This window comes from Isoptericola cucumis (assembly GCF_014635665.1).
Classification (GTDB): Bacteria; Actinomycetota; Actinomycetes; order Actinomycetales; family Cellulomonadaceae; genus Isoptericola; species Isoptericola cucumis.
On sequence record NZ_BMDG01000019.1, the window covers coordinates 1 to 56,362 of the forward strand.

The window sequence follows — 56,362 nt, forward strand, 5'->3', positions numbered from 1 at the left end:
TGGCAGGACGTCGCCGCCCGCCTCGAGCGCGCCCGCACCCAGACCGCGGGCCTGATCGTCCCCGCCTGAGGCCTGCTGGCCGTCCTCCGGCCGTGGAGCGCCTCTGCGGGCGCTCCACGGAGTGGCGAGGGCCGGTCTCGTGCACGGTCACCGTGCACAAAGACGAGGGCCCCGCACGCGAACGTCGCGTGCGGGGCCCTCGTCGTCGGCCCGGTCAGCCGGCGGGTGCGAACTCCGAGTACGGGACCGTGTCCTTCTCGGCCGGGACCGTGATCTCGACCGGCTCGCCCCACTTGCTGAACGTGGTGTCCATGGTCAGCTCCTGGCCGGACACGTCCATGACGATGTCGGTCTCGAGCGGGAGCCCGTCGGGGGTCACCTTGTAGGTGACGGTCATCTCGCCGACCTGCTCCGCCATGGACTTGTCGAGGCCGGCGGCCCCGTCCACCTTCGAGGGGTCCACCGTCATCGTGTAGACGTCCGTCTCGACGCCGTCGACCTCTTCCACCCCGGCATGCTCGAAGGACGTCACGGCGTCCGCCATGGCCTCCGCCTGGGCGGCCGCGTCCATGCCCTCCATCGAATCCAGCGTGCCCGCGAGGTTCGGGTCGTCCGCGAGCTCCTCGAGGGTCGCCGTGAGGAACTTCCCGTCGGTCATCGCCCCCATGCCGATGTACAGGGTGCCGTCGACCATCCGCAGGTCCATGTCCAGGCCCATGGCGTTCATCGTCATCTGCATCTCGACGTCCTCCGGAGAGGCCGAGTCCCCCATGACGATGTCGCCGCTGGTACCCGACTCCGTCAGGCCGGACGCCTTGGCGAGCTCGCCGCCGTAGGCCATCTCGAAGTGCGCGGAGGAGGCCCCGACCTGGGCGTCCTTCATCTGCGCCGCCAGGTCCGTCAGGCTGGCCGGCTGCGCCGCCATCTCGCTGCTCGTGGACCCGCCGTCGGCGCCGGTCGCGGGCGCCTCGCCTTCGCTCCCGCAGGCCGCAAGGCTGCCCACCAGGGCCCCGGCAGCCACCAGGACCGTGAACTTCTTCGTGACGCGCACTCGTGCTCCTCGTCGATACGTTGTCGGACCGCCCATCACATCACGTGCGAGCGAGTCACCCGGGCGGCCCAGCAGGCACCCGAGACCTTCATGACCAGTATGTGTCGCCGCCTGCCCGCGTCGCGAGCGGGGACGCCAAGACGCCTGTGCCTCCGCACCCGGGCGGGAGCGGAGGCACAGGCGATGCGTGGGACCGCGTCAGTGGGCGTGCTGCCCGCGGCTGAACTCGAAGACCCAGCCGACCAGGGCGATGACCCCGAGGGCGAAGCCGATGTACAGCACCCACCAGCCCACGGCCAGACCGAGGAAGCCGACGGCGGCGGCGGCACCGATGGCCAGCGGCCACCAGCTCCACGGGGCGTAGACGCCCTGGTCGCCGGCGCCCTGCTCGATCTCGCCGTCCTCGTCGTCCTCCGGACGGGCGTCGATGCGTCGCGCGGTGAGCGCCAGGTAGGCGCCGACCATCGCCATCAGCGCACCGACCAGCGGCAGCCCGAGGTAGCCCACGGGCTCCTCGAAGTCCGACATGAAGCCGTAGATCACGCCGACCACGACGAAGAAGGGCGCGAGGTACAGGAAGAGCTTGGTCTCGATCTTCACTTGCGGTCCTCTCCCTCGTCCGGGCGCTCGTCGTCGATCACGGTCGTGGTCGTGCTGTCCTGGCCCGGCTCCGGGTGGTGGCTGTCACGCCGCTCCTCCACCAGCGTCTGGTGACCGTGCCGGTTCGGGTCGCCGTACACCTCGTCGAGGCCGCCGTGGCCCGGCGCCTGCTCCATCGCCGCGACCTCGGGGTGGTGCAGGTCGAAGGCCGGCGACTCGGAGCGGATGCGCGGCAGCGAGGTGAAGTTGTGCCGCGGGGGCGGGCAGGAGGTCGCCCACTCGAGCGACCGGCCGTAGCCCCACGGGTCGTCCACGGTCACCTTCGGCGCGTTGCGCCAGGTGCTGTAGACGTTCCACAGGAAGGGCAGCGTCGACGCGGCGAGGATGAACGCGCCGATCGTCGACACCTGGTTCTCCCAGGTGAAGCCCTCCTCGGGCATGTAGTCCGCGTAACGGCGCGGCATGCCCTCGACGCCCAGCCAGTGCTGGATGAGGAACGTCATGTGGAAGCCGATGAAGAGCAGCCAGAAGTGGACCTTGCCGAGGCGCTCGTCGAGCATGCGCCCGGTGAACTTGGGCCACCAGAAGTAGAAGCCGGCGAACATCGCGAAGACCACGGTGCCGAAGACCACGTAGTGGAAGTGCGCCACCACGAAGTACGAGTCGGAGAGGTGGAAGTCGAGGGCCGGGCTCGACAGGATGATGCCGGTCAGACCACCGAAGAGGAACGTCACGAGGAACCCGATCGACCACAGCATCGGCGTCTCGAACGTGAGCTTGCCGCGCCAGAGCGTGCCGATCCAGTTGAAGAACTTCACGCCGGTCGGGACCGCGATGAGCATCGTCATGAAGGCGAAGAACGGCAGCAGCACCGCGCCCGTCACGTACATGTGGTGCGCCCACACGGTGACCGAGAGCGCCGCGATGGCGATCGTCGCGTAGATGAGGCCCTTGTAGCCGAAGATCGGCTTGCGGGCGAAGACCGGGAAGATCTCCGACACGATGCCGAAGAACGGCAGCGCGATGATGTACACCTCGGGGTGCCCGAAGAACCAGAACAGGTGCTGCCACAGGATGGCGCCGCCGTTCTCCGGGTTGAAGACCTGTGCGCCCAGGCGCCGGTCGGCACCCAGCGCGAACAGGGCCGACGCCAGCGGCGGGAACGCCATCAGCACGAGCAGGCTCGTCACGAGGGTGTTCCACGTGAAGATGGGCATCCGGAACATGGTCATGCCGGGCGCACGCATCGTGATGATGGTGGTGATGAAGTTGACTGCACCGAGGATCGTGCCGAAGCCCGCCAGCGCGAGCCCGAACACCCAGAGGTCTCCCCCGAGCCCCGGACTGAATGTCGTGTTCGACAGGGGCGCGTAGGCGAACCATCCGAACGAGGCGGCGCCCTGCGGCGTCACGAAACCGGCCGCGGCGATGATGCCGCCGAAGAAGAACAGCCAGTAGGCGAACATGTTGAGCCGCGGGAACGCGACGTCCGGCGCACCGATCTGCAGCGGCATGATCACGTTCGCGAAGCCCGCGAACAGCGGCGTCGCGAACAGCAGCAGCATGATCGTGCCGTGCATCGTGAAGAGCTGGTTGTACTGCTCCTTGCTCTGCACCAGCTGGATGCCCGGCGAGAAGAGCTCGGCCCGGATGAGCAGGGCGAGGATGCCGCCGATCGCGAACCACGCGAACGACGTGATGAGGTACATGTACCCGATCGTCTTGTGATCCGTGGAGGTGACCCACTTGATCACGGTGCGACCGAGCGTCTGACGCTTGGGAGCGAGGCCGGGGATGACCTCGGTCCCGCCTGCGGTCTCGGCGACGGTGGCCATCAGCCGTCGACCTCCTCGGTGGACTCGGACCCGGCAGAGGACGGGTGCTGCTGACGGTTGAGGTCGAGACCGAGCTCGCCGGTCTGCCCCGCGTCACGGAGGTCGTCCATGTGAGCGTCGTACTCGGCCCGGTCGACGACCTTGACGTTGAAGAGCATGCCGGAGTGGAACTCGCCGCAGAGCTCGGCGCACTTGCCGGCATAGGTGCCCTCACGGGTGGGGGTCACCTGGAATGTGTTGGTACGGCCCGGGATCATGTCGAGCTTGTACAGGAACGCCGGGATCCAGAACGAGTGGATGACGTCGCGCGAGTCGAGCGTGAACTCGACCGACTCGTCGACCGGCAGGTACAGCGTCGGAACCTCCTGGGAGGTGCCGGGCGTGGAGTCCAGCTCGTCCTCGGCGGTCTGGCCGCCGACGTCGAGCAGGTGCTGCCCGGTGTCGTAGACCCCGTCGTCGAGGTAGTTGAAGTCCCAGCTCCACTGCTTGCCGATGACCTGGATGCTGACGTCGGGCTCACCGCTCGTGTCGGTGACCGCGGTCATGTCCCGGTCGGTGTAGAAGAACAGCACGAGGACCATGACGATCGGCACCGCCGTGTACATGATCTCGAGCGGCATGTGGTACCGGGTCTGGACCGGGAGCTGGTGGTCGTCACGGCGCTTGCGATAGGCGGCGACGCACCACAGCATCAGGCCCCACGTGATCACGCCGACGATGAGCGCCGCGATCCAGGAGCCGACCCAGAGGTTGGTCAGCCGCTCGGTCTGGTTGGTCACCTCCCCGTCGCTGTAGCCGGGCAGGTATCCGCGCTTGACGGAGTCGCTGGCACAGCCGGAGGCCAGCACTGCGACCGCGCCGGCGATCGCCGTCGCGCGCAGGATGACCCGCGGGGTGCGGGTGGGGCTCTTCGAGTGCAAGGGAGGCCTTTCACGTCACGTCCTGTACCGAACGCCACAGACCACCTGGTCACCGGGCACGCGGACAGGACCTTCGTCCTCGATGGGAAGCAGCCTAGCGCGCCCGGCGCGACTTCGACGCCGCAAAGCCCCCGTCCCGGCGTGACGATTTCCGCACGTGACGTCCACATCCACCCCCTTACGCACACACCTCGTGACGGTGTCAGATCGTTGCCCGCGAATGTCAGATCGTCCGGGGCCCCGGGCGGCCCGCCCGGGGCCCGCCCGCCGCTCCCTCGAACCGTCTCCCCGTCGGCGGACGACCCGCCCCGACCGCGGAACTCCGCACCAGGACGCCGTCGGGTCGCCAGCAGGTGGCACGATCGGACCTGACGACGGCCGACGCCCGCCCCTCCCCCGGGCCCCGCGCCGGCCACCTGGCACCGCACCCGACCCTCCGGAGACCCGTGTGACGCACAACACCGACCCCGCCGCCGGGCTGCCGGCTCCCGAGGCCGGGCAGGACGCCTCGATCACGTCGGAGGGGTCGACGTCGGAGCGCGCGCACCTCGACAACGGGGGCCGGGCGCCCTGGCACCCGCTCGCGCGCCAGGCGTTCCTCCAGGCGATCGACGACGGCTGGGCCGACCCGCGGCGCCTCCACTCAGAGGGCCGGCGCGCGGCGCGGCTGCTCGACGGGGCGCGGGAGGCCGTGGCCGCCGAGATCGGCGCCCGGACCGAGGAGGTGCGGTTCACCGCCACCCACACCACCGCCCTGCACCACGCGGTCCTCGGCTCCGCCGCCGCGCGGGCGCGCGTGGGCGCCGACGTCGTCGTCGGCGGCACGGAGCGGGCAGCCGTCCTGCACGCGGCCGCCGGCGCCGCGGCGGCACGTGGCGGCACACGCCGGGTCGTCCCCGTGGACCGCGCGGGGCGCGTGGACCTCGACGAGCTCCGCAGCGCGGTGGGCGCCCCGGGCGTCGCCCTGGCGGCGCTCCAGCACGCCAACGGCGAGGTGGGGACCCGCCAGCCGGTCGTCGAGGCGCACGAGGCCGCTCGCGCGGCGGGCGTGCCGCTCCTCGTGGACGCCGGGGCGTCGCTCGGCCACGACGTCGTGCCCGGCGCGTGGGACCTGCTGGCGGCCGACCCGGCGGACTGGGGCTCCCCCGCCGGGGTGGGCGTGCTGGCCGCACGCCAGCGGGTGCGCCTGGCGGCGACCGGGCCCGAGGAGGCCGACCCCTGGGCGCCCGGCGGCGTCAGCGTGCCCGCGGCCTTCGCGGCCGCGGTGGCGCTGCAGGCGGTGGCGGCGGACCGGTCGGCCGAGGACGCCCGCCGGCGTGCGCTCACGGACCGCGTCCGCGCCGAGGTGGCCCGCATCCCCGACGTCGAGGTCGTGGGCGACCCCGACGACCGCCTCCCCCACGTCGTGACGTTCTCGTTCCTCTACGTGGACGGCGAGGCCCTGGTGACCGAGCTCGACCGCGCCGGGGTCGCGGTGGGGTCCGGCTCGGCGTGCACGGCGAGCACGCTCGAGCCGTCGCACGTGCTCGCCGCGATGGGGGTGCTGACGCACGGCAACGTGCGGATCGCGCTCGACCGGTCGACGACCGAGGGCCACGTCGACCGGCTCCTTGCCGTCCTGCCCGGCGCCGTGGCGCGGGTGCGCGACCTGCTCGGGGTGACCGGGCTGTGACCGCCCCGGAGGGCGCCCCCGTCGTCGTCGACGCCCGCGGGCTGCGCTGCCCGCTGCCGGTGATCCGCCTCGCCGCGCGGGCCAAGGAGCTGCCCGCCGGCACCGTCGTCACCCTCCTGGCGACCGACCCCGCGGCACGTCACGACGTCCCCGCGTGGGCCCGCCTGCGCGGGCACACGAGCACGGGCGAGGAGCGCGTAGAGAACCCGGCCGCGCCCACCCGCACGGACGGCACCGACGACACCGACGAGACGGCCGGCCCGGACCCGTACTGGTCGCTGACCGTGCGCCTGGGCGACGGCTGAGCCGACGGGCCGCGGGACCGGGCCGACCGTGCGCACGACCGCGCAGACGACGACGGCCCGGCCGCCGGGAGGGGCGACCGGGCCGTGCCGGAAAGGGGTGCCGGACGGTCCGTCCGACGCGGCGTCAGCCGAAGGAGCCGCCGCAGGCGCAGGAGCTGCCGGCGTTCGGGTTGTCGATGGTGAAGCCCTGCTTCTCGATCGTGTCCGCGAAGTCGATCTTCGCGCCCTCGAGGTACGGCACGCTCATGCGGTCCACGACGACCTCGACGCCGTCGAAGTCGCGCAGCGCGTCGCCGTCGAGGAGCCGCTCGTCGAAGTACAGCTGGTAGATGAGGCCGGAACAGCCGCCGGGCTGCACGGCCACGCGCAGACGGAGGTCGTCGCGGCCCTCCTGCTCGAGGAGGCTGCGGACCTTGCCGGCAGCGACGTCGGAAAGGTCCACGCCGTGGGTGGCGATCTCGGTGGTGTCGGTCATGCTTCCTCCAACAAGCGGGGCCGGGCGGGCTGTTCCCGATCCTACGCGCGAATTCTCCCGACGCGAGGACACGGCCCCCGGGCGGGCCTCGGGGCGGTCGCCGGGAGGCTCATGCCCAGCTCGGGGCCCACGTCCGCGCCACCCGCACGACGGCGGTCGAGTCGTCCCCGAGCTCGTGCACCCCGCTGACCCCCGCCCCGGACCACTCCCGCCGGGTGACGGCCACGCGCCCGGCGAGGACCACGACCGGCACCGCGAGCTCGGCGGCCGCGCCCGCGACGGCGGCCACGACGCCGCCGTGCAGCCCGTCGCCGTCGAGCACCGGGACGGCCGCCACGGCGAGGTCGGCGTCCGCGACCTGCTCGCGCAGCCGGGCCGTCGCCGCCGAGACCTGCTCGGCCACCCGCGTCAGCCCGAGCGCCGTCACCGGCACGAAGACGCCGGGCGCGCTCGCGCCCCGGGACCCACCGGGTCCCCGCGGGCCCTCGTCGCCGGCGCGGGGCGCGGCGGGCAGCACGAGCGAGGTCACCGCGCACCGGGGCGCGCCGTCGCGCCACGCGGCCGCGAGCGCCGCCGCCCTCTCGTGGGCGGAGGGCCGGGAGCGGACGTCGGCGTCGTCCTCGACGCACAGCAGCACGTGCATGCGGCGATCGTGGCACAGGAACGGCGTCCGCCGCCCGGGCCGCCGGTCCCGCCCGTCCGGCTCTGTGGAAACATGTGACGGGTGAGCACGCTGCTGAACGAACCGACGAGCGCCACCGCCACGTCGACGGGTTTGTCGACGGGTTTCGTGGAACCTGCACCGTCCGCGCTCCTGCTGCTCGGGCAGGGCCGCGACCTGGCCTCCGAGCGGGGGGTCGAGTGCACGGGCGCCCTGCCGTCGCCGTCCGACCCCGACCTCGTGGAGCGGGCGCGGGCCGCGCGCGCCGCCCTGGGCGACCGCGCCTTCGTCCTGGGCCACCACTACCAGCGCGACGAGGTCATCGACTTCGCCGACGTCACCGGCGACTCCTTCAAGCTCGCGCGCGAGGCCGCGGCCCGCCCGGACGCGGAGTTCGTGCTCTTCTGCGGCGTGCACTTCATGGCCGAGAGCGCGGACATCCTCACCTCGGACGCGCAGCAGGTCGTGCTGCCCGACCTCGCCGCCGGCTGCTCGATGGCCGACATGGCCGAGATCGGCCAGGTCGAGGAGGCCTGGGCGGTGCTCGAGGACGTCGGCATCGCCCCCGACACCGTCCCCGTGACCTACATGAACTCCTCGGCGGCGATCAAGGCGTTCACGGGACGCCGCGGGGGCACGGTCTGCACCTCCTCGAACGCGCAGGTGGCGCTGCGCTGGGCCTTCGAGCGCGTCGGTGGCGTCGAGGGCACCGGCAAGGTGCTCTTCATGCCGGACCAGCACCTGGGCCGCAACACCGCGGTGCGCCAGCTCGGCCTGAGCCTCGACGACTGCGTCGTCTACGACCCGCGCAAGCCGCAGGGCGGGCTGACCAGCCAGCAGCTGCGCGACGCCCGCATGATCCTGTGGCGCGGGCACTGCTCCGTGCACGGCCGGTTCTCGGAGCGCAACGTCTCCGACGTCCGCGCGAAGGTCCCGGGGGTCGAGGTGCTCGTGCACCCCGAGTGCAAGCACGAGGTCGTGACGGCCGCCGACCACGTGGGCTCCACGGAGTTCATCATCAAGGCGCTGGACGCCGCCGAGCCGGGCAGCTCCTGGGCGATCGGCACGGAGCTCAACCTGGTGCGCCGGCTGGCCAAGGCACACCCCGACAAGCAGGTGCACTACCTCGACTCGACGGTGTGCTTCTGCTCCACGATGAACCGGATCGACCTGCCGCACCTCGTGTGGGCGATGGAGTCGCTGGCCGACGGGCGCGTCGTGAACCGCGTCGTCGTCGACGACGACGACGCCCACTGGGCGCGGGTCGCGCTCGACCAGATGCTCGCCCTGCCGGGGATCTGACCCGGCGCGGCGGGCGCTCGGCCACGCCGAGCAGGAGGGCAGCACGATGAGCACGGACGGCGGCCTGCACGTCGGCATCCTCGTCTTCGACGAGGCGGAGGAGCTCGACGTCGTCGGGCCGTTCGAGGTGCTCGCGGAGTGGGCGGAGCACTCCAGCGCCTCCTCGGGGCTCAAGCCGCACGTGAGCACGTTCTCCGCGGACGGCGACGGCGTGCGGCTGGCGAAGGGGATGCGGCTGCTGCCGGCCCGGTCGGCGGACGACGTCGGCCCGCTGCACGTGCTCGTCTACCCGGGCGGCTGGGGCACCCGGACGATGGTCGCCGACGCCGCGCACCTCGAGTGGTTGCGGCAGGTGCGCGTCCAGACCCCGATCCTCGCCAGCGTGTGCACGGGGGCGCTCGTGCTGGCGGCGGCCGGACTCCTGTCCGGCCGGCCGGCGACCACGCACCGCGCCAGCTACGACGAGCTCGCGGCGATCGACCCGAGCGTCGTCATCGACACCGAGGCGCGGTTCGTCGACGACGGCGACGTGGTCACCGCCGCCGGGGTGTCGGCGGGCATCGACATGGCGCTGCACCTCGTCGCTCGGCTGGAGTCCCCCGAGGTGGCCCGCGCCGTGCGGGCGGCGATCCAGTACGACCCCGCTCCCCCGGTCTGACCCGGTCCCGGCGGGTCAGGTGGGGCCAGCTGGATCCGCGCGTCCCTGCGCGCGGAAGATATCTAGTACCGACGGTCTCCGATATAGCCTGCTCGGGTGACTCGAATGATCCAGCTCACCTGGACGTCCCTGCGGCACCGCAAGCCCGTCCCCGGCATGGGCGTGCTCGACCCGTCCGTGACGCGCATGCGCGTGCACCCCGGCGACCTCGACATGCTCATGCACGTCAACAACGGCGCGTACCTGCAGATGATGGACGTCGCACGGTTCAACTTCGTCGCCGACCTCGACGGCTTCGCCAAGATCGGCGAACGCAAGTGGTACCCGGTCGTGGCGGCGTCGACGATGACGTACAAGCGTTCTCTGAAGCTCGGCGACAGGTTCGAGATCACCACCCGGCTGCTCGGCTGGGACAAGCGGGTCATCTACCTCGAGCAGGTGTTCACCCACCGAGGGCAGGTCTGCGCCACGGGGTACGTGGCGGGCCGGTTCCTCGGGCCGGGGAACGCTCGCGTGCCGGCTCCCGACGTCATCGCCCTCATGGGGCCGGACGCCCCCGCCGAGAGCCCCGCGCTCCCCGACGACGTCGCCGCGTGGGCACGGGCGCTGGACGTCGCGCACCGCGACCGCACCGACGTCTGACGACGCCTCGGCCGGCCGCCTCGGCGGGCCGGGGACGTCAGGCGTCGCGGAGCGTGCCGGCCGCCTCGGCGAGCGACGCCTCGAGCACGGACCGCTCGTCGGCGGTCGTCGTGCCGTCGGCCAGCCCCTCGAGCTCCGAGAACCGCTCCCGCGCGTCGTCCGGGTCGCCCGACCGCACGGCCAGCTCGACCAGGTAGGCGAGCGCCGGCGCGAGCTCCGCGACCGGCGGCGTCGCGCCGGCACGGGCCCGGCGCACGGCGCCCGCGAGGACCTTGCGCGCCTGCGGCACGTCGCCCTTGGAGTCGGCGACGACGACGGCGTTCTCGGTGGCCCGGGCCAGCGGCCCGCCGCCGCCCGACGTCCACGTCATGGTCCCGCCCTCGCCCGCGGTGATCGGCGTGGCCTCGTCCGGCGCGCGGGAGACGCGCACCCAGTTCCCCGCCGGGTCGACCACGCTGAAGCCGCTGAGCCCCGCGTTGTTGGCGCGCGTGCGCGGGCGCGTCACCCGCGGGACGCCCGAGGTCGGCAGGCGGCCGTGCAGGGCGCGCAGGCCCGCGGCGAACGCGGCGTAGAGCGGCTCGGTGTCCGGCACGACGAGCACGCAGGTGGAGTGGCTCGCCTCCGGGTCCCAGGCCGGCATCCCGTAGTACTGCAGCGCGATCCCGCCCCGGGCGAACGAGACGACCGGGTAGGGACGGACCTGGCGGTACGTGAGCTCCAGGCCGAGCGCCGTCCAGAACGAGGCCATCTCGTCGACGTCACCGCACGGCAGCAGCGGGATCATGCGGGTCCGCGCGGCCACGTCGTCGAACGCACCGCCGAACACGTCGCCCGTCGCTTCGCCCGTCGCGGCCGTCGCGGACCCGCCCGTCACGCCGGGGCCCCGGACAGCCCGGCCACCTGGCGCAGCAGCAGCGCCTCGGCGAGCACGACCTTGCGCAGCTCCCCGAGGTGCACCGACTCGTTCGCGCCGTGCGCGCGGGAGTCGGGGTCCTCGACGCCCGTGACGAGGATGGCCGCGGCGGGGAAGACCTCCAGCAGGTCGGCGATGAACGGGATGGAGCCGCCCACGCCGATGTCCACCGGCTCGGTGCCCCACGCCGTCGCGAACGCCGCCCGCGCCGCGCGCATCGCCGCCGAGTCCTCGACCGCGTGGAACGCCTTGCCCTGCTCCCCCGGCTTCCAGGTCACCCGCGCGCCGAAGGGTGCGTGCGCCTCGAGGTGGGCGCGCAGCGCGTCCTCCGCCGCCGCCGGGTCCTGGCCGGGCGGGACCCGCAGCGACAGCTTCGCGGCGGCGCGGGGCGCGATGGTGTTCGAGGCGTGCGCGATGCTCGTGGCGTCGATCCCGATGACGGACAGCGCCGGCTTCGTCCACAGCCGGCCCGCGATCGTGCCCTCGCCGGCGAGGCGGACGCCGTCGAGCAGGCCGGAGTCGGCACGGAAGGCCGCCTCGTCGTAGTCCACCTCGGGCTCGGCGCCGACGACGAGGCCGTCCACGGCGACGTTCCCGGCGTCGTCGTGCAGCGTCGCGACCAGGCGGGCCAGCTGGGTGTTGGCGTCCAGCACCGGGCCGCCGAACATGCCCGAGTGCACCGCGTGGCCGAGCACCTCGACCTCGACCACCCCGTCGACGAGGCCGCGCAGCGACGTCGTCAGCGCCGGCACCCCCACCTTCCAGTTGGTGGAGTCGGCGACGACGATGACGTCCGCCTCGAGGGCGTCGCGGTGGTCGGTGAGGAACTGGAGGAAGCTCGGCGAGCCCGACTCCTCCTCCCCCTCGACGAAGACCGTCACCCCGACGGCCAGGTCCTCGCCCAGCGCCGCGAGGGCGCGCAGCGCCCCCACGTGCGCCATGACGCCCGCCTTGTCGTCGGCGGCCCCGCGCCCGAAGAGACGCTCCCCCACCTGGACGGGCTCGAACGGGTCCGTGGCCCACGTCGCGGCGTCGCCCGGCGGCTGCACGTCGTGGTGGGCGTACAGCAGCACGGTCGGCGCGCCCTGCGGGGCCAGGCGGCGCGCGACGACGGCCGGCGCTCCCGGCGAGCCGTCCGGGCGGGCCGAGCGCAGGATCTGCACGTCCGGGAGGCCGGCGTCGCGCAGCAGCGCGGCGACCACGTCGGCGCTGGCGGCGACGTGCGCCTGGTCGAACGCGGCGGCGGAGACGCTGGGGATCCGGACCAGCGACTCGAGGTCGGACTGGAGGGCCGGGAACAGGGCGTCGACGTGGGCTCGCAGGGCCGACGCGGCTGCCGCGTCGTCGGCCACGCCTGGGGCGGGAGAGGTCGTGTCGGTCACGGTCTCACGCTACCCGCGGGCTCGACTACCCTGGTGCCGTGTTCTCCCGCAACAAGTCCGGCGCGCCGTCGTCCACCCCCGAGACCCCCGACCCGGTCGACGCCGCGGCGGAGGTCGAGAAGGCCGGTGCCCCCGATCGCAAGGGCCGGCCCACGCCGAAGCGCAACGTCGCGCAGGCCGCCAACAAGCGACCGCTCGTGCCGAACGACCGCAAGGCCGCCACGAAGGCCGCGCGGGAGAAGGCGCGCGAGCAGCGCAACCTCGAGTACAAGGCGATGCAGACCGGCGACGAGCGCCACCTGCCGCCCCGCGACAAGGGTCCGCTCAAGCGGTACGTGCGCGACTACGTGGACGCGCGCTGGAACCTCGGCGAGTTCTTCCTGCCGATCGCGTTCGGGTTCATCGTCCTGAACCTGCTGTTCATGTCGAACGCGACCATGTCCGTGATCGTGCTCCTGGCGCTGTACGGGATCGTGCTCCTGACCATCGTCGACGCCGTCCTGCTCTGGCGAGGGCTCAAGAAGCGGCTGCGCGCCAAGTTCGGCGACGTGCCCAAGGGCACGATGATGTACGCCGTGATGCGCGCGTTCCAGATCCGCCGCTCGCGCCTGCCGAAGCCGTCGTCGAAGAAGCACGGCGTCTGGCCCGAGTGAGGCGCCCGGCCGCCCTAGGGTGAGTCGCATGGTCAACTACCGGTACCTCGGCAACAGCGGTCTGAAGATCTCCGAGATCACCTACGGCAACTGGCTCACCCACGGCTCCCAGGTGGAGAACGACGTCGCCACGCAGTGCGTGCGCGCCGCCCTCGACGCCGGCATCAGCACGTTCGACACCGCGGACGTCTACGCGAACACGAAGGCCGAGCAGGTGCTCGGCGACGCGCTGGCGGGCGAACGGCGCGAGTCGCTCGAGATCTTCACCAAGGTCTACTGGCCCACCGGGCCCGGCGGCCCCAACGACACAGGCCTGTCGCGCAAGCACGTCATGGAGTCGATCGACGGCTCCCTGCGGCGGCTCGGCACCGACTACGTCGACCTCTACCAGGCGCACCGGTACGACACCGAGACGCCGCTGACCGAGACGATGCAGGCGTTCGCCGACATCGTCCGCCAGGGCAAGGCGCTGTACATCGGCGTCAGCGAGTGGACCGCCGACCAGATCCGCGCCGGTGCGGCCCTGGCGAAGGACCTCGGCTTCCAGCTCATCTCCTCCCAGCCGCAGTACTCGATGCTGTGGCGCGTGATCGAGGACGAGGTCGTGCCCGCGTCGAAGGAGGCCGGCCTGTCGCAGATCGTGTGGTCGCCGATGGCGCAGGGCGTGCTGTCCGGCAAGTACCTGCCGGGCGAGGCCCCGCCCGCCGGCTCGCGCGCGACCGACACCAAGGGCGGCGCGGAGAGCATCGGGCGGTTCATGGACGACGACGTGCTGACCCGGGTGCAGGGCCTGCGGCCGGTGGCCGACGAGCTCGGGCTGTCGATGGCGCAGCTCGCGGTCGCCTGGGTGCTGCAGAACGACAACGTCGCCGCGGCGCTCGTCGGCGCGTCCCGGCCCGAGCAGGTCGCGGAGAACGTCAAGGCCTCCGGCGTGACGATCCCCGAAGAGCTCATGGCACGGATCGACGACGTCCTGGGCGACGTCGTCGAGCGCGACCCCGCGATGACGGCCCGCAACGCGCCGTCGACGCGCGTGGCCTGACGGTCGTCACCCGCGCGCGGCACCGCGCCCGGCCGCGCCCCGCGGCGAGCCGTTCCGGCGGTCCGCCCGGGGCGCGCGGTCGGCCAGGCCCGCGGGCACGAGCCACCGCCACCGCACGGTCGCCTGCACGACCGGCCCCACCCCGAGCGCGTAGGCGATCGTCGCCCAGCCGAACGTGCCGCCGAGCAGGACGCCCACGAGCACGACGACCACCTCGATCCCGGTCTTGACCAGGCGCACGGACCAGCCCGTGCGGGCGACGAGACCGGTCATCAGCCCGTCGCGCGGTCCGGGGCCGAGGCGCACCCCGATGTAGGCGGCCGTCGACACGCCGTTCAGCACGATGCCGCCGACGGCGAGGGCGACCCGCGCCGCGGTCCCCGGGTCGGGCACCAGCACGGCGACGGCGGTCAGGAACGGCCCGATCGCCACGCTGATGACGACGGCGTTGGCCACGGTGCCGATCCCCGGGCGCTGCCGCAGGGGGACCCACATCGCCAGCACCGCCACCGAGACGATCCCGGTCACCGCGCCGAACGACAGCCCCGTGGTGCGCACGAGGCCCTGGGAGAGCACGTCCCAGGGCATGGCGCCCATCGACGCGTGCAGCAGCATCGCCATCGACCACGCGTAACCCAGCAGGCCCAGGACCAGCTGCACCCCGCGGCGGACGGGGCCGAGAGCGACGGCGTCGCGCGCGACGGGAGGGCCGGGGACGCGGGCGCGCCGGGCGGGGGTCGGAGACGTCATGGTGCCATCGTCGACCCGAATGGCCTTGCTTTCCATGGCCATTCGGCGAACAGTGGCCTCGTGACCGCCGTGCCCACGTCCCCCGCACCCGCCGCGGTGCGCCAGCTCTCCCCCACCGCCACCGCACGCCTCCTGGGCGACTGGCGCGGAGGCGGCGCGGCGTACCGCGCGCTGGCCGACGCGCTGCGCGCCGCCGTCCTGGCGGGCAGCCTGCCGCCGCTCACCCGCGTCCCGAGCGAGCGCGAGCTCGCGGCCGCCCTCGGCGTCTCGCGCACCACGACCTCCGGCGCCTACGCCCACCTGCGCGAGCTCGGGTTCCTGGCCAGCCGGGTCGGCTCGGGCACCGTGACGACCCTCCCGCGCGGCGCGGTCGCCCCCCGCTCCCCGGAGCCGGCCGGCGACGCCCCGGCCGTGCCCGTCGGCGGGACGAGCGCCACCGAGCGCGGCACCGCGTCCGACGGCGGAGCCGTCGCGACGATCGACCTGGCCCAGGCCACCCCCGCCGCGACCCCCGCCCTGCACGACGCGTACACCGCCGCGCTCGACGACCTGCCGGGCTACCTCGGCGCGGGCGGCTACGCCCACCTCGGCATCGACCCGCTGCGCGCCGCGATCGCGGACCGCTACACGGCACGCGGCGTGCCCACCGTCCCGGAGCAGATCCTCGTCACGACGGGCGCCCAGCAGGCGATCTCGCTGCTCGCGCACGCGTTCGTCGGCCGCGGCGAGACCGCCGTCGTCGAGTCGCCCACGTACTTCCACGCGCCGGAGCCGATACGGCGCCTGGGCGCCCGGGTCGTCGGCGTCCCGGTGGGCGACGTCGAGACGCTCGCCTCCGCCGTGCGCCGCACCCGCCCCCGGCTCGTCTACCTGGTGCCCGACTTCCACAACCCCACCGGCGCCACGATGTCGGCCGAGGAGCGGGCCGCCGTGCGCCGGATCGCCGACCGCGCGGGCGTCACCGTCGTGGGCGACGAGACGCTCACCGACCTCGCCCTCGACCCCGGCGCCGAGGTGCCGGCACCCTTCGACGGGGACGGGACGTCGCCGCACGTCGTGACCGTCGGCTCGGCGTCCAAGACGTTCTGGGGCGGCGTCCGGGTGGGCTGGGTGCGCGCCGAGGCGCAGGTCGTGCGGCGCCTGGCGCGGGTGCGCCAGTCCGCCGACGTCGCGACGCCCGTGCTGGAGCAGCTCGCCGTCGTCGAGCTGCTGCGGCGCCGCGAGGAGATCCTCCCGGCCCGGACCGCCGAGCTGCGCGCCCGCCGCGACCTGCTCGTGGACCTCGTGCGCCGGCAGCTGCCTGGATGGCAGGTGCCCGTCCCGGCGGGCGGGCTGTGCCTCTGGGCGGGGCTCGACCGGCCGCTGGCGCAGGCGTTCGCCGCGGCCGCGGTGCCGCACGGCGTCCTGGTCACGCCCGGGCCCGCGTTCACGCCCGACGGTTCGGCCCGCGACCGGGTGCGGCTCACGTTCGCGCGCGACCCCGACCAGCTCACCGAGGCCGTGCCCCGGCTGGCCCGCGCCTGGGCGCAGGTGACGGCCGGCCGTCAGACGGCGGGCAGCGCCACGCTCGGGGCCGCCTGAGTCCCGTCGTGCAGCAGGCGTGCCGACGCGGCGCCCGCGGCGGCGAGCTCGCGCCAATGCTCACCGAGCCACTGCTCGGCGTCGTACTGGGCGGTGAAGACAGGGCTCGGCACGCTCGGGACGGCCGCGCCCGCGGCGTCCTCGAGGGCCCACTCCCAGCGGGGGCGGATCATCCGGCGCTCCCCGCGATGCTGCCCGCGGCCACCGAGCCGCGGGTGCGGGTGAGCGCGCGGTTGACGCGCGACGGCCACATCGGCCCGGAGTAGATGAACGACGTGTAGCCCTGGGTGAGGTCGGCCCCCGCCCGCAGGTAGGCCCGCACGTCGTCGGCGCCGGCGATGCCGCCGACCCCGATGATCACGGGGGCGGGCCCGAGCCGCTCGCGCAGCCGGGACACGACCTGCAGGCCGCGGGACAGCAGCGGCGGGCCGGACAGCCCGCCGGGGCCGCGGTCGTGGCCGATCGTGGTGTTCACGGCGACGACCCCGTCGAGGCCGAGCTCGGTGACGAGGTCCGCGACGGCGTCGACGTCCGCGTCCGCCAGGTCGGGAGCGATCTTCACGAGCAGCGGGACGCGTCGCTCGCCGGCCGCGGTGGTCGCCTCGTCGGCCGCGGCCCGGGCCGCCGTGAGGATCGGCCGCAGCTCGGCGGTCGTCTGCAGGTCGCGCAGCCCCGGGGTGTTCGGCGACGAGACGTTGACGACGAGGTAGTCCGCCCACGGCGCGAGCTCGCGCGCGCACGCCGCGTAGTCCTCGGCGGCCTGCTCGGGCGGGGTGGTCTTGTTCTTGCCGATGTTGGCGCCGACGACGACGGCGCGGCCCGCGGCCGTCGCGCGCAGCTCCCGGAGCCGCCCGGCCGCGGCGGCGGCGCCGTCGTTGTTGAAGCCCATCCGGTTGCGCACGCCCCGCACGTCGAGCTCGCGCCACATGCGCGGCCTGGGGTTGCCGGGCTGCGGGCGCGGCGTCACGGTGCCGATCTCGACGAAGCCGAACCCGAGCATCGTCAGCCCGCGGATCGCGCGGGCGTTCTTGTCGAAGCCGCCCGCGAGCCCGAACGGCGCCGGGACGGTGCGGCCCAGCACCTCGGTGCTGCCCGGCCCGCCGTGCCCGCGGCCGAGGTAGGGCGCGAGCGCTCCCTGCACGACGTCGCGCAGCACGGGCACCCGGCCGGCCCACGAGATCGCGCCGAACGCGAGCTCGTGGGCACGCTCGGGGTCCATCCGGCGGAAGACGCCGTTGAACAGCAGGGAGTACGGGGTCATCAGGCCTCCGGTGGCGAGGTGGTCGAGGAGTCGTGCGCCGAGCCGTCCTCCGGGTCGCGGACGGCACCGGACCGGCCCGGTCGAGTGTGCCAGAGCCACCACAGGCCGACGAAGGGCAGCACGAGGGGGACGTAGCCGTAGCCCTGGCCGAAGCCCGACCACACGGTGGTCTCGCCGAAGACGTCGGGGGCGGCGGCCGAGGCAGCGCCCACCGCGATCACCCCGACCGCCTCGAAGGCGACCGTCGCCCACGCGACCGCCCGCCAGCGCGGGCCGCCCTTCGCGAGGGCGAGCGTGGCGAGCACGTACACGACGGCCGACAGCGTCGACAGGGAGTACGCGACCGGGGCCTCGGAGAACTTCGTCGCCAGCTCGTACGACGACCGGCCGATCGCGGCGAACGCGAGGACCCCGTAGACGGTGACCAGCAGGCGCCCGAACCCGCTGCCCGTGCGCGGGCCGGTCCGCTCGGTGCGGCTCATGCCGCACCCCAGATCTGCCACAGCCGCCAGTCGAGGAACGCCACCGTCACCGCGGCGACGGCCAGCACGACCGACGACCACTTCGTGCGCTCGGCGAACGCCCAGAAGGCGGCGACCGGGAGCAGGACGAGGGCCGTGGCGAGGTAGCCCCAGAACAGCGGGCCGTCGACGGAGCGGTCCTGCGTCACGAGCTGCACCCCCGCGACCACGGCCTGCACGACGAGCAGCGCCTCGATCGCGGCGGCCCCGAACAGCTGCCGCAGGATCACGGCCCGGTCGCGCAGCGCGAACCACAGCGCCCACCCGGCGAGGGCCGCGCACGCCACGACGAGAAGGATCAGCAGGGGGAGGAGCACGCCCGCAGACTACCGGCCCGGGCCCGGTGGGGGCGGGCCCGGCGGCGGCGATACGATCGGCGGGTGGCAGACCTCACCCTCACCGCCAAGAATCCCTCCACCCTCAAGGCCGACGCCCTCGTCGTCGGGACCTGCTCCACCTCGGACGGCGTCGCCGTCGTCGCGGACCAGCTCCCCGCCGACCTGGTCCGCCGGATCGAGACCCTCGCTCCCCGCCTCGGCGTCACCGGTGCCGTCGACGAGGTGCGCACGATCCCGGCCGCCGACGGCGTCAAGGCCGACGTCCTCGTGCTGACCGGCCTCGGCGAGCGCGACGCGGACGGGACCCTGTCCCACGAGACGCTGCGCCGCGCGGCCGGCGCCGCGACCCGCTCGCTCGCCGGGTCCGCCCACGCCGTGGTGGCGCTGCCCGCCGTCGACGAGGACGAGCTCGCCGCCGTCGTCGAGGGCGCGCTGTTCGGGGCGTACTCCTACACGCCGTACCGCGGCGCGGACGTCGCGGCCAAGCGCGCCCCCGTCGCGAGCCTCGAGGTGGTCACCTCCTTCGCCCGGTCCACGCGGGCCAAGGCCGCGGTCGCCCGCGCCGAGGTGCTCGCCGCCGCCGTGCACGGCACCCGCGACCTGGTGAACGCCCCGCCGAACGACCTGTTCCCCGCCGCGTTCGCGGACGCGGCGAAGGCCGCGGTCAAGGAGCTCGGCGTCAAGGGCGTCAAGGTCTCCGTGCTCGACGACAAGCAGCTGGCCGCCGGCGGCTACGGCGGGCTCGTCGGCGTCGGCCAGGGCTCGTCCCGCGGGCCGCGGCTGGTCAAGCTCACGTACGCGCCCGCCAAGGCGACGGCGAAGGTCGGCGTGGTCGGCAAGGGCATCACCTTCGACACGGGCGGCATCTCCCTCAAGCCGCCGGCCAGCATGCCCACGATGAAGTCCGACATGGCGGGGGCGGCCGCCGTGCTGCACACCGTCCTGGCGGCGGCCCGCCTCGGCCTGCCCGTCGCGGTCACCGGCTACCTCTGCCTGGCCGAGAACATGCCGGGCGGCAACGCGCAGCGGCCGGCGGACGTCGTGACCATGCGCGGCGGCAAGACCGTCGAGATCACCAACACCGACGCCGAGGGGCGTCTCGTCATGGCGGACGGTCTCGTCTCCGCCGTCGAGGACGGGCACGACGTCGTCCTGGACATCGCCACGCTGACCGGCGCGCAGATGGTGGCCCTCGGCCACCGCACGTCCGGGCTCCTGGGCACCGACGCCGTGCGCGACGAGGTCAAGGTCGCCGCCGACGCCGTGGGCGAGGCGTTCTGGCCGATGCCGATGCCGGAGGAGCTGAAGGCCGGCCTCAAGTCGACGGTGGCCGACATGGTCAACTCCTCGCCCGAGCGCTGGGGCGGGATGCTCTTCGCGGGCCACTTCCTCGCCGAGTTCGTGGGCGACACCCCGTGGGCCCACCTCGACATCGCCGGCCCGTCGTACAACGAGAAGGCGCCGTACGGGTACACGCCGGCCGGGGGCACCGGCGTCGGCGTGCGCACGCTGCTCGGCTTCCTCGAGGGCCGCGCGCAGGCCTGACCACGCTCGACCACGGCGGCGCTCCCCACCCGGGGCGCCGCCGTCGTCGTGCCGGCCCGGCCGTCGTCCGCCGCGGCGGGGCTCGGTCGGGATGCTCGGTCGGGGACGCTCGGACGGTTTGCTCGGGCGGGATGCTCAGGCGGGGTCCGGCGACCCGCCGGGCGTGCGCGCCACGACCCACCGGAACGCGTTGCGCAGCACGTACCCACCGGCGGCCGTGCGGAACGGGCGGGCGGCGGCCACCACGACCGGGGCCAGCCGCTCGACGGTCGCCGGGTCCTCACCGAGCAGCAGCCCGCGCACCAGCCGGTCGTCGTCGGCCGCGTGCCACGGCGTCGGGGCGATCCCGGACGCGACGGGCCGCAGCCCCGCCTCGGCCAGCACCGCCGCCAGCCCGCCCGGCGCCCGCAGCTCGCCGTCCGGCAGCGGGTCGTCGTCCTGGGCGCGCGCCACGGCGCGCTCGACGACGTCGAGGTCGTTGCGGGCGCCCTCCGCCCAGTTCGCCACGGCCACCGCCCCGCCCGGGACCAGCACCCGCGTCACCTCGTCGAGCGCGCCGAACGTGTCCTCGGCGAACTGCAGGGCGTTGACCGCGACGACGACGTCCATGCTCGAGCCGCCGAACGGGAGGCGGTCCGCGTCCCCGTCGCGGACGTCGGCGCCCGGCACCAGAGCGGCGCGCGCCCGCATGGCCGGCGCCGGGTCGACACCCCACCCGCGCGCCCCGAGCGCGCCGAGGTGGGCCAGGAGCTCGCCCGTGCCGCACCCCACGTCCAGCACCCGGGTGCCGGGACCCACGCCGGCGGCCGTGAGCATCGGCCCCCAGACGGGGGCGGCGACCCGGCCCCAGGACGCGGCCCACTCGTCGGCGACCGCCGACCACCGCTGGGCGCCTCCACCGTCCACGTCTCTCCCCTGTCCGTCTCCCCCTGTCCGCCGGTCCGGCCCGGCGACGCCCGGTCAGCGGCGGCGCTGCTTCGCCCGCTGCGCGCTGTTCCAGTCCCGCATCCGCTGCGGGTAGCCGGTGAACCGGACGTTGTAGACCGGGATGCCGAGGGAGCGTGCGACCTCGAAGCCGGCGCGCTCGTCCGGGACCCGGCGGCGCGTCCACTCCCCCGAGGTCGCGACGAGGAGCACGGTCGTCGGCGTCTGCGCGTTCGGGGGCTCCACGTAGGCCTCGACGCCGACGCGGGTGCGCACGAACTCCTGCAGATGGCCGACCGTGGCCTCCCGCGACCCTCGGGCCGGCGCGGTGGTCGGGTCCGGTGTCGCGGACCGTCCGAGCAGGCGGTCCATCGCGCTCCTGAGCGACATGATCGTGAGACTACCGCCGCGCCCTGGTGCCCACCGTCACGTGACCAGGACGTGATCGTGATGCGTCGCTGTCCCGGAGGTGCTGTGCTTCAGGTGTTCGCAGCATCACACCATCGCGAGGCCCGGATCGATTGGGGACCGCCCCCCGGAGATGACAAGATGGCAGGCAGTGACCAGAACGCGGCAACCGGAAGAGGTTGCGGGCCGGCACGGACCGGTCCGCCTCGGCACGTCGCCTGACCCACTGATCGAAGGAGACTCCACAGGTCATGTCTGAGAACGTGCAGCTTCCTGCACTCGGCGAGTCCGTCACCGAGGGCACCGTCACCCGCTGGCTCAAGGCCGTCGGCGACACCATCGAGGTCGACGAGCCCTTGCTCGAGGTCTCCACCGACAAGGTCGACACCGAGATCCCGTCGCCGGTCGCCGGCACGCTCGAGCAGATCCTCGTCGAGGAGGACGAGACCGTCGAGGTCGGCGCCACCCTCGCGGTGATCGGCGACGGTTCCGGGTCCGGCAGCAGCGACGCCGCCCCGGCCGCCGAGGCACCCGCCGCCGAGGCCGCTCCCGCGGAGCCGGCCGCCGCGCCGGAGCCCGAGGCCGCCCCGGAGCCCGCCGCCGCGCCCGAGCCGGAGCCCGCTCCGGCCGCCGAGGCGCCCGCCGCCGGTGGCGGCGAGGGCACCGACGTGACCCTGCCGGCCCTGGGCGAGTCGGTCACCGAGGGCACCGTCACCCGCTGGCTCAAGGCCGTCGGCGACACCATCGAGGTCGACGAGCCGCTGCTCGAGGTCTCCACCGACAAGGTCGACACCGAGATCCCGTCGCCCGTCGCCGGCACGCTCCAGAAGATCCTGGTGGACGAGGACGAGACCGTCGAGGTCGGCGCCACCCTCGCCGTCGTCGGCTCCGGTGCGGCGTCGTCTGCTCCGGCAGCGCCCGCGCCGGCCGCCGAGCCCGCGAAGGCGCCGGAGCCCGTCGGCGCGCCGGAGAAGCCCGAGGCCTCTGCCCCGGCTCCCGCCGCGCCCGCGCCGGCTCCTGCCGCGCCGGCACCGACCCCGGCACCCGCCGCTCCGGCTCCCGCCGCGCCCGCCCCGGCGCAGCCGGCGGCTCCCGCCCAGGCGGCGTCCGGCAAGGGCTCGTACCTCACCCCGCTGGTCCGCAAGCTCGCGGCCGAGAAGGGCGTGGACGTCACGACCGTCCAGGGCACCGGCGTCGGTGGCCGCATCCGCAAGGAGGACGTGCTCGCGGCGGCGGAGAAGGCTGCCGCCCCCGCGGCGGCGCCCGCCGCACCGGCTCCGGCGGCGGCCTCGAAGCCCGCGGCCGTCCCGCCGGTCTCGCCCCTGCGGGGCACGACGGAGAAGATGTCGCGCCTGCGCAAGATCGTGGCCGAGCGGATGGTCGAGTCCCTGCACACGCAGGCGCAGCTGACCACCGTGGTCGAGGTCGACGTCACCAAGGTCGCGAAGCTCCGGGCCAAGGCCAAGGAGTCGTTCAAGGCCCGCGAGGGTGCGAACCTCACCTACCTGCCCTTCTACACGCTCGCCGCGGTCGAGGCGCTCAAGGCGTACCCGAAGATCAACGCGTCGATCGACCCGGAGAAGGGCGAGATCACCTACCACCCGTCGGAGAACGTCGGCATCGCCGTCGACACCGAGCGCGGCCTGGTGGTCCCGGTCATCAAGAACGCCGGCGACCTCAACCTGGCGGGCGTCGCCCGCCAGATCGGCGACCTGGGTGCCCGCACCCGCGCCAACAAGGTCGGCCCGGACGAGCTGTCCGGCGCGACGTTCACGATCACCAACACGGGCTCCGGCGGCGCGCTCATCGACACGCCGATCGTCCCGGTGGGCCAGGTCGCCATCCTCGGCACCGGCACGATCACCAAGAAGCCGGCCGTCGTGACCGGTCCGGACGGCGAGGAGACCATCGCCATCCGCCAGTTCGCGTACCTCTTCCTCTCCTACGACCACCGCCTGGTCGACGGTGCGGACGCGGCACGCTTCCTCACGACGATCAAGGCCCGCATCGAGGAGGGCGCGTTCGAGTCCGAGGTCGGTCTCTGACCCCCGGCCCCTGAACGCTCGTTCCCCGAGCACCACGAAGGGCGCCCCCGGCACTCGCCGGGGGCGCCCTTCGTGCGCCGGCGGACCTCATGCGACGGCGCTCACCCGCCAGCCGCCCTCGGTCCAGGTGAGGTCCAGCGTGGCGCTGCGCACGCCGGACGCCGCCACCTGCGTGGTCGCGCCGTCGGCCGCCTGCTGGACGTGCGCGCCGATCGTGTAGTCGACCTCCACCCGGGCCGTGCGCTCCGTCCGGTCGCGGGTGCGTGTCGCGTGCACCTCGACGTGCGCGCCCTCCACCTGGGTCCCCGCCGCCTCGACCTGGGACAGCAGCCGGGAGTCGGCGGCGTGGGCGGCGGAACCCGCCAGGTCGATCTCGTCGGCGGAGCCGGGCCCGCCCGCGAGCAGGGCGACCCGCGCCCGGGTGAGGGCTGCCGCAGCAGCCGCGGGCTCCGCCCGGTCCCGCACCGGGTCGGCGTGCACCGCCTCGGCCGCCCCTTCGCGCGCGGCGCCGCCGGAGGCGCCCGCCGGCGTGGTCGCCGTGGCGACCGCCGGGGCGTCGGGCTGGCGCACCTCGAGCGCCACGACCACGATCCCTGCCACGACGACGCCCACCCCGACCGCGGCCGCCACCCCGGAGAGCCGGCGGCGTGTCCCGGACGCGTCCCGCCGTGCCGCCCGGGCGCCACGCGTGCTCCCGCCCGTCCGCCCGTCCCCGGCCGCCGGTCGGCGGTGCGACGCGGCGCGGGCCCGCACAGCCGTCTCGCCCGTCGCCCCCGGCCGGCGCACGGCACGTCGCGCCACCGGCTCCGTGGACCGGTCCCACGACGCGTCGTGGGACCGGTGCGCCGGGTCGCGCACGGAGACGCCGAGGGCGGCCGCCGCCAGGCGGGCACGCTCCGGCAGGAGGACCGGCTCGTGCGCGCAGGCGTCGGCCGCCTGCGCCGCGAGGGTCCCGGCCTCCGGGCGGACGCGCGGGTCGGGGGCCAGCGCGGGAGCCAGCACCGCCTGCAGCGCGACGGTCTCGTCGTCGGCCGATCCCGGCCCGCCCGGCCGGCCGCCCGGCCGGGCGGCCGGCTGGGCGCCCCCGAGCTCGGCGACCAGCGCGGCGAGCGTGTGCACGTCATGCGCCGCGGCGTCGACACCCGCCGGCCCGGGTCCGCTCGGCGCCCCGTCGCGCTCGAGCTGGAGGGCGGGGCGCAGCATGGCCGTGCCGTCGCCGTCCAGGACGACGTCCCCCGCGCCGACCCCGCCCTGCTCCAGACCGGCGCTGTGCAGCGCGGCGAGGCCCTGGGCGACGCAGACGAGCAGCCCGGACGCCTCGGTGGCCGTCAGCCGCCCGCGCACGGCGAGCACCGCGGGCAGGTCGGCGGCGGCGCCCGGCCCTCGGCGCACGACGAGGACGCCGTCGTCACGCGGCTCGGCGCCCACGACGGGCTCGACGCGCGGGTGGTCCAGCGCGGCCAGCTCCCGCACGCGGCGCAGCAGGGCGTCGCGCGCGGCGGCGTCGGCGGGGATCGGGATCAGGTCCTCGTGCGGCACGGCACCATCGAACACCGTCGGGCGGCGACCCCGCGGCCGTCGTCCACAGGCCCCGACCGACGACCCGCCGACGCCCGCCCAGCACCGTCGAGAACGGGTCAGACGTCCACGCGGCGGCCCTCGCGCGCGGACACCCGCGCGGCGTCGAGCACCTCGGCGGTGCGCACGGCGTCCGCAGGGTCCACGGGCGGCGGTGCGTCGCCGCCGAGCCACGGACCCAGCGCACGGTAGAAGTCGGCGTGCCCGCCAGGCGCAGCGGGCACGGCGCTGCGGTCACGCCCGCGGGTGAACCAGCCGAGGGTGCCGGCGGGCGCGTCGTCGTCGAACACCTCGAAGGGCGAGCCGTCCTGCTCGAACGTCGTCACGACGTACGCCCCCGCCGACCCGAGCACACGGGTGCGCGGGCCGGGGGCGCCGACGACCGAACCGGCCCACAGCCGGGACACCACGGGCCGCGGGCTCGCCGCGAGCCCGCCGCCGGCCTCGTGCTGCAGCACCAGGAAGACGTCGTCCTCCGTCGGCGTGGTGAGGGCGCGCAGCTGCGCCCACACGGACTCGACGCGCCCGAACAGCTGGGTGGCGGAGTCCACGAGGTGCGGCCCGAGGTCGAGCAGCAGCCCGCCCCCGGTCGGGTCGTTCTCCTTCCAGCGCTGCCGCGGCACCGGCCGCCAGCGCTCCCACCGGCGCTCGAAGGTGTGCACGTCCCCCAGCTCCCCGCGCTCGAGCAGCCCGGCCAGCGTGAGCTGCTCGGGGTCCCACCGCCGGTTCTGGAACACGGTGAACGGCGTGGCGGTCGCCCGGGCCTCCTCGACCACGGCGCGGGCCTGGTGCCCGTCGAGCCCGATCGGCTTGTCGAGCACGAACGGCACCCCCGCGCGGGCCAGCTGGGCCGCCTGCTGGGCGTGCAGCGCGGTCGGGCTCGCCACGACGACGAGGTCGTAGGTCGACCGCGCCGCCAGCAACGAGTCCAGGTCCGCGTGCAGCCGCGCCCCCGGCCAGTCGCCGGCCGCCTGGTTGCGGCGGCCCGGGTCGCGGGTCACGACGGCCGTCACCGACAGGCCGGCCTCCGCCGCGAGCCGGGCGTGGATCTCCCGGCCCGCTCCCCCGTAGCCGACGATCGCCAGGCGCGGCGGCGCTCCCCTGCTGCCGGCCGCGTCGTCGGTCGAACCGTCCGTCGTCGTCACATCGGACTGATCAGTCATGGCGTCCATGGTGCACGACGCGCGGCGCGGCGCGGCGGGAGCGCGCCGGGACGTGTCCGGCACGCCGCCGGGAACGCCCGCCCGGCGGCCACCGGCCGGGAGACCACCTGACCGTCCGACAGGAAAAAGGTATGGCCAGGCAATAGCGTGGCGCCGTCCTCACCGCAGAGGGCGGCGAGGCATGTGAAAGGAGCAGCACATGCGTGACAGACGCTCCACCGCCGTGACAGCGATGTCGGCGGCCGTGGTCGCCACGGCGCTGGTCGCCACGGCGCCGGGATCCTCCCCCGCCACGGCGGAGGGACCCGCGACCACCCTGCCGGCCGCATCGGCCGACATCCCCACCCCCGAGGAGCACTTCGGGTTCGAGATGGGCGCCGAGGGAAAGCTCGCCGCCTACCCGGACGTGCTCGACTACATGCGCTCGATCGCGGACAGCTCGGACCGCGTCGACTACGAGACCGTCGGCGAGACGACCGAGGGCAACGAGTACGCCACCGTCTTCATCAGTGCCCCGGAGAACCTGGAGCGCCTCGACGAGATCGTGGAGCTCAACAAGCGCCTCTCCGACCCCCGCTCGACGACGCCCGACGAGGCTCGCGCACTGGCGCGCGAGAGCGTGCCGATCTACCACCTGGAGGCCACCGTGCACTCCACGGAGGTCGGCAACGGGCAGGCGATCAACGACATCGTGCACCGCCTCGCGACGGAGACCTCGGACTTCACCGAGAACGTGCTGACGAACTCGGTGATCATGCTGGTCCCGTCGCAGAACCCGGACGGCCAGGTCAAGGTCGTCGACCACTTCGACCGCACCGCGGGGACCGACCTGGCGCGCGTCTACCCCGACCTGTACCAGAAGTACACGGGGCACGACGACAACCGCGACTGGACGATGTTCACGCAGGTCGAGGCGCGGTACCGGCTCGGGCTCACCAACGAGTACCGGCCGGTGATGACGCACATCATGCACCAGCAGGGCAGCACCGGTGAGCGCATCTTCGTGCCGCCGTACGGCGGCGTCACCAGCCCGAACGTGCCGGCGAACTCGAACGCGTCGGCCTCCGCCGTCGGCCAGCACGCCATGCGCGGGCTGACCGCCGAGGGCAAGACCGGGGTCGGCACGGACGACTACCACATCTACTGGACCCTCGAGCAGCCCGTCGGCTTCTTCCCGTTCACGGGGACCGGCGTGTACCTCACCGAGATCGCGTCGGTGGTCGACCTCGCGTACCCGCAGCGTTCCGGCGACGGGAGCCCGCTCGGCCCGCAGACGCCCACGCAGGACCTCATCCAGCCGTACGACAAGGACACGTGGACGCTGCGCGACATCGTCGAGTACGCCGAGACCGCCACGTACGCGGGCATGGAGTACGTGGCCGACAACGGCACGGAGCTGCTGTACGACAACCTGTACGCCGCCCCGCACGAGTTCACCGAGAACGGTGTGGCCTCCGGCGTCGAGGCGTACGTGGTGGACGCCGAGCAGCGCGACCCGTACGCGACGTACGAGATGCTCGAGCGGCTCGAGTGGACCGGCGTCGAGATCGACCGGGCGACGGCGCCCTTCACGGCCGGGGGCGAGCAGTACCCCGCCGGGTCGTGGGTGGTGGCGACCCACCAGCCGCGGGGCAACTGGGTCGACCAGCTGCTCGGCACCGACGAGTACCCGACCGACGACCTGCCGTACGCCGAGGCGACGACGAGCCTGCCGCTGCAGCTCGGCGTGGACGTCGCCGCGGTCGACGAGCCGGTCGCCGCGGAGCTCGAGCGCGTGGAGCAGGTCGAGGTGCCCGACGTCGAGATGCCGGCCGCGCCGGGCTCGTCGGGCGCGTACCTCGTGCGGCCGGAGTCGTACGGCACGATCCCGATGGTCGCCGCCCTGCAGAAGGCCAACATCGCCACGTTCCGGGCGGGCGCGGAGTTCACGGCCGACGGGACCGCGTACCCGGCGGGGACGTACGTCGTGCCCGCCACGCCCCAGGCCCGCCGGGTGCTCGCCACGTCGAGCGCCGACGTCGGCGTGCCCGTGGCGGCGACGCCCGAGGCCCCGGAGGTCGACGGGATCCAGCTCAAGCCGCGCACCCGTGTCGGCCTGCTGCGCGGGGCGAACAACATGCCGGGTGGCTGGGACATGTACGTCATGGACCAGTACAAGGTGAACTACGAGGTGGTCGGGGCGCAGGACTTCACGAGCGGCAGGCTCGGCGACGTCTACGACACGATCGTGCTGCCGAAGGGCATCTCGAAGGAGGACATCGTCGAGGGTCTCGACCCGGCGAAGTACGACGAGGAGTTCGCCTGGGCGTACGGCGTCGGCGCCGACGGCTGGCGCAAGCTGCGCCAGTTCGTGCGCCAGGGCGGCACGCTGCTGGCGATCGGCGACTCCGTCGAGACGGCCCAGGACCTCCTGAAGCTGCCCATCGAGCCGGCCCTGCCGGAGGACGACGAGGAGTTCGCAACGGGCGGCAGCCTGCTCAACCACCAGTTCGACACCTCGGACATGGTGGCCTGGGGCATGCCGGAGGAGTGGCCCGTGTGGCTGTACGACACGCAGGCCTGGACCCCGACCGGGCCGGACGCCGACGTCGTGTCGAGCTACCCGGACGACGACGTGCTCGCCAGCGGCTACCTGCGCGGTGAGGAGCACGTCGCCGGCACCGCCAACGTGGTGTCGTTCGACGTGGGCAAGGGCAAGGTCGTCACGTACGGCAGCGAGGTGACCTTCCGGTCCCTGCCGCGGTCGTCGTTCAACCTGCTCTACAACGCCGTCTACGGCGGGCCGGCGGCCGAGGTGAGCTCCACGCAGCTCGCCGGGCTGCAGCCGCAGTTCACGGCGGACGGTCGCCTGCGTCAGCGGTGAGACCCGCTCAGCGGTGAGACCGGGCCGGCGGTGCGTCCCTCCGGGGGCGCGCCGCCGGCCTTCGCCAGCCGCGACGGCCACCAGGTGCGGTCGCCGACGTCGTGCACGAGCGCCGGGACGAGCAGGCTGCGCACGACGAGCGTGTCGACCAGCACCCCGAACGCCACGATGAACGCGAGCTGGGCCAGGAAGAGCAGCGGGATGACGCCGAGCGCGGCGAACGTGGCGGCGAGCACCACGCCGGCCGACGTGATGACCGAGCCCGTGACGGCCAGGCCCCGCAGGACACCGCGGCGCGTGCCGACCGCCAGGCTCTCCTCACGCACACGTGTCATGAGGAAGATCGAGTAGTCGACGCCCAGCGCGACGAGGAAGCAGAACGCGTACAGCGGTACCGCGGGGTCCGCGCCCGGGAAGTCCAGGACGTGGTTGAACACCAGCGCGGCGACGCCGAGCGCGAAGCCGAACGACAGCACGTTCGCCGCCATGAGCAGCACGGCCGCCAGCACGGAGCGCAGCAGCAGCATGAGGATCGCCAGGATCACGACCAGCACGACGGGCACGATGGTGCGCAGGTCGCGCTCCCCCGCGAGCTGGGTGTCGAGCCGCTCGGCGGCCGCGCCGCCGACCAGGGCGTCGGGGCTCACGTCGTGCACCGCGGTGCGCACGTCGGCGACGGTCTCCACGGCCTCCTGGCTGTCGGACGGGGCCGCGGTCGTCACGTCCACGCGCACCTGCCCGTCGACGACGAGCACCTCGCCGCGGGCGGGCTGTCCGGGGGCGGCGGCGGGCTGGTCGGTGACGACGGTCGCGGCGGTGACGCCGGCGGTCCCCTCGGCGGCCTCGACGACGTCGTCGACGGCCGCCTCCGGCGCGACGACGACCACCGGCTGCGCGGAGACGCCCTCGAAGTGGCTGGTGAGCGCCTCCTCGCCGTCGACCGAGTCGACCTGGGTGAGGAACACGTCCGAGTCGCCGGTGCCCTCCGCGTCCAGGGTCGGGACGAAGGCCGCGCCGCCCGCGAGGACGACCGCCGTGGCGATCCAGACCACGCGGTCGTGACGGCCGACGAAGCCCGCGACCCGGGACCAGACGCCGTGGCCCGCGACGTCCACGTGCGTGTCGTCGGGGGCCGGGGTCGCCGGCGTGCCCTCGCCGGGCACGGGGTCGGCGGGCGCCGGGACCTCGGGCGCGTCGGAGTGCCGGCCCAGCGCGTGCGGCACCTTGGGCCAGAACACCCATCGCGCCCGCCGGCCGCCGACGAGCAGCAGCGCGGGCAGGAGGGTCAGGGCGGACAGGAACGCCGCGACGATGCCGATGGCGGCGACCGGCCCGAGGCTGCGGTTGGACGACAGGTCCGACAGCAGCAGGCAGAGCAGCCCCACGATCACCGTGCCCGCGCTGGCGGCGATCGGCTCGATCGAGGCGCGCACGGCGCGGCGCATCGCGGTGTACGGGGAGACCGTCGCGCGCAGCTCCTCCCGGTAGCGGGCGACGAGCAGGAGGGCGTAGTCCACGGACGCCCCGACCACGAGGATCGACAGGATCCCCTGCGACTGCCCGTTGAGCGTGAGGACGTCACCGGCGGCCAGGTGGTAGACCGCGAGCCCGGCCAGGCAGAGCGCGAGCACCGCCGTGAAGATCACGACGAACGGCAGGACGGGCGAGCGGTAGACCAGCGCGAGGATGACGAAGACGGCGCCGAGCGCGACGAGCAGCAGGACCGTGTCGATCGCCCCGAAGGCGCTCACGAGGTCGGCCACGAAGCCGGCGGGCCCGGTGACCCACGTGTCGAGCCCGGTGCCGGCCAGCCCGCCGTCCGCCGCGTCGGCGGCGGCGAGGGCGCGCAGCGCGCCGATCGCGAGCTCGGAGACGCTGGACTCCTCGGCGCCGACGTCCTCGGACGCCAGCGCGGCGTCGAGCGAGACGACCACGAGCGCCGCCTGCCCGTCCTCGGACGGCACGACGACGGGGTCCGCCACGCTCGCGTCACCGACGGTGCGGGGCTCGTCGCCCGAGGTGCCCTCGAGGGGTGCGTCGGCGATCGCGTCGGCGAAGGCCTGCACGTCGGCGAGCTGCTCGGGCGTCAGGGCGGACCCGTCGGCGGTCTCGCTCACGACCAGCGCGGGCAGGGTCTCGGAGTCGGTGAACTCGCGCCCGAGCTCGGCCGCCTGGGTCGACTCGGCGCTCTCGGGCAGGAACGCGGCGTCGTCGTTGGTCTGGACGCTGCTCAGGTTGCCCTGGGCCTGTCCGCCGACCGCGCCGATCGCCAACCACACCCCGATCGCTGCCAGAATGGCGAGACCTCGGAGAAAGCCGGACCGGCGATTACTAAGCATGCTGAGCATTCTGCCTCGGAGGGAGGAGATGGAGCAAGTGCCAGAGGACCACGTGCCGCGTTCCCCCGCATGGCGGGACGCCGCGGCCGCGAACCCGACCAGCGACGACCCGGCGCAGTGGGCGACCGGCCGGCTGCTGTTCACGGTGGTGCGCCGCATCGAGCACGACTGGAACGCCCACCTCGCCGGCTGGGACCTCAACCACGCCGGCTTCCCGGTGCTCCTGCACCTCATGGCCGGGCCGCGCACGCAGCGCGAGCTCGCCGGGCTGAACGGTGTCACCGAGCAGACGATGGGCCGGGTCGTCGCCCGCCTCGAGCGCGCGGGGCACGTCGTGCGCGCGGACGACCCGCGCGACCGCCGGCGACGCGCGGTGAGCATCACCGAGGCCGGCCGCGCGGCCGCGGCCGAGGCCGGCCGGGTGCAGCCCGCCGAGGACCTCACCACGCACGGGCTGACCGCCGCCCAGGTCGAGGAGCTGCGGGAGATGCTCGTCACACTGGTGCGGGCACAGCGGTCCGACGACGGCACGCACCCGGCACCGGACGCGGCGGAGGGCTAGCCTGCACGACGTGGACGTGATGACGCTGCCCGGACTGACCGACTACCACGAGGCGTGGGAGCTGCAGCGCCGCGTGCACGACCAGGTCGTGGCGGGCGAGAGCCCGGACACCCTCATCGTCGTCGAGCACCCGGACGTCTACACCGCCGGGCGGCGCACCCGCCGCGACGAGCGGCCCGACGACGGCACCCCCGTGGTCGACGTCGACCGGGGCGGGAAGATCACCTGGCACGGTCCCGGCCAGCAGGTCGTCTACCCGATCGTGCGCCTCGCCGAGCCCGTCGACGTCGTGGCGTACGTGCGGGCCCTCGAGGAGGCCGTGATGCAGGTGTGCGCGGGGCTGGGCCTCGGCACCGTGCGCGTCGAGGGCCGCACCGGGGTGTGGCTCGCCGCCACGGACACGCTGCGCGAGCGCAAGGTCTGCGCGATCGGCGTGCGCACGGCGAAGCGCGTGACGATGCACGGCCTCGCCCTGAACTGCTGCCCCGACCTGAGCCGGTTCGAGAGCATCGTGCCGTGCGGCATCACCGACGCCGACGTCACGTCGCTCACGACCGAGACGGGCCGGACGGTCGCGCTCGGCGACGTCGCGGAGCCGCTGGTGGCCGCCCTGGCCACCCACCTCGAGCCGCTGCGCGCCACGGGGGGCGACGGGGTGCGGCACGTCCCCGCCCCGGCCGCCGAGCCTCAGGACGTGCCGCTGCCGGCATAGCGCCCGCACCCCACGGGCCCCGGCTATCCTGGGGGTCCAGGGTTCGTTGCGCGCCGGAGATCGGGTGGGTCGGCGCGCGCCGAGGACGACCCCTGAGGCACCGCATGACCGACACCACCCCCCGCGCGCCTGCTCGCTCGACGCCTGCTCGCGAGACGCCCGCCACGACCGACGACGGTCCCGGCGACCCGACCGGCGGCCGGCTCGGCCCCTACTCCGCGCTCGCCCGGCTCGCCGGCGCCTGGTTCCTCCCGGTCGCATTCGCGGCGCGGCTCCCGTTCACGATGCTCACCATCGGCACCCTGCTGCTGGTCAGCGGCGCCACCGGCTCCGTCGCCGCCGGCAGCCTCGCGGGCGCGGCCGCCGCCCTCGGCACCGCCGTCGGCGGTCCCACGCAGGGCGCGCTCGCCGACCGGTACGGGCAGCGCGCCGTGCTGCTCCTGTGCACCCCGCTCGCGACGGTCGCCCTGGTCGCCCTCGTCGCGGTGAACCTCCCGGGCCCGCCCGCGTCGACCGCGCTCACCCTGACCGCCGCCGCCCTCACCGGCGCGAGCGCCCCGCAGGTCGGGCCGTTGGCGCGCGTGCGGTGGATCGGGCTGACCCGCGGCCGGCCCCGGACGCTGTCGGCCGCCCTGTCGTACGAGAGCACCGCCGACGAGGTGGGCTTCGTGCTCGGCCCGGCGCTCGTCGGCGTCCTGGCGACGACGGCCTCCCCCGCGGCCGCGATGCTGCTGGCCGCGGGCCTGCTCGCGGTGGGCGGCACCGCGTTCGCGCTGCATCCCACGGCCCGCGCCGTGCGTGCCGCGACCGCGCCGCGCGAGGCCGCGGCCCGCGAGTCCCGGGGCGTGCCCGGCATGCTCGCCCTCGCCCGCCGCGAGGCGGTGCCGCTGGCGGGCATGCTGTGCATGGGCGTCCTGTTCGGCGGCACGCAGACCGCCGCGACCGCGTTCACGACCGACGTCGGCCAGGCCGGGCTCGGCGGCGTCCTGTACGCCGTCCTCGGCGTCGGGTCGGCGGCCACGGCGCTGGCGGTCGTCGCCCTGCCGGCACGCTGGGGCCTCGGGTCCCGCTGGACGTGGTTCGCCGCCGGCCTCACGGCGTCGTTCGCGGCGCTCGTCCTCCTGGTGACGACGGGGTCCCTGGGCCTCGTCGTCGCCGGCATCGCCGTGGCCGGGCTGTTCGTGGGTCCGGTCATGGTCACGGTCTTCACCGTCGCGAGCGAGCGTGCGCCGGTGGAGCGGACCGCCGCCGCGATGACGCTCGTCGCCAGCGCGAACGTGGTCGGGGTCGCCCTCGGCGCGGCCCTGGCCGGGCAGGCCGCCGGGCTGGGTGTCGCGCCCGCCTTCGTCGTGCCGGCCGTGGCCGCGGCGGGGCTGCTCGCCGTCGGGGTGTTGCTGAGGTCACGTCCAACGGGTGAGAGTCGCCGTCCGCCAGTCGACGCCGCTCACGTAGTCTGACGAGGTCCGGAGCGGTAGGGCCGCACAGCCCGCCCCGACCCGGACGTCCACCTGTTCGACGACGACCGGGAGACACCCGTGACGATCGCACCCGAGGGCCGCCGCATGCTGCGCGTCGAGGCCCGCAACGCCGCCACCCCCATCGAGAAGAAGCCCGAGTGGATCAAGACGAAGGCTGTGATGGGTCCCGAGTACCGGGAGCTCAAGGGCCTGGTCAAGGGCGAGGGCCTGCACACGGTGTGCGAGGAGGCCGGCTGTCCCAACATCTTCGAGTGCTGGGAGGACCGGGAGGCGACCTTCCTCATCGGCGGTGACCAGTGCACCCGCCGGTGCGACTTCTGCCAGATCGACACGGGCAAGCCCGCCGCGTTCGACGCCGACGAGCCGCGGCGCGTCGCCGAGTCCGTCCGCACCATGGGGCTGAAGTACTCGACCATCACGGGCGTCGCCCGCGACGACCTGCCCGACGGCGGCGCGTGGCTGTACGCCGAGACGGTCCGCCAGATCCACGCGCTCAACCCGGGCACCGGCGTCGAGCTGCTCATCCCGGACTTCAACGCGATCCCCGAGCTGCTGGACCAGGTCAACGAGTCCCGCCCCGAGGTCCTCGCGCACAACGTCGAGACGGTGCCGCGCATCTTCAAGCAGATCCGCCCGGCCTTCCGGTACGAGCGCTCGCTGTCGGTGCTGACCCGCGCCCGCGAGGCGGGCCTCGTCACGAAGTCCAACCTCATCCTCGGCATGGGCGAGACCATCGAGGAGTGCAAGGTCGCGCTGCAGGACCTGCACGACGCAGGCTGCGACCTCATCACGATCACGCAGTACCTGCGCCCGTCCCTGCGCCACCACCCGGTGGACCGCTGGGTGCGGCCGGAGGAGTTCGTCGAGCTCTCCGACGCCGCCGAGGAGATCGGCTTCCTCGGCGTCATGGCCGGCCCGCTGGTGCGCTCGTCGTACCGGGCCGGGCGCCTGTGGGGCCAGGCGATGACGCGCCGCGGGCTGCCCATCCCGGACGCCCTCGGCCACCTCGCGGAGCCGACCACGTCTCGCCAGGAGGCCGCGAGCCTGCTGGCCCGCGCAGACCACTAGACTTGGCGACCATGGCCCGCACGAAGTCCGACGCCGGCGCGCCCGACGCCACCGGCAAGAAGCAGAAGAAGCCCAAGAAGCAGCGCTGGTACCACCAGGTGTGGTCCGCGTACCAGATGACGCGCAAGCAGGACCCGACGGTCACCTGGGTGCTCCTGGGCATCTTCGTCGGCGTGCTGCTCCTCGCGTTCGGCATCGGTCTCGTCTTCGACGCGCCGGTGTACTCGCTGGTCGTCGGGCTGCCGTTCGCGCTGCTCGCCGCGATGTTCACGCTGACGCGCAAGGCCGAGAAGGCCGCGTACACGCAGATCGCCGGGCAGCCCGGGGCCGCGCGCGCGGCCCTCGGCACGGTCCGCGGCGGGTGGACGTTCGACGACGAGCCGGTCGCGATCAACCCCCGTACGCAGGACTTCGTGTTCCGCGGCGTCGGCCGCCCGGGGGTCGTGCTGGTGAGCGAGGGGCCGTCGCACCGCGTGCAGCGGCTCCTGGAGGACGAGCGTCGCAAGACGGCGCGCGTGCTGCCGAACGTGCCGATCACGCTCATCCAGTGCGGGGACGAGGCCGACCAGGTCCCGCTGCCGAAGGTGGCGCGCCGGGTGCAGAAGCTCAAGCGCACGCTGACCAAGCCCGAGGCCGACCAGGTGCGCAAGCGGCTCCGGGCGCTCGGCGGCGCGCGGCTGCCGATCCCCAAGGGCGTCGACCCGATGCGCGCCCGCCCCGACCGCAAGGGCCTGCGCGGCCGCTGACCGCCGCCGCAGCCGCACGAACGAGCCCCCGGAGCCTGCTCGGCTCCGGGGGCTCGTTCGTGGGACCTCACCGGCGCACGATGACGGTGCCCGCGCCGCGGTCGTGCAGCCCGCGCCCGTCGGGGCCCCACACCACGGCCGGGATGACGAGGCACAGCAGCACGACCCGCACCGCACCCCGCACCAGGCCCACGGGGGTGCCCGCCGGCGCGCCGAGCACCCGCACCTGCAGCCGCAGCAGCCGGTGCCCGATGGTGAAGCCGACGGTGCTGACGAGCAGCAGGTTCTCCAGGGCGAAGATGCCGAGGGTCGCGAGCGAGTTCGCGTCGGCCACCAGGTAGCTGATCAGCATGGCGGCCGCCCAGTCGACGAGGAGCGCGACGATCCGGCGGGTCAGCGGCGCCGGCGAGCCCGGCCCCGAGGACGGGAGCCCGAGCCGCTCGACGGGCGACGAGCCCTGACCGGCGGACGTCCCGCCCTCGAGCCACGAGCCGAAGTCCTCACGCGATGCCATGGGCCCAGGGTAGTTCTCCCGCGCGACGGCCCGCCCCGCCCGAGGGTCCGGCGGCCTCAGTCCAGCAGGCCGTTGATCCGTCCGTTCACCTCGGTGAGCGTCGAGACGTCCCGGTCGCCGATGTAGATCTCGTCCATGATCGGCGTCATCACGGCCTCGATCGCGCCGTACTCCTCCGTCACCGGGTGGAAGAGCGTGTGCCCCTTGTCCACCGTGTCGGTGAACACCGAGGTGTCCAGGCCCTTGTCGGCGAACGCCTCGACGGCCGCCTCGGTCCCGGCCGGCCGCGCCGGGAAGACCACGCCGGCCTCCCCCACCAGCCGCTGGCAGTCGTCCGACCCGAGGAACTCCACCCAGCGCGCGGCCTCCTCGGGGTTCGGCGACTGGGCGCTGATCGAGTCGGCGAGGCCGTTGTACATCGACACGGGATGGCCCACCGGGCCGCTCGGCAGGGACGCGATGCCCAGGTCCACGCCCTCCAGGTTGGCGTAGGTGCCGAGCATCCAGGAGCCGTTCGCGGAGATCGCGGCGCGGCCCGAGCCGAGCGCCTGCTGCGGGTTGGGCTCCGTGCCCACCTCCTCGTAGGGCGCCATGTACCCCTTCTCCACCAGGCCGAAGAGCCAGTCCAGCGACTTCTGCACCCGCGGGTCGTCGAAGTGGTACTCGGTGCCCCACACGTCCGCGTCGGTGAACTTCCAGCCGGTCGCCCCCGCCAGCCAGGACCAGGTGGTCTGCCCGACCGTGCCGCCCGAGCCGTTCGAGGCGAGGCCGTAGACGGCGACGTTGTCGGGGTCGAAGCCCTCCTCGTCGCCGCGGACCCCGTTCTCGTCCACGGTGAGGTGGGCGAGGATCTTCTCGAAGCTGCCCCCGTCGTCCGGGTTCCAGTCGAGCCCGTCGAGGTCCTCGGGGCTCAGGCCGGCCTCGGTGATCACGTTCTCGTCGTAGAACAACCCGACCGTGTCGAAGTCCTTGGGCATGCCGTACTGCGCGCCCTCCTGCCCGACCCAGAGGTCCGACAGCCCCTCCTGGAACTCGCCGTAGTCGACGTCGGCGGTGGCGTCCAGCGCGTTCAGGTCCCGCAGCAGGCCGCGCTCCGCGAAGCCGGGGTACTGCGTGAGGTGGTCGGTGAACACGTCCGGGCCGGCGCCGGCCACGAACCCCGCGGTGAGCTTGCGCCAGTAGTCGTCCCAGCCGTACTGGCTGATCCGCACCTGCAGGTCCGGGTTCTGCCGCTCGAACTCGTCCGCGCACCGCTGGTACGCGGGCAGCTGGTTGGCGTCCCAGAGCCAGTAGTCCAGCACGACGAAGTCCTCCGCGGCCCCGGCGGCCGGACCGGGCCCGGCGCAGCCGGCCAGGGCGAGGGTGCCCGCGGCCACCGCGGCGGCCAGGGATGCGGTCGCCCGTCGTGCGTACCGCGTGGTCTGCTGCGTGGCCTGCTGCGAGGTCGTCCTCGTGGTCTGCTGCACGGCCTGCCTCCTCACTTGATCCCGCTGAAGCCGATGGAGCTGACGATCCGTCTCGCGAACGCGAGGAAGAGCAGGATCATCGGCAGCGCGGCCACGAGCGTCGCCGCCATGAGCCCGGCCCAGTCCGGCCCGGTCTGCGGCGTCTGCGCGTTGAAGTTGCCCAGCGCCACGGTCAGCACCCGGGACTCGTCGGTGTACGAGACCATCAGCGGCCAGAAGTAGTCGTTCCACGACCCGATGTAGGTGAGGATCGCGATGGTGGCGATCGGCCCCACGGACATCGGGATGATGATCGCGAAGAACACCCGGACCTTGCTGGCGCCGTCGATCAGCGCGGCCTCCTCCACCTCGGTGGAGACGTTCATGAAGAACTGCCGCAGGAAGAAGATCGCGAACGGGGTCATGAACAGCCCCGGCAGCATGATGCCGAGCAGCGTGTCCACCAGACCCAGGTCGCGGATCAGCACGAAGTTCGGCAGCAGCGTGAAGATCACCGGCACCATCAGCGAGAGCAGGAAGACGCCGAAGACGGCGTTGCGCCCCCGCCAGTGCAGCCGGGAGAACGCGTACGCGGCCATCGCCGAGAAGAACACCTGGCACGCGGTGACGACCGTGGCCACCACGACGGAGTTGCGCAGGTAGAGCCAGAAGTCGATCGAGGCCCCCGACCCGCCCTGGGCGATGGCCTCCTCGGTGGACTGCAGGCCGAACACCCGCTCGAACCCGCCCCAGGAGAAGTCGACGGGCAGCAGGGAGGTCGCTCCGGAGTACAGGGCGCCGTTGCTGGACAGCGCCGTGCGGAGCATCCAGTAGAACGGGAACAGCGTGATGAGCAGCAGCAGGATCATCACCACCCAGGCCAGCACGCGGCCGGGGCTGGGCGGGCGGCGTCGTCGCCGGGTCTCCTGGCGCTGCGGGGCGGGCGCCCCGGTGGTCGCGGGTTCGACGGGTGCCGTCGTGGTCTCGGTCATGGTCGCCGCCTCCCTAGTTCAGGTCCGTCTGGCCGGCCCGCGTCACGCGGTACTGGAAGAAGGTGACCACCACCAGGATCAGCAGCATGGCCACGCTGAGCGCGGACGCGTACCCGAAGTCGAACTGGGCGAACGCCTTGTCGTAGATGTAGAGCTGCAGCACCCGGCTCGCGTCCACGGGCCCGCCGTTGGTGGTGACCGCCACCGTGTCGAAGACCTGGAACGAGCCGATCACGGAGATGATCAGGACCAGTCCGAGGATCGGGCGCAGCAGCGGCAGGGTGATGCCGAAGAACATCCGCGTCTCGGACGCGCCGTCGACCCGGGCCGCCTCGTAGGTGGTGGGCGAGATCGCCTGCAGGCCGGCGAAGATCAGCAGCGCGGTGTAGCCCATGTGCCGCCACACGTTCACCACGGCGATGGTCGGGATCGCCCAGGTCTCCGAGGTGAAGAACCCGATCCGGTCCAGCCCGACCCAGGACAGCAGCTGGTTGCCGATACCCAGCTGGAAGTCGAGGATCCACAGGAACACCAGCGCGGCGACCACGTTGGAGACCAGGTACGGGGCGAGCACGAGCGAGCGCAGCAGGACGGAACGGCTGAGCCGTTGCATCAGCACCGCGATCAGCAGGGCCAGGACCGTCTGCAGCCCGATGTTGATCACCACGTAGAGCAGCGTGACCCGCACGGCGTTCCAGAACACCGGGTCCGCGACCATCGTGCGGTAGTTCTCCAGGCCGACGAACTCGGCCGGGCTGAGCAGGTCCCACGAGGTGAAGCTCAGCCAGATGCCGCGGACCAGCGGCCAGAAGTAGAACGCGACCAGGCCGACGGTGGCCGGCAGGATGAAGAGCAGGGCGAGCCGGGTGTCGTCCCGGCGGCGCCGCACCCGGCGCCCGGGGACGGAGGGTGCCGGCGGTGCTGACGATGCTGTGGGTATTGACGACGGTGCTGACATGAGGGACCTCCTTGCGTCGTTGCAGGCGGTGCTCGCGGACGGCCCGGCGTCGCCGATGACGCCGGGCCGGTGGTGCTCAGTCGCGCGCGGGACGGCTCCCAAAGTCGGGGATGGGCAGCCGCTCGCCGCCGGCGAGGGCCGAGGCGTGCGCCACGATGCCGGGGGCGGTGAACAGGGCGGAGCGCCAGGCGTCCACCGGCGGGTGCTCCCCGCTGACCACGCCGCGCACGAAGTCGTCGGCGAGGAAGTGGTGCGAACCCTCGTGCCCGTTCGGCGCCTCGGCGTAGGTGGCGGGCAGCCGGGTGCGGTCGTGCACCGGCGCGGAGCCGGAGGTGAACGCTTCCCGCAGCGCCGGGTCGACGTCGGCGAGGTCCGCCTCGTCCACCGTGCTGCGGACCGGGACGAAGTCGGCCGAGACGTCCGTCGAGCCCTCCTTGTCGTTCCAGACGCTCTGGTGGGCGAGCTGCTCGAAGCTGGCGTCGGTGCCGAAGAAGCGGAACCGCGACTCGCGGATGTGCGACGGGTAGCCCACCCGGCGCATCTCGTTCGTGCGCATCGCCCCGCCGTCGGACAGCTCGAACAGCGCCGTCGCGTTGGAGAAGCTGTTGCCGAACTGGCTGACCTCCCGGTCGAAGACGCCGTCGCCGCGCCGGTCCTCGACGCCGATGCAGCTGACGCTGACGGCCCGGGACGGCAGCGCGCCGAGCACCCCGCCGATCGCGTGCGTCGGGTAGAGCATGGGCGGGTAGCTGGCGGTGGCCTTCCAGTTCTCCCCGCCGCTGTACTGGTACGCGGCGTAGAAGCCGAGGTCCATGTCGTGGACGTAGTCGCCCTCGGCGTAGAAGACCTGCCCGAGCGCGCCCTCGCGGACCTTCTCGCGGATGTAGACGGTGGCCGGGTTGTAGTAGCTCGTCTCGCCCATCATGTAGGTGAGGCCGGTGCGCTGGACGGCCTCGATGATCGCCTCGATGTCGGTGAGCTCGGTGGCCATCGGCACGGCCGAGTAGACGTGCTTGCCGGCCTCCAGCGCGGCCAGCACCAGCGGCGCGTGCGTCCAGCGCTGCGTGAAGATGGCGACCGCGTCGACGTCCGAGTCGAGCATCTCCTCGAAGCTGTCGACGACGGTGGCACGCTCGTAGCGGTCCGCCAGCGACTTGGCGCGCTCCGGCACCAGGTCGGTGATCGTGAGCCGGTCGACGTTCGGGTGCAGGTCCCAGAGCGTCGCGAAGCTCCGTGAGAACTGTCCGGCGCCGACGATGCCGATGCTGATCGAGCCGGCGTCCGCTCCGAGCGGCGTGGTGGGGTCGAGAGGCAGTGCGGACAACGGTTCCTCCTGGGGGTGGTGGGTCATGCCGGTTCGAGGGCGGGGCTGGGCGGGTCGACGAGCATCCACTGGCAGGCCACGACGGCCGCGCCTCGCGCCCACTCGTCGAAGCCGGAGGTGAAGGGCACGACGGACGGCGTCGTGGCGTTCGGGTCGAGGTGCTCCGCGAGGGCGGCGTCCATGCGCGGCCGGACGTGGGCGAGCATGCCGAGCCCGTCGCCGGCGAGGATGACGGCGGGCAGCCCGAGGATGTTCACGAGCTCCGCGATCAGCACGCCCAGGGCGTGGCCGGCGTCGGCGAACACCCGCAGGGCGACGTCGTCGCCCTCCTCGGCGAGCCGGAACGCCGTCTCCAGGTCCAGGTCGGTCCGCCCGAGCGGCACGCCGATGCCCCGGGTGATGGCGTCCGTCGTGAGGAAGGCCGAGGCGCAGCCCCGGTGCCCGTTCGTGCACAGCGGGCCGGAGTCGGACACCCGGTGGTGGCCGAGCATGCCCACCTTGCCCGTCGGGCCCGCGAGCACCCGGTCCTCGAGGACGATCCCCAGCCCGACACCGACACCGACGGTCAGCACGGCGAAGTCGCTCAGCCCTCGGCCCGGTCCCGACCACTGGACCCCGGCGGTCAGCGCCCGGGCGTCGCCGCTGAGGACGGTGGGGATGCCGGTGGCCTGCTCCAGCAGACGCGCCAGCGGGACCTCGTCCCAGCCGAGGTAGGCGTTGCTGCGCACGGTGCGGTCGAAGCGGGACATCTGCCCGGCGAGGCCGACCCCGAGCGCCTGGACCGGGCCCGGCTCCGCGAGTTCCTTCACCAGGTGAACGATCTGGCCGACGACCGTCCCCTGTTTCACGTCCACCAGAGGCCGGTGCGCGCTCGCCTCCACCCGGCCGGCGGCGTCCGCCCGCACCCCGTACACCTCGCCCGCGGTGACCTTGACGCCGATGAACCGGTGCCGCGAGGCGTCCAGCGTCAGGGGCGCGCCGGGGCGCCCGCGGCTCTCCGAGAGAGGCGCGGTTTCCTCCTGGATCAGGCCGGAATCCAGCAGCGGCCGCGTGATCTTGGTGAGGCTCGCCGGGGAGCGCTCCAGGCGCCGAGCGAGCTCCGCCCGCGAGAGCGGCCCGGCGAGCAGCAGGGCGCGGACCACGGCACGGGCGGAGGACCCGAGCGAGCCGAGGGCGGGTATCTCTGCGCGGCGCTGCACCCGACCATCCTCCCGTCCTTTCCTTCACTATGTCAACTAAAGAGTGATCCGTTCCACCGCACGAGACGCCAGGACACGCGGACCCGGGGCGCGTAACGTGCCGGAAACATCGGGGCCACGCCGGAGAAACGCCTCCCCCCTAACCTCGAGGGCGCCGACCACCGGTCCCTCACCGCGGGTAGATCCGAGCAAGGAGCGCACGCATGTTCACCAACGCCGAAGAGGCCATCGCCTTCACCCGACGTGAGGGGGTGGAGTTCATCGACGTCCGCTTCATCGACCTGCCCGGGGTGATGCAGCACTTCAACATCCCGGTCGAGCAGTTCTCCGAGGACTCCTTCACCGAGGGCCTCATGTTCGACGGCTCGTCGATCCGTGGGTTCCAGGCGATCCACGAGTCCGACATGAAGCTGGTCCCCGACGTCACCACGGCGTACCTGGACCCGTTCCGCAAGCGCAAGACCCTCATCGTGAACTTCTCGATCGTCGACCCGTTCACGGACGAGCCCTACTCGCGCGACCCGCGCACCATCGCGGCCAAGGCCGAGGCCTACCTGAAGTCGACCGGCATCGCCGACACCGCCTTCTTCGCCCCCGAGGCCGAGTTCTACGTCTTCGACGACGTGCGCTTCAAGACGTCGGCGAACGAGGGCTACTACCACCTGGACTCCGTCGAGGCGGCGTGGAACACCGGTCGTGAGGAGGAGGGCGGCAACCTCGGATACAAGACCCGCTACAAGGGCGGCTACTTCCCCGTCTCCCCCAACGACCAGTTCGCCGACCTGCGCGACGAGATGTGCGCCGCGCTCGCCCAGGTGGGCCTGGACGTCGAGCGCGCGCACCACGAGGTGGGCACCGCCGGCCAGCAGGAGATCAACTACCGGTTCAACACCCTGCTCCACTCCGCCGACGACCTGATGAAGTTCAAGTACGTCATCAAGAACGTCGCGTGGGAGCACGGCAAGACCGTCACCTTCATGCCGAAGCCGCTCTTCGGCGACAACGGCTCGGGCATGCACTCCCACCAGTCGCTGTGGCTGAACGGCGAGCCGCTGTTCTACGACGAGAAGGGCTACGGCGGCCTGTCCGACACGGCCCGCTGGTACATCGGCGGCCTGCTCAAGCACGCGCCGTCGCTGCTCGCGTTCACCAACCCGTCGGTGAACTCCTACCGTCGCCTGGTCCCCGGCTACGAGGCCCCGGTCAACCTGGTCTACTCGGCCCGCAACCGCTCCGCGTGCATCCGCATCCCGGTGACGGGCTCGTCCCCGAAGGCGAAGCGCGTCGAGTTCCGCGTGCCCGACCCGACGGCCAACCCCTACCTCGCGTTCGCCGCCCAGCTCCTGGCCGGCATCGACGGCATCAAGAACCGCATCGAGCCGCCGGCGCCGATCGACAAGGACCTGTACGAGCTGCCGCCCGAGGAGCACGCGCAGATCGCCCAGGTGCCCGCCAGCCTCGAGGAGGCGCTGGACAACCTCGAGCGCGACCACGACTTCCTCACCGAGGGCGACGTCTTCTCCGAGGACCTCATCGCCACGTGGATCGACTACAAGCGCACGCACGAGATCGACCCGATCCGCCTGCGCCCGCACCCCCACGAGTTCGAGCTCTACTACGACATCTGAGTCGCGTGCGGAGAGCCCGCACGGGTCACCGGCACCTCGACGGTGACGGCCCCGTGCGGGCTTTCTCGTGCCCGGTCACCGATGAGTTGCGACGGTGCAGGCCGTCGAGAGGGGATGAACTCCTTCGACCTCACCGTCGCGCTGCCCACCGAGGACCGTCGGCGTGCGTACGCCTTTGCGCAGGCCATGGGCTTCGAGACCCCGGGCGGGCTCGCCGAGGACGGCGTTCCCGAGCCGCTCCAGGTCGTCGTCAACGACGGTGCCCGGGTCATGTACATCCCGACCGGCGGTTTCGGCTGGGTCACCGCGGACCACGACACGGCCGCCGCGGGCACCTCGGAGTGCCTGCTGAGCATCGCCGTCGGCTCGGCCCGTGCGGTGGACGACCTGGTGCGTACCGCGGAGGAGGCGGGCGCGAGGATCGCCATGGCACCGGTGCAACGCGAATGGGGCTACATCGGTACCTTCGCCGACCCCGACGGTCACCTCTGGGAGGTCGTCCACCCCGCTGGATGACGCGCGGAGCGGTCCGTCAGCGGCCGGGCGTCGCGCGACTGCGGGGCGTCAGCAACGTCGCGACGACGAGCCCGACGGCGATGGCGCCGGCGAGGGCGACGAACGCGCCCGCGTAACCGAGCCCGGCCACCACCCCGCCGAGCGCGACGGCGCCCAGCCCGAGCCCGCCGTCGTAGGCGATGTTCCAGATCGTGCTGGCGGTGCCGCTGCGGGCAGGCCCGAGCCGGCGGACGACGGTCACGAACGAGTCGTTCTGCGCGGTGCCGAAACCCAGCCCGAGCAGTGCGGCGCCGACCTGCAGGGCGGCCCCGCCGTCCAACGACCCGGCCAGGACCGCGAGTCCGGCGGCGCAGAGCAGGACGCCTGCGGGCAGCAGCCTGCCCGGCCCGAGCCGGTCTCCGACTGCCCCGGACCCGAGGCGTCCGACGACGAGCGCCACGGACGCCACGAGCAGCGCGAGCGCGGCGTCGCCGGTGCCCGGGACGGCCACGGGAAGAAACGTCGTGACGGCGCCGAACGACGCCGCGGACAGCACGAAGACCACGAGCGGCGCCGCGATGGCCCGCACGTCGACCATGGCGACGCGGTCGGAGCTCCCCCGCAGCCCGGGCAGCGCGAGCGCCAGGGCGGCCCCCGCGAGCGCCGCCGCCCCGGCGGCCCAGAAGACGGCGGTGAAGCCGACGGTCCGCGCGAGCCACACGCCCCCGGCGAGAGCGCCGAGGTTGGGCAGCGCCGCGGCCGCGCCGTAGAGGGACGCCGCGGCCGCGAGTCTTCCCGGCCGGGCGACGGCCGTGACCAGGGTCGCCCCCGCGACGACCATGAGGCCGAAGCCCACCCCCCGCACGACGGTCAGCCCCATGACCGGGACGATCGACGACGAGAGGACGTAGAACGGCGTCGGCACGCCCAGCAGCACGGCACCGAGCAGCAGCATCGCGCGCAGGCTCAACACCCTGAACAGCCACGGCATCGCCAGCTGGGTGGCGACGGTGGCCGCCATCATCACGCCGGTCGTGGCCCCCACGGCCCCGCTCGCGGCACCCCCGTGCGCCGCCCACAGCGGCACCACGGCGAGCATCGCCGCGTAGTTGCAGAAGGCCAGGAACGTCACGACCAGGAGCACGGGCATCCCCCGAGGTTGCCATCAGGGCTCGCGTGCCGTGACACGTCTCGTCCGGGGTTCACCCTGAGATCCCCCTGAACTGTGCCCGTACGGGTTCCCGGCACCCTGACAGGGGCATACGGTCGGTGCCGTGCCAGTCATCGCGACGCAGCAGCTCACGAAGCGCTACCCCCGGGTCACCGCTCTCGACGGCCTCTCGCTGGAGGTCGGCGACGGCGTCACGGGGCTGGTCGGCGCGAACGGCGCCGGCAAGTCCACGCTGATCAAGATCCTGCTCGGCCTCTCGGACCCGACGTCGGGCAGCGCCCAGGTGCTGGGTCACGACGTCCGCGACGACGGCGCCGCGCTGCGCAGCCGCGTCGGGTACATGCCCGAGCACGACTGCCTGCCCGCCGACGTCTCCGCCACCGAGCTGGTGGTGCACCTGGCCCGGATGTCGGGGCTGCCGACGGACGCCGCCCGCGAGCGGGCGGCCGACACCCTGCGCCACGTCGGGCTCTACGAGGAGCGGTACCGGCCGATCGGCGGCTACTCCACGGGCATGAAGCAGCGCGTGAAGCTCGCGCAGGCGCTCGTGCACGACCCGGACGTCGTCTTCCTCGACGAGCCCACCAACGGTCTCGACCCGACGGGGCGCGACGAGATGCTCGGCCTGGTGCGGCGGATCTACGACGACTTCGGGATCTCGGTCCTCGTCACGTCGCACCTGCTCGGCGAGCTGGAGCGCATCTGCGACCAGGTCGTGATCGTCGACGGCGGCGTGCTCCTGCGGTCCTCCACGGTCGCCGACTTCACCCGGGCGAGCGCCCAGCTCGCCGTCGAGGTCGCGCACGACACGGCCGGCGCCGCCGCGGCGCTGACGGCGGCCGGGCTGCGCGTCTCCCGGGAAGGCGAGACCCTGCTCGTCGAGATCGGCGCCGGCGTCGACGGCGACGACACCGACGACACCGACGCAGGTGCCGTCCACGACACCGTCCGCGACGTGGTCGCGGACGGGTACGGCCTGGTCCGGCTGGAGTCCCGTCGCCACCACATCGCCGAGGTCTTCGACCCCACCACGACCGGCCCGTCCGGCCCGACCTCCGACCAGGGAGCCACCGATGACGCAGCCTGAGGCGTCCCCCGCGGGCGTCATCCACAACATCGGGTACCGCGCGTACGACGGCGAGCGGCTCCCCCGGCGCGGGGTGGCCCTCGCGCTCTACTCGCACACGCTGCGGGGCGTGTTCGGGCTGGGGCGCGCGGCCCGGTCCAAGGTCGTGCCGTTCGGGATGGTCGCGGTGATGCTGGTGCCGGCGATCGTTCTGTCCGTCGTCTCCGTCGTCATGGCCGGGCAGGGGATGATCGCCGAACCGGTGCTGCCGTACACGCGGTACGCGATGGTGACGCAGGCGGCGGTGGCCATCTTCGTCGCCGTCGCCGCACCACAGGCGGTCTCCCTCGACCTGCGGTTCCACACGCTGCCGCTGTACCTCTCGCGACCGCTGGAGCGCGTCGACTACGTCCGGGCCAAGCTGGCGGCCCTGGCGACCGCGGTGTTCCTCCTGCTCGCGGCGCCGCTGCTCGTCATGTACCTGGGTGCGCTGGCGGCCGGGTTCGACGCGGGCACCCAGACGGTCGAGCTCCTGCAGGCGCTGGCCGGGGCGGTCCTGTTCGCGGCGGTGCTGTCCGGCATCGGCCTGGTGATCGCGTCGCTGACGGCCCGCCGCGGGTTCGGCGTCGCCGCCATCATGACGGTCCTGGCCCTCAGCTACGCGGTCGTCACCAGCATGCAGGCGCTGGTCGGCTTCGAGGCCGGCGACATGACCACCGCCGGCTGGATCGGCCTCTTCTCGCCGATGACCCTGGTCGACGGCGTGCAGGTCTGGGCGTTCGGCGTGGAGACGTCGTCGCCCGCCGGCCCGCCGGAGGGCGTCGCCGGCGCCGCGTTCCCCGTCGTCACGCTGGGGGTCGTCGCGCTGACCTACCTGGCCCTGTCCGCGCGCTACCGGAAGGTGAGGCTCTGATGGCCACGCTCAGGCTCGACGCCTGCTCGCGCTGGTTCGGCAACGTCGTGGCCGTCAACGACGTGACGATGACGATCGGCCCCGGCATCACCGGGCTGCTCGGGCCGAACGGTGCCGGCAAGTCCACCCTGATCCACCTGCTCGCGGGCTTCCTCCCGCCGTCCACCGGCACCGTGACCCTGGACGAGGCGCCGATCTGGAAGAACCCGGAGGTCTACCGCGCCCTCGGCATCGTGCCCGAGCGCGAGGCCACCTACGACCACCTCACCGGCCGCCAGCTCACCGTGGCCAGCGCCGAGCTGCACCGCCTGCCCGACCCGGGCGCGGCCGCGCGCCGCGCCCTCGCCGCCGTCGAGATGACGGACGCGCAGGACCGCAAGGTCGGCGAGTACTCCAAGGGGATGAAGCAGCGGATCAAGATGGCGTCCGCGCTCGTGCACGACCCGGCCGTCCTCCTGCTCGACGAGCCGTTCAACGGTATGGACCCGCGCCAGCGCCTGCACCTGATCCAGCTGCTGCGCGCGATGGGCGACGAGGGCCGGACGGTCCTCTTCAGCTCCCACATCCTGGAGGAGGTCGAGCAGCTCGCCCACCAGATCGAGGTCGTCGTCGCGGGCCGCTACGCCGCGTCCGGCGACTACCGGGAGATCCGGCGGCTGATGACCGACCGCCCGCACCAGTACACGATCGTCTCCAGCGACAACCGGGCGCTGGCCTCGGCGCTCGTCGCGGACGGCTCGACGGCAGGCGTCAGCCTGGACGGCGACGTCCTGCGGGTGCAGGCCGCGGAGTTCCTGCGCTTCGCCGCGCTGCTGCCGCGCGTGGCGCGCGACGCCGGCGTGCGGCTGCTGCAGGTGACCCCCGCGGACGAGTCCCTGGAGAGCGTGTTCTCCTACCTGGTCGAGAACTGAGCTGAGGAGCGCCGACGTGAACCGCACGATCGTCCGTCTGACCGCCCGCGGGATGCTCGGCGGGAGGCGCGTGTGGCTGCTCGCCGCCCTGGCGCTGCTGCTCGTGGGCATCGCCGTCCTCGCCCGCGTGCTCGTCCCCGTGAGCGACGCCGACGCCGCCGCCCTGCTGCAGGGCGTGTCGTTCGCGACGTTCCTGCCGCTGTTCGGGCTGATCGTCGGCACGGGGGCGATCGCGCCCGAGATCGACGACGGGTCCATCGTCCACCTGCTGTCGAAGCCGGTCTCGCGGCACACGATCGTGCAGAGCAAGCTCGCGGTGGCCGTCGGGGCGACGGTCGTCTTCGCGGTGCTGCCGACGATGCTGGCCGCGGTCGTCCTCGGCGCCGGCCCCAGCACGGTGCTGGCGTTCGGGGCGGGGGCCCTCGCCGCGGGGGCCGTCTACAGCGTGGCCTTCCTGCTCCTGTCGATCCTCACCCGGCACGCCGTGATCATCGGGCTCCTGTACGCCCTGATGTGGGAGAGCCTGGTGGGCAGCTTCGTGCCGGGTGCGCGCAACCTCAGCGTGCAGCAGTGGGCCCTGTCCGTGACCGGCTCGATCGCCCCACCGGGCCTCGTCACCGCGAACGTCGCGCTCGGGCTCGCGTGCGCCCTCATCGTCGGCGTGCTCGTCGCCGCGACCTGGTACGCCGGCAGCCGCCTGCGGGTGCTCACCCTCGCCGCGGAGGAGTGACCGGCGGCCCTTCGTCCGCGCTGCTCAGTGGGCGGCGGCGGCCTCGTCGTGCTCCTTGCCGTGCTTCTTGCCGAACGGCAGGACGTGCACCACCGCGAGGACGACGGCTCCGACGACGACGCCCACGAGCGCGGAGCACAGCGTGTTGACCAGCCAGGCCAGGAACCCGCCGACGCCGGGCACGTGCGCGACGCCCTCCTCCAGGTGGTGGACGACGTCGTAGAGGCCGTGCCAGCCGAGCTCGTCCACGCCGACGAGCAGGATGTGCCCGCCCACCCAGAGCATCGCCACGGTGCCCACCACGGAGATGACCGCCAGCACCTTCGGCATGCCGGACACGAGCCCGCGGCCGACCCGCTGGCGGAACGCCGTCCCGCCCCGCGCGAGGGCGAGCCCGACGTCGTCCATCTTCACGATGAGGGCCACGACGCCGTACACGATCACCGTGATCGCGAGCGCCACGACGAGCAGGATCGCGAGCCGCGACCAGAACCCCTCGTCGGCGACCTCGTTGAGCGCGATGACCATGATCTCGGCCGACAGGATGAGGTCGGTGCGCACGGCGCCGGCGACGAGCGTCTTCTCGGCCTCCGGCCCGACGGTGGCGGCGGGGGCGTCGTGGTTGCTGTGCCCCCGCAGCCGGCCCCAGATCTTCTCGGCCCCCTCGAAGGCGAGGTAGGTGCCACCGAGCATGAGGATCGGCGTGAGCAGCCACGGCGCCCACTGGCTGAGGATCAGCGCCACCGGGAGGATGATCAGGACCTTGTTCCGGATCGACCCGACCGCGATCTTCTTCACGATCGGCAGCTCGCGGTCCGCGGCGACCCCGTGCACGTACTGGGGGGTCACGGCGGTGTCGTCGACGACGACGCCCGCGGCCTTCGCCGTCGCGCGCCCCGCCGCGGCCCCGACGTCGTCGAGCGACGCCGCGGCGAGCTTCGCGATGGCGGCGACGTCGTCGAGCAGCCCGAGGAGGCCCGCGCTCATGCGGTCACCGCCCGGAAGGTCTGACGGGCGGTGCGGCCGCTCGAGGTCACGAGCGTCGAAGATGGCGTGCGCATGCGCTCATCCTGCCGCACGACGGCTGCCGCGGCGGGCACCGTCCGCTCATTCTTCACCGTAGAAGACCCGCTCCACCACGGCCCGGGCCCGCCGGGCGGTGCGCAGGTACAGGTCCTCGACCTCGCCGCCGTTGCCGACGTCGCCCAGCAGGCCCGCGACCCCGGTGAGCGAGCGGGCGTCGTGCGGGAGCACGTCGACCTGAGGGCCGGTCGTGCGGCCCGACCACAGCACGACCGCCGAGCGCAGCCGGGACGCCAGCACCCACGCGTCCCGCAGCTGCGCGGCGTCGTCCGCGTCCAGCAGGCCCGCGTCCTGCGCGGCCTCGAGCGCCGCGACGGTCCCGGTGGTCCGCAGGGCCGGCACCCGGCCCGCGTGCTGCAGCTGCAGCAGCTGCACGGTCCACTCGACGTCGGTCACTCCCCCGCGTCCGAGCTTGAGGTGGCGCGCCGGGTCGGTGCCGCGCGGGAGCCGCTCCGCCTCGACCCGCGCCTTGATGCGCCGCACCTCGCGCAGCTGCGTGTAGTCGAGACCGTCCGCGCGGTAGCGCAGCGGGTCGACCAGCGTCGTGAAGCGCTCCCCCAGGCCTGCCGTCCCCACGTCACCGGCGACCGGGCGGGCGCGCAGCAGCGCCTGCGACTCCCACACGCTCGACCAGCGCTCGTAGTACTCGGCGTAGGACGCGAGCGTGCGCACGAGCGGGCCCTGTCGTCCCTCGGGCCGCAGGTCGGCGTCGAGCGGCAGCGCGGGCTCAGGCCCGACGGCGGACAGCAGCTTCTGCAGGCGGCGCGCGGTGCGCAGGGCGAAGTCCTGCGCCACCTGGGGGTCGGCGCCCGGGGCCGGGTCGTGCACGAACAGCACGTCCGCGTCCGAGCCGTACCCCATCTCCCGGCCACCGAAGCGGCCCATCGCCACGACGAGCAGGCGGGTCGGGTCCGCGTCCTGCGACGTCCCGAGGCCCAGGTCGGTGCGCGCCGCGTACGCCGCCGCGCGCAGGCCGCCCGCCACGACGACGTCGGCCGCGTCCGAGATCGCCGCGGCGGCGTCGACCGGCTCCAGGTACCCCAGGACCTCCGCCGCGCCGGTGCGCGCGAGCTCGCGGCGCCGCAGCGCCCGCAGCCGGGACACCGCGGGCTCGACCTCCTCCGCTCGCGTGAGCACGGCGTCCGCCTCCGCGGCGAGACGCTGCGCCCCGCGCGGCTCCAGGCCCGCGGCGTCGGCGAGCCACTGCACGGACTCCGGGGACCGCGCGAGGGCGTCCGCCAGGTAGGTCGAGGAGGACAGGAGCTGCGCCAGCCGGTACGCGGCGTTCTCCGAGTCGCGCAGCAGCCGCAGGTACCAGGGCGTCGCCCCGAGCTCGTCCGACAGCTTGCGGAAGGCGAGCAGCCCGCCGTCCGGGTCGGCGCCCTCGGCGAACCACCCGAGCAGCACGGGCAGGAGCTGGCGCTGCAGGGCCGCACGACGCGACGTGCCGGCCGTCAGGGCGGTCACGTGCCGCATGGCGCCGTCGGGGTCGCGGTACCCGATGCCCGCGAAGCGCTCGCGCGCCATGTCCGGCGCGAGCGCGAGCTCGTCCTCCGACAGCTGCGCCGACGCCGGCAGCAGGGGACGGTAGAAGACCTCCTCGTGCAGCGAGCGCACCTCCCGCCGGGTGGCGCGCCAGCGGCGCAGCAGCCCGTCGGCGCCCTCGGCGCGCATCCCGAGCGACCGGGCCAACCGGCGCAGGTCGTCCTCGGCCGTGGGCAGCAGGTGGGTGCGCCGGAGCCGGAAGAGCTGGACGCGGTGCTCCAGCGCGCGCAGGAACCGGTAGCAGACACCCATCCGGGCGGCGTGCTCGCGCCCCACGAAGCCGCCGGCCGCGAGCTCGGAGAGGGCCGTCAGGGTGTGCGGCGAGCGGATCCGCGGGTCGGTGCGCCCGTGCACGAGCTGCAGCAGCTGGACGGTGAACTCCACGTCGCGCAGCCCGCCCTTGCCGAGCTTGATCTGCCGGTCCACCTCCGCGGGCGGCACATGCTCCTCCACGCGGCGGCGCATCGCGCGGGCGTCCTCGACGAAGTTCTCCCGGTGTGCCGCCGTCCAGACGAACGGGTGGACGGCGTCGCAGTACGCGCGCCCGAGCGCCGCGTCGCCCGCCACCGGTCGGGACTTGAGCAGGGCCTGGAACTCCCACGTCGAGGCCCACCGCTCGTAGTAGGCGACGTGGCTGGCCAGCGTGCGCACGAGCGGACCCTGCTTGCCCTCCGGCCGCAGCGCCGCGTCGACGGGCCACAGCGCCGGCTCGGCGGACGACGAGGAGCACACGCGCTGCAGCGCCGTCGCCAGGCGCGTCCCGGCCGCGAGGGCCTCGTCCTCGTCCGGGACGGTGCCGTCGGCACGCTCGCCGGGCTCGCCCACGTACACCACGTCGACGTCGGAGACGTAGTTGAGCTCCCGCCCACCCGTCTTGCCCATGCCGATGACGGCGAGGCGCACGCCGTCGGCCTCCTCGCCCACCTCGGCCCGCGCGACGGCGAGGGCCGCCTCCAGGGCCGCGGCCGCCAGGTCCGCGAGCGCCGCGGCGACCGCGGGCAGCCGCGCCAGCGGGTCGTCGGCGGTGAGGTCGCTCGCCGCGACGCGCAGCAGCCGGGACCGGTAGGCGCGTCGCAATGCGTCGGTCGTGGTGGCCGCCTCCGGGTCGGGCCAGGCGGGGGACGGTCCGGAGTGCGGGCCGATGTCCTGCGCGGCGGCGGCCACCGGGACGTCGGCGTCCGGGTCGGCCCCGACGGCACGCAGCAGCTCGGCCCGCACCGCCTCGGAGGATGCCTCGACCGGGTCGTCGTCCGTGGCAGCGAGCGCGTCCAGCAGCGCGGGGCGGCGCACCACCTCGTCCCCGAGCGCCGACGACGCCCCCAGCACGGCCAGCAGCCGTGTCCGGGCGAGACCGTCCGACGTGCCCGGGCGCGCCGCCAGCACCGTGGCGACCCGGTCCTCGGCGTCCGGCTGCTCCGCGAGCCGGACCAGCTGCAGCAGCGCCAGGTCCGGGTCGGCGCTCGCGCCCAGCGCCGGGAGCACGGTCTCGTCGGCGTCGGGGGGCAGCACCCGCTGCAGCGCGCCGTCGGCCCACAGCGACGCCGACCGCGTGAGGTCGGCGAACCCCGCCTGCAGGAACCGTCGCGTGGCGCTGGCGGGACGGCCGGCCCCCGTGCTCACGACCCGACCCTCAGAGGAACTGCAGGAAGCGGCGCAGCTCGTACGGCGTGACCTGGGCGCGGTAGGCGTCCCATTCCTGGCGCTTGTTGCGCAGCACGTAGTCGAAGACGTGCTCGCCGAGGGTCTCCGCGACCAGCTCCGAGCTCTCCATGAGGTCGACGGCGTCGTCCAGCGACTGCGGCAGCGGCGCGATGCCCAGCGAGCGCCGCTCGCGGTCCGTCAGCTCCCAGACGTCGTCCCCGGTGGCCTCGGGCAGGTCGTAACCGTGCTCGATGCCCTTGAGGCCGGCGGCGAGCAGCACCGCGAACGCCAGGTACGGGTTCGCGGCCGAGTCCAGGGCGCGGTACTCCACCCGCGCGGAGTTGCCCTTGCCCGGCTTGTACATCGGCACCCGCACGAGGGCGGACCGGTTGTTGTGGCCCCAGCAGATGTAGCTCGGCGCCTCGGCGCCGCCCCACACGCGCTTGTAGGAGTTCACGTACTGGTTGGTGATCGCGGTGATCTCCGCGGCGTGCACCAGCAGGCCGGCGATGAACTGCCGCGCCGTCTTGGACAGCTCGAACTGCGCGCCCGGCTCGTGGAAGGCGTTGCGGTCCCCCTCGAACAGTGACAGGTGCGTGTGCATCCCCGAGCCTGGCTGGTCGGCCATCGGCTTGGGCATGAACGACGCGAACACGCCCTGCTCGAGGGCCACCTCCTTCACCACGGTGCGGAACGTCATGAGGTTGTCCGCGGTGGTGAGGGCGTCGGCGTAGCGCAGGTCGATCTCGTTCTGGCCCGGGCCGGCCTCGTGGTGGGAGAACTCCACCGAGATGCCCATCGACTCCAGCATCGTGATGGCGGCGCGCCGGAAGTCGTGCGTGCTGCCGCGGGCCAGGTGGTCGAAGTAGCCGCCGTTGTCGACGGGGACCAGCGGGTCCTCCGGGGAGGCGACCTGGTTGAACAGGTAGAACTCCACCTCGGGGTGCGTGTAGAAGGTGAATCCGCGGTCGCTCGCCTTCGCGAGCGTGCGCTTGAGCACGTTGCGCGAGTCCGCGAGCGACGGCTCGCCGTCCGGCGTGAGGATGTCGCAGAACATGCGCCCGGTACCGTGCCGCTCGCCGCGCCAGGGAAGCACCTGGAACGTGGTGGGGTCGGGCTTGGCGATCATGTCGGCCTCGTACACGCGCGTGAGGCCCTCGATCGAGCTGCCGTCGAAGCCGATGCCCTCGGCGAACGCCTGCTCGAGCTCGGCCGGGGCGACCGCCACCGACTTGAGGATGCCGAGCACGTCGGTGAACCAGAGCCGGATGAAGCGGATGTCGCGCTCCTCGACCGTGCGGAGCACGAACTCCTGCTGCCTGTCCATGCCCCCATCCTGCACGACAAGTGTTAAGAGCGGATGACATGCGACCGATACGCTGTCCGCCATGGCGACAGGCGACAACGCAGTTCAGGCTGCCGATGCTCCCCGGCGGCGGCGCTACCGGGTCCACCACCTCGCGCAGGCGAAGGAGCAAGGCTCCAAGATCACCATGCTGACGGCGTACGACGCGGTCACCGCCGCCGTCTTCGACGCCGCCGGCATCGACGTCCTCCTCGTCGGCGACTCCATCGGCAACACCATGCACGGGCACACGACGACGCTGCCCGTCACGGTCGACGACATGATCCCGGCGGCACGTGCCGTGGCTGGCGCCGCCCGGTACGCGCTCGTCGTGGTGGACCTGCCGTTCGGGTCGTACGAGGCGGGCCCGGAGCAGGCGCTGGCCACCGCCGTGCGGTTCATGAAGGAGACCGGCGCCGCCGCGGTCAAGCTGGAGGGCGGCCGCAGCGTCGCCCCGCAGATCCGCGCGATCACCGACGCCGGCATCCCCGTCGTCGGGCACCTCGGCTTCACCCCGCAGTCGGAGCACGCGCTCGGCGGGCACCGGGTGCAGGGTCGGGGCGAGGACGCCGCGGAGGCCCTGTGCGCCGACGCGCTCGCGGTCCAGGAGGCCGGCGCGGTCGCCGTCGTCCTCGAGATGACGACGGTCGAGGTCGCCGCCCGGGCGACCGAGATCCTGCAGATCCCGACCATCGGCATCGGCGCGGGCCCGGCGACCGACGGCCAGGTGCTCGTCTGGACGGACATGGCGGGCATGACCGAGTGGACGCCGCGGTTCGCCCGACGGTTCGCCGAGCTCGGCACCGCGCTGCGCGAGGCCGCCGAGGACTACGCGGCCGACGTGCGCGGGGGCACGTTCCCCGACGCCGCCCACTCGTTCGAGCGCTGACGCCCCGCCCGCACGGTCACTCCTTGGCGCGCCAGTCGGCGTCCTCCTCGTCCCACGACTCGTTGCGCTGCTGGGCCGTGTCCAGGGCCTTCTCGGCCGCCTCGCGCGTCGGGTAGGGGCCCATGCGGTGCGTCCAGCTCGAGCGGGCCGCGCTCTCCTCGACCTCGCCGGTCGCGGTGTTGTACCAGTACTGGACCGGGTTGTTGTCGCTCATAGGTCGATCCTGCACCAGGATGAGCCCATGACGCAGGTATCCGTGGCACTGGGGATCGACATCGGCGGCTCGGGGATCAAGGGGGCTCCGGTCGACCTGGCCACCGGGGAGTTCGCGGCGGAGCGGGAGCGCATCGCCACCCCGCAGCCGTCGACGCCGGAGGCGGTCTCCGAGGTTCTCGCCCGGCTCGTCGAGGGGTTCGACCTGCCCGACGACGCCCCGGTGGGAGTCGCGTTCCCGGCGCCGATGGATCACGGCGTGGTGCGGTTCATCGCCAACCTGCACAAGTCGTGGAAGGGCGTGGAC

53 protein-coding genes (1 of these 53 cut by a window edge) are annotated in these 56,362 nt (G+C 73.7%); 24 read left to right on the forward strand and 29 right to left on the reverse strand.

Features of this window, described 5'->3' with window-relative positions:
* Positions 1-214 precede the first annotated feature (214 nt).
* From IEW03_RS19850 to ctaC, 4 genes are all read right to left on the reverse strand, one after another.
* A complete protein-coding gene (locus IEW03_RS19850) occupies positions 215-1,051 on the reverse strand; it encodes an SCO4651 family lipoprotein (protein ID WP_188525456.1) in 837 nt (278 codons plus the stop codon).
* Between the two features lie 198 nt (positions 1,052-1,249).
* Positions 1,250-1,651, reverse strand: a complete 402-nt coding sequence (locus IEW03_RS19855) for a cytochrome c oxidase subunit 4 (RefSeq protein ID WP_188525457.1) — start codon at positions 1,649-1,651, stop codon at positions 1,250-1,252.
* Entirely contained in the window at positions 1,648-3,486 is a 1,839-nt protein-coding gene (gene ctaD, locus IEW03_RS19860; RefSeq protein ID WP_188525458.1) for an aa3-type cytochrome oxidase subunit I, read from the reverse strand. The genes IEW03_RS19855 and ctaD overlap by 4 nt, the downstream gene beginning before the upstream one ends.
* Positions 3,486-4,406, reverse strand: coding sequence for an aa3-type cytochrome oxidase subunit II (gene ctaC, locus IEW03_RS19865; RefSeq protein ID WP_188525459.1), 921 nt, complete (start codon positions 4,404-4,406; stop codon positions 3,486-3,488). The genes ctaD and ctaC overlap by 1 nt, the downstream gene beginning before the upstream one ends.
* Before the next feature lie 511 nt (positions 4,407-4,917).
* Between ctaC and IEW03_RS19870 the strand changes: the two genes are divergently transcribed.
* The gene (locus IEW03_RS19870; RefSeq protein ID WP_188525502.1) at positions 4,918-6,078 is read left to right on the forward strand and encodes a cysteine desulfurase family protein; all 1,161 of its coding nucleotides are present in this window, start codon (positions 4,918-4,920) and stop codon (positions 6,076-6,078) included.
* Positions 6,075-6,383 (forward strand): sulfurtransferase TusA family protein, encoded by a 309-nt coding sequence (locus IEW03_RS19875; protein ID WP_188525460.1) that lies wholly within the window; start codon positions 6,075-6,077, stop codon positions 6,381-6,383. The genes IEW03_RS19870 and IEW03_RS19875 overlap by 4 nt, the downstream gene beginning before the upstream one ends.
* A 124-nt stretch (positions 6,384-6,507) precedes the next feature.
* Here the strand turns inward: IEW03_RS19875 and IEW03_RS19880 are convergent, their stop codons facing one another.
* Both IEW03_RS19880 and IEW03_RS19885 read right to left on the reverse strand, forming a co-directional pair.
* On the reverse strand, positions 6,508-6,858 hold the full coding sequence (locus IEW03_RS19880) for a HesB/IscA family protein (protein ID WP_188525461.1): 351 nt from the start codon (positions 6,856-6,858) through the stop codon (positions 6,508-6,510).
* Between the two features lie 109 nt (positions 6,859-6,967).
* The gene (locus IEW03_RS19885; protein ID WP_188525462.1) at positions 6,968-7,501 is read right to left on the reverse strand and encodes a glycerate kinase; all 534 of its coding nucleotides are present in this window, start codon (positions 7,499-7,501) and stop codon (positions 6,968-6,970) included.
* Between the two features lie 132 nt (positions 7,502-7,633).
* Here IEW03_RS19885 and nadA point away from each other — a divergent pair, with 132 nt between their 5' ends.
* The 3 genes from nadA (at position 7,634) to IEW03_RS19900 (ending at position 10,121) form a co-directional block, all read left to right on the forward strand.
* Positions 7,634-8,821, forward strand: a complete 1,188-nt coding sequence (gene nadA / locus IEW03_RS19890) for a quinolinate synthase NadA (protein ID WP_188525503.1) — start codon at positions 7,634-7,636, stop codon at positions 8,819-8,821.
* 46 nt (positions 8,822-8,867) lie between these two features.
* Positions 8,868-9,479 carry a DJ-1/PfpI family protein gene (locus IEW03_RS19895; protein ID WP_188525463.1) on the forward strand — a complete coding sequence of 204 codons (612 nt, stop codon included), beginning with the start codon at positions 8,868-8,870 and terminating at the stop codon, positions 9,477-9,479.
* A gap of 105 nt (positions 9,480-9,584) precedes the next feature.
* Positions 9,585-10,121: an acyl-CoA thioesterase gene (locus IEW03_RS19900; RefSeq protein WP_188525504.1), complete on the forward strand. Its 537-nt coding sequence runs from the start codon at positions 9,585-9,587 to the stop codon at positions 10,119-10,121.
* Between the two features lie 37 nt (positions 10,122-10,158).
* Here IEW03_RS19900 and IEW03_RS19905 read toward each other — a convergent pair whose 3' ends face one another.
* Together IEW03_RS19905 and IEW03_RS19910 are read right to left on the reverse strand one after the other, a co-directional pair.
* Complete coding sequence (locus IEW03_RS19905; RefSeq protein WP_229738462.1) at positions 10,159-10,995, reverse strand: DUF8817 family protein; 837 nt, start codon at positions 10,993-10,995, stop codon at positions 10,159-10,161.
* Complete coding sequence (locus tag IEW03_RS19910; RefSeq protein ID WP_371870647.1) at positions 10,992-12,416, reverse strand: dipeptidase; 1,425 nt, start codon at positions 12,414-12,416, stop codon at positions 10,992-10,994. The genes IEW03_RS19905 and IEW03_RS19910 overlap by 4 nt, the downstream gene beginning before the upstream one ends.
* A gap of 38 nt (positions 12,417-12,454) precedes the next feature.
* Between IEW03_RS19910 and IEW03_RS19915 the strand changes: the two genes are divergently transcribed.
* Together IEW03_RS19915 and IEW03_RS19920 are read left to right on the forward strand one after the other, a co-directional pair.
* On the forward strand, positions 12,455-13,069 hold the full coding sequence (locus tag IEW03_RS19915; RefSeq protein ID WP_188525464.1) for a DUF3043 domain-containing protein: 615 nt from the start codon (positions 12,455-12,457) through the stop codon (positions 13,067-13,069).
* Between the two features lie 28 nt (positions 13,070-13,097).
* Positions 13,098-14,111: an aldo/keto reductase family protein gene (locus IEW03_RS19920; protein ID WP_188525465.1), complete on the forward strand. Its 1,014-nt coding sequence runs from the start codon at positions 13,098-13,100 to the stop codon at positions 14,109-14,111.
* 6 nt (positions 14,112-14,117) lie between these two features.
* Here IEW03_RS19920 and yczE read toward each other — a convergent pair whose 3' ends face one another.
* Entirely contained in the window at positions 14,118-14,861 is a 744-nt protein-coding gene (gene yczE / locus IEW03_RS19925; protein WP_229738463.1) for a membrane protein YczE, read from the reverse strand.
* Positions 14,862-14,921: 60 nt separating this feature from the next.
* Between yczE and yczR the strand changes: the two genes are divergently transcribed.
* Positions 14,922-16,442, forward strand: a complete 1,521-nt coding sequence (gene yczR / locus IEW03_RS19930) for a MocR-like transcription factor YczR (protein ID WP_229738464.1) — start codon at positions 14,922-14,924, stop codon at positions 16,440-16,442.
* Here yczR and IEW03_RS19935 read toward each other — a convergent pair.
* From IEW03_RS19935 to IEW03_RS19950, 4 genes are read right to left on the reverse strand one after another with little or no spacing between them, the layout of a single operon-like run.
* Complete coding sequence (locus tag IEW03_RS19935; RefSeq protein ID WP_188525466.1) at positions 16,406-16,615, reverse strand: hypothetical protein; 210 nt, start codon at positions 16,613-16,615, stop codon at positions 16,406-16,408. The two genes, yczR and IEW03_RS19935, sit on opposite strands and share 37 nt — an antisense overlap.
* A complete protein-coding gene (locus IEW03_RS19940) occupies positions 16,612-17,703 on the reverse strand; it encodes a quinone-dependent dihydroorotate dehydrogenase (RefSeq protein WP_188525467.1) in 1,092 nt (363 codons plus the stop codon). The genes IEW03_RS19935 and IEW03_RS19940 overlap by 4 nt, the downstream gene beginning before the upstream one ends.
* Positions 17,703-18,185 carry a hypothetical protein gene (locus IEW03_RS19945; RefSeq protein ID WP_229738465.1) on the reverse strand — a complete coding sequence of 161 codons (483 nt, stop codon included), beginning with the start codon at positions 18,183-18,185 and terminating at the stop codon, positions 17,703-17,705. Before IEW03_RS19945 ends, IEW03_RS19940 begins: the two co-directional genes overlap by 1 nt.
* The gene (locus IEW03_RS19950) at positions 18,182-18,541 is read right to left on the reverse strand and encodes a hypothetical protein (protein ID WP_188525468.1); all 360 of its coding nucleotides are present in this window, start codon (positions 18,539-18,541) and stop codon (positions 18,182-18,184) included. The genes IEW03_RS19945 and IEW03_RS19950 overlap by 4 nt, the downstream gene beginning before the upstream one ends.
* Before the next feature lie 63 nt (positions 18,542-18,604).
* Between IEW03_RS19950 and IEW03_RS19955 the strand changes: the two genes are divergently transcribed.
* A complete protein-coding gene (locus tag IEW03_RS19955) occupies positions 18,605-20,107 on the forward strand; it encodes a leucyl aminopeptidase (RefSeq protein WP_188525469.1) in 1,503 nt (500 codons plus the stop codon).
* Positions 20,108-20,242: 135 nt separating this feature from the next.
* On the opposite strand, the gene IEW03_RS19960 is transcribed toward IEW03_RS19955, so the two are convergent.
* Positions 20,243-21,013, reverse strand: a complete 771-nt coding sequence (locus IEW03_RS19960; protein ID WP_229738466.1) for a class I SAM-dependent methyltransferase — start codon at positions 21,011-21,013, stop codon at positions 20,243-20,245.
* 54 nt (positions 21,014-21,067) lie between these two features.
* Positions 21,068-21,421: an oxidoreductase gene (locus IEW03_RS19965; RefSeq protein WP_188525470.1), complete on the reverse strand. Its 354-nt coding sequence runs from the start codon at positions 21,419-21,421 to the stop codon at positions 21,068-21,070.
* Positions 21,422-21,690: 269 nt separating this feature from the next.
* Between IEW03_RS19965 and sucB the strand changes: the two genes are divergently transcribed.
* On the forward strand, positions 21,691-23,484 hold the full coding sequence (sucB, locus tag IEW03_RS19970; protein ID WP_188525471.1) for a 2-oxoglutarate dehydrogenase, E2 component, dihydrolipoamide succinyltransferase: 1,794 nt from the start codon (positions 21,691-21,693) through the stop codon (positions 23,482-23,484).
* Positions 23,485-23,571: 87 nt separating this feature from the next.
* Here the strand turns inward: sucB and IEW03_RS19975 are convergent, their stop codons facing one another.
* Positions 23,572-25,023 (reverse strand): hypothetical protein, encoded by a 1,452-nt coding sequence (locus IEW03_RS19975; protein ID WP_188525472.1) that lies wholly within the window; start codon positions 25,021-25,023, stop codon positions 23,572-23,574.
* 98 nt (positions 25,024-25,121) lie between these two features.
* Complete coding sequence (locus IEW03_RS19980) at positions 25,122-26,225, reverse strand: Gfo/Idh/MocA family protein (RefSeq protein WP_188525473.1); 1,104 nt, start codon at positions 26,223-26,225, stop codon at positions 25,122-25,124.
* A 199-nt stretch (positions 26,226-26,424) separates the two neighbouring features.
* On the opposite strand from IEW03_RS19980, the gene IEW03_RS19985 reads away from it, so the two are divergent.
* Complete coding sequence (locus tag IEW03_RS19985; RefSeq protein ID WP_188525474.1) at positions 26,425-29,088, forward strand: M14 family zinc carboxypeptidase; 2,664 nt, start codon at positions 26,425-26,427, stop codon at positions 29,086-29,088.
* Here IEW03_RS19985 and IEW03_RS19990 read toward each other — a convergent pair.
* A complete protein-coding gene (locus IEW03_RS19990) occupies positions 29,079-31,436 on the reverse strand; it encodes an MMPL family transporter (RefSeq protein ID WP_188525475.1) in 2,358 nt (785 codons plus the stop codon). The two genes, IEW03_RS19985 and IEW03_RS19990, sit on opposite strands and share 10 nt — an antisense overlap.
* A 19-nt stretch (positions 31,437-31,455) precedes the next feature.
* Here IEW03_RS19990 and IEW03_RS19995 point away from each other — a divergent pair, with 19 nt between their 5' ends.
* The 5 genes from IEW03_RS19995 (at position 31,456) to IEW03_RS20015 (ending at position 35,993) form a co-directional block, all read left to right on the forward strand.
* Positions 31,456-31,989, forward strand: a complete 534-nt coding sequence (locus IEW03_RS19995; protein WP_188525476.1) for a MarR family winged helix-turn-helix transcriptional regulator — start codon at positions 31,456-31,458, stop codon at positions 31,987-31,989.
* 19 nt (positions 31,990-32,008) lie between these two features.
* Positions 32,009-32,701 (forward strand): lipoyl(octanoyl) transferase LipB, encoded by a 693-nt coding sequence (lipB, locus tag IEW03_RS20000; RefSeq protein WP_188525510.1) that lies wholly within the window; start codon positions 32,009-32,011, stop codon positions 32,699-32,701.
* A 104-nt stretch (positions 32,702-32,805) separates the two neighbouring features.
* Positions 32,806-34,158, forward strand: a complete 1,353-nt coding sequence (locus IEW03_RS20005; protein WP_188525477.1) for an MFS transporter — start codon at positions 32,806-32,808, stop codon at positions 34,156-34,158.
* Positions 34,159-34,236: 78 nt separating this feature from the next.
* Positions 34,237-35,247 (forward strand): lipoyl synthase, encoded by a 1,011-nt coding sequence (gene lipA, locus IEW03_RS20010; RefSeq protein ID WP_188525478.1) that lies wholly within the window; start codon positions 34,237-34,239, stop codon positions 35,245-35,247.
* An 11-nt stretch (positions 35,248-35,258) separates the two neighbouring features.
* Complete coding sequence (locus IEW03_RS20015; RefSeq protein ID WP_188525479.1) at positions 35,259-35,993, forward strand: DUF4191 domain-containing protein; 735 nt, start codon at positions 35,259-35,261, stop codon at positions 35,991-35,993.
* Positions 35,994-36,060: 67 nt separating this feature from the next.
* Here the strand turns inward: IEW03_RS20015 and IEW03_RS20020 are convergent, their stop codons facing one another.
* The 6 genes from IEW03_RS20020 to IEW03_RS20045 all read right to left on the reverse strand — a co-directional run bounded on the left by IEW03_RS20020 (position 36,061) and on the right by IEW03_RS20045 (position 42,425).
* On the reverse strand, positions 36,061-36,507 hold the full coding sequence (locus tag IEW03_RS20020; RefSeq protein WP_188525480.1) for an RDD family protein: 447 nt from the start codon (positions 36,505-36,507) through the stop codon (positions 36,061-36,063).
* A gap of 56 nt (positions 36,508-36,563) precedes the next feature.
* A complete protein-coding gene (locus tag IEW03_RS20025) occupies positions 36,564-37,973 on the reverse strand; it encodes an ABC transporter substrate-binding protein (RefSeq protein ID WP_188525481.1) in 1,410 nt (469 codons plus the stop codon).
* Between the two features lie 11 nt (positions 37,974-37,984).
* Positions 37,985-38,944: a carbohydrate ABC transporter permease gene (locus tag IEW03_RS20030; RefSeq protein ID WP_188525482.1), complete on the reverse strand. Its 960-nt coding sequence runs from the start codon at positions 38,942-38,944 to the stop codon at positions 37,985-37,987.
* A 13-nt stretch (positions 38,945-38,957) separates the two neighbouring features.
* Positions 38,958-39,902 carry a carbohydrate ABC transporter permease gene (locus IEW03_RS20035; protein ID WP_188525483.1) on the reverse strand — a complete coding sequence of 315 codons (945 nt, stop codon included), beginning with the start codon at positions 39,900-39,902 and terminating at the stop codon, positions 38,958-38,960.
* A gap of 76 nt (positions 39,903-39,978) precedes the next feature.
* Positions 39,979-41,226, reverse strand: a complete 1,248-nt coding sequence (locus IEW03_RS20040) for a Gfo/Idh/MocA family protein (RefSeq protein ID WP_229738467.1) — start codon at positions 41,224-41,226, stop codon at positions 39,979-39,981.
* A 23-nt stretch (positions 41,227-41,249) separates the two neighbouring features.
* Complete coding sequence (locus IEW03_RS20045; RefSeq protein WP_188525485.1) at positions 41,250-42,425, reverse strand: ROK family transcriptional regulator; 1,176 nt, start codon at positions 42,423-42,425, stop codon at positions 41,250-41,252.
* A 203-nt stretch (positions 42,426-42,628) separates the two neighbouring features.
* Here IEW03_RS20045 and glnA (IEW03_RS20050) point away from each other — a divergent pair, with 203 nt between their 5' ends.
* Together glnA (IEW03_RS20050) and IEW03_RS20055 are read left to right on the forward strand one after the other, a co-directional pair.
* Positions 42,629-44,053: a type I glutamate--ammonia ligase gene (gene glnA, locus IEW03_RS20050; RefSeq protein WP_188525486.1), complete on the forward strand. Its 1,425-nt coding sequence runs from the start codon at positions 42,629-42,631 to the stop codon at positions 44,051-44,053.
* A gap of 114 nt (positions 44,054-44,167) precedes the next feature.
* Positions 44,168-44,569 carry a VOC family protein gene (locus IEW03_RS20055; RefSeq protein WP_188525487.1) on the forward strand — a complete coding sequence of 134 codons (402 nt, stop codon included), beginning with the start codon at positions 44,168-44,170 and terminating at the stop codon, positions 44,567-44,569.
* 16 nt (positions 44,570-44,585) lie between these two features.
* Here IEW03_RS20055 and IEW03_RS20060 read toward each other — a convergent pair whose 3' ends face one another.
* Positions 44,586-45,698: an MFS transporter gene (locus IEW03_RS20060; RefSeq protein WP_188525488.1), complete on the reverse strand. Its 1,113-nt coding sequence runs from the start codon at positions 45,696-45,698 to the stop codon at positions 44,586-44,588.
* Positions 45,699-45,822: 124 nt separating this feature from the next.
* Here IEW03_RS20060 and IEW03_RS20065 point away from each other — a divergent pair, with 124 nt between their 5' ends.
* The 4 genes from IEW03_RS20065 to IEW03_RS20080 are packed head-to-tail and all read left to right on the forward strand — an operon-like array spanning position 45,823 to position 49,339.
* Positions 45,823-46,806: an ABC transporter ATP-binding protein gene (locus tag IEW03_RS20065; RefSeq protein WP_188525489.1), complete on the forward strand. Its 984-nt coding sequence runs from the start codon at positions 45,823-45,825 to the stop codon at positions 46,804-46,806.
* Positions 46,793-47,698, forward strand: a complete 906-nt coding sequence (locus IEW03_RS20070) for an ABC transporter permease (protein ID WP_188525490.1) — start codon at positions 46,793-46,795, stop codon at positions 47,696-47,698. Before IEW03_RS20065 ends, IEW03_RS20070 begins: the two co-directional genes overlap by 14 nt.
* Positions 47,698-48,609 (forward strand): ABC transporter ATP-binding protein, encoded by a 912-nt coding sequence (locus IEW03_RS20075; RefSeq protein WP_188525491.1) that lies wholly within the window; start codon positions 47,698-47,700, stop codon positions 48,607-48,609. The genes IEW03_RS20070 and IEW03_RS20075 overlap by 1 nt, the downstream gene beginning before the upstream one ends.
* A 16-nt stretch (positions 48,610-48,625) precedes the next feature.
* Positions 48,626-49,339 (forward strand): ABC transporter permease subunit, encoded by a 714-nt coding sequence (locus IEW03_RS20080; RefSeq protein ID WP_229738468.1) that lies wholly within the window; start codon positions 48,626-48,628, stop codon positions 49,337-49,339.
* 24 nt (positions 49,340-49,363) lie between these two features.
* Here the strand turns inward: IEW03_RS20080 and IEW03_RS20085 are convergent, their stop codons facing one another.
* The 3 genes from IEW03_RS20085 to glnA (IEW03_RS20095) form a co-directional block, all read right to left on the reverse strand.
* The gene (locus IEW03_RS20085; RefSeq protein ID WP_188525492.1) at positions 49,364-50,326 is read right to left on the reverse strand and encodes a DUF808 domain-containing protein; all 963 of its coding nucleotides are present in this window, start codon (positions 50,324-50,326) and stop codon (positions 49,364-49,366) included.
* 120 nt (positions 50,327-50,446) lie between these two features.
* A complete protein-coding gene (locus IEW03_RS20090) occupies positions 50,447-53,587 on the reverse strand; it encodes a bifunctional [glutamine synthetase] adenylyltransferase/[glutamine synthetase]-adenylyl-L-tyrosine phosphorylase (protein WP_188525493.1) in 3,141 nt (1,046 codons plus the stop codon).
* Between the two features lie 10 nt (positions 53,588-53,597).
* Positions 53,598-54,935, reverse strand: coding sequence for a type I glutamate--ammonia ligase (gene glnA / locus IEW03_RS20095; protein ID WP_188525494.1), 1,338 nt, complete (start codon positions 54,933-54,935; stop codon positions 53,598-53,600).
* 61 nt (positions 54,936-54,996) lie between these two features.
* On the opposite strand from glnA (IEW03_RS20095), the gene panB reads away from it, so the two are divergent.
* Positions 54,997-55,842: a 3-methyl-2-oxobutanoate hydroxymethyltransferase gene (gene panB / locus IEW03_RS20100; protein ID WP_188525495.1), complete on the forward strand. Its 846-nt coding sequence runs from the start codon at positions 54,997-54,999 to the stop codon at positions 55,840-55,842.
* Positions 55,843-55,858: 16 nt separating this feature from the next.
* Here panB and IEW03_RS20105 read toward each other — a convergent pair whose 3' ends face one another.
* The gene (locus tag IEW03_RS20105; protein WP_188525496.1) at positions 55,859-56,056 is read right to left on the reverse strand and encodes an SPOR domain-containing protein; all 198 of its coding nucleotides are present in this window, start codon (positions 56,054-56,056) and stop codon (positions 55,859-55,861) included.
* A gap of 27 nt (positions 56,057-56,083) precedes the next feature.
* On the opposite strand from IEW03_RS20105, the gene ppgK reads away from it, so the two are divergent.
* Positions 56,084-56,362: the 5' end (the start) of a polyphosphate--glucose phosphotransferase gene (gene ppgK / locus IEW03_RS20110; protein WP_188525497.1), read on the forward strand. Its footprint extends 486 nt past the window's final position; 279 of the gene's 765 nt are visible here — the first part of the coding sequence; it begins with the start codon at positions 56,084-56,086; the stop codon falls past the right edge of the window.

What these genes read in the sequence shown, in the direction of transcription:
- ctaD (WP_188525458.1), bottom strand. Translation starts at nt 3,486, where the DNA reads ATGGCCACCGTCGCCGAGACCGCAGGCGGGACCGAGGTCATCCCCGGC.
- IEW03_RS19880 (WP_188525461.1), bottom strand. Translation starts at nt 6,858, where the DNA reads ATGACCGACACCACCGAGATCGCCACCCACGGCGTGGACCTTTCCGAC.
- IEW03_RS19885 (WP_188525462.1), bottom strand. Translation starts at nt 7,501, where the DNA reads ATGCACGTGCTGCTGTGCGTCGAGGACGACGCCGACGTCCGCTCCCGG.
- IEW03_RS19895 (WP_188525463.1), top strand. Translation starts at nt 8,868, where the DNA reads ATGAGCACGGACGGCGGCCTGCACGTCGGCATCCTCGTCTTCGACGAG.
- IEW03_RS19900 (WP_188525504.1), top strand. Translation starts at nt 9,585, where the DNA reads ATGATCCAGCTCACCTGGACGTCCCTGCGGCACCGCAAGCCCGTCCCC.
- IEW03_RS19920 (WP_188525465.1), top strand. Translation starts at nt 13,098, where the DNA reads ATGGTCAACTACCGGTACCTCGGCAACAGCGGTCTGAAGATCTCCGAG.
- yczE (WP_229738463.1), bottom strand. Translation starts at nt 14,861, where the DNA reads ATGACGTCTCCGACCCCCGCCCGGCGCGCCCGCGTCCCCGGCCCTCCC.
- IEW03_RS19935 (WP_188525466.1), bottom strand. Translation starts at nt 16,615, where the DNA reads ATGATCCGCCCCCGCTGGGAGTGGGCCCTCGAGGACGCCGCGGGCGCG.
- IEW03_RS19940 (WP_188525467.1), bottom strand. Translation starts at nt 17,703, where the DNA reads ATGACCCCGTACTCCCTGCTGTTCAACGGCGTCTTCCGCCGGATGGAC.
- IEW03_RS19945 (WP_229738465.1), bottom strand. Translation starts at nt 18,185, where the DNA reads ATGAGCCGCACCGAGCGGACCGGCCCGCGCACGGGCAGCGGGTTCGGG.
- IEW03_RS19965 (WP_188525470.1), bottom strand. Translation starts at nt 21,421, where the DNA reads ATGTCGCTCAGGAGCGCGATGGACCGCCTGCTCGGACGGTCCGCGACA.
- sucB (WP_188525471.1), top strand. Translation starts at nt 21,691, where the DNA reads ATGTCTGAGAACGTGCAGCTTCCTGCACTCGGCGAGTCCGTCACCGAG.
- IEW03_RS19980 (WP_188525473.1), bottom strand. Translation starts at nt 26,225, where the DNA reads ATGACTGATCAGTCCGATGTGACGACGACGGACGGTTCGACCGACGAC.
- IEW03_RS19985 (WP_188525474.1), top strand. Translation starts at nt 26,425, where the DNA reads ATGCGTGACAGACGCTCCACCGCCGTGACAGCGATGTCGGCGGCCGTG.
- IEW03_RS19990 (WP_188525475.1), bottom strand. Translation starts at nt 31,436, where the DNA reads ATGCTCAGCATGCTTAGTAATCGCCGGTCCGGCTTTCTCCGAGGTCTC.
- IEW03_RS19995 (WP_188525476.1), top strand. Translation starts at nt 31,456, where the DNA reads ATGGAGCAAGTGCCAGAGGACCACGTGCCGCGTTCCCCCGCATGGCGG.
- lipB (WP_188525510.1), top strand. Translation starts at nt 32,009, where the DNA reads ATGACGCTGCCCGGACTGACCGACTACCACGAGGCGTGGGAGCTGCAG.
- IEW03_RS20005 (WP_188525477.1), top strand. Translation starts at nt 32,806, where the DNA reads ATGACCGACACCACCCCCCGCGCGCCTGCTCGCTCGACGCCTGCTCGC.
- IEW03_RS20015 (WP_188525479.1), top strand. Translation starts at nt 35,259, where the DNA reads ATGGCCCGCACGAAGTCCGACGCCGGCGCGCCCGACGCCACCGGCAAG.
- IEW03_RS20020 (WP_188525480.1), bottom strand. Translation starts at nt 36,507, where the DNA reads ATGGCATCGCGTGAGGACTTCGGCTCGTGGCTCGAGGGCGGGACGTCC.
- IEW03_RS20030 (WP_188525482.1), bottom strand. Translation starts at nt 38,944, where the DNA reads ATGACCGAGACCACGACGGCACCCGTCGAACCCGCGACCACCGGGGCG.
- IEW03_RS20035 (WP_188525483.1), bottom strand. Translation starts at nt 39,902, where the DNA reads ATGTCAGCACCGTCGTCAATACCCACAGCATCGTCAGCACCGCCGGCA.
- glnA (WP_188525486.1), top strand. Translation starts at nt 42,629, where the DNA reads ATGTTCACCAACGCCGAAGAGGCCATCGCCTTCACCCGACGTGAGGGG.
- IEW03_RS20055 (WP_188525487.1), top strand. Translation starts at nt 44,168, where the DNA reads ATGAACTCCTTCGACCTCACCGTCGCGCTGCCCACCGAGGACCGTCGG.
- IEW03_RS20060 (WP_188525488.1), bottom strand. Translation starts at nt 45,698, where the DNA reads ATGCCCGTGCTCCTGGTCGTGACGTTCCTGGCCTTCTGCAACTACGCG.
- IEW03_RS20070 (WP_188525490.1), top strand. Translation starts at nt 46,793, where the DNA reads ATGACGCAGCCTGAGGCGTCCCCCGCGGGCGTCATCCACAACATCGGG.
- IEW03_RS20075 (WP_188525491.1), top strand. Translation starts at nt 47,698, where the DNA reads ATGGCCACGCTCAGGCTCGACGCCTGCTCGCGCTGGTTCGGCAACGTC.
- IEW03_RS20085 (WP_188525492.1), bottom strand. Translation starts at nt 50,326, where the DNA reads ATGAGCGCGGGCCTCCTCGGGCTGCTCGACGACGTCGCCGCCATCGCG.
- glnA (WP_188525494.1), bottom strand. Translation starts at nt 54,935, where the DNA reads ATGGACAGGCAGCAGGAGTTCGTGCTCCGCACGGTCGAGGAGCGCGAC.
- panB (WP_188525495.1), top strand. Translation starts at nt 54,997, where the DNA reads ATGGCGACAGGCGACAACGCAGTTCAGGCTGCCGATGCTCCCCGGCGG.
- IEW03_RS20105 (WP_188525496.1), bottom strand. Translation starts at nt 56,056, where the DNA reads ATGAGCGACAACAACCCGGTCCAGTACTGGTACAACACCGCGACCGGC.